This is a genomic window from Kribbella sp. NPDC056951, from assembly GCF_042674205.1.
Lineage (GTDB): Bacteria > Actinomycetota > Actinomycetes > Propionibacteriales > Kribbellaceae > Kribbella > Kribbella yunnanensis.
In genome coordinates, this window is the sequence record NZ_JBHUQZ010000009.1 from 1 (window position 1) to 57671 (window position 57671).

The following is a 57671-nucleotide window of genomic DNA, read 5'->3' on the forward strand; positions in this document are numbered from 1 at the left end:
ATACCCATTCGCCACCACCCAATCCTCAACCAACCCACCCACCCCGACCACCACCGCCACACCCATTCCGCAACAGGCTCCAGGCGCCGAAAATGTTCCGACCAACGCGCCAGACATCCCCGGGACCCCGAGATCGCGGGCCGGCAATCACTTTGAGCACCCATCAACCACGTGAGCCCCACCGAAACGGTCGAACCGTGCTCAACGTCGCCCCGACCAGCGCACTTTGAGCACCCCTCGACCACCGTCCGACCGCGCACGTGGTTGACCCGTGCACGACGTCGTACCGGCTCGTGGTCGTGCCCTTGACCAATCGGCCTCGGGGTTTGCAATTGACGTTGTACAAGAGGTCTTGAGTAATCGGGGGAGACGGTTGTGGTTAGGGGCGGACCCAGACGGTCCAGCGTTCTAGGCGGTGGTAGTTGAGGCGGGCGTAGACGGGTTGGCCGTTGTCGGAGGCTATGAGGGCGGCTGGGTGGTTCGGGTGGTGGATGGTGGCTGCCCAGGTGAGGGCGGCGCCGGCGCCTCGGCCTCGGGCGGTGGGCATGACGGCTACGTTTTCTACGACTGTGAGACCGGCGGCGTGGTGGGCGGTGGCGGTGGCCAGGGGTGTGTCGCCGTCGTAGCCGACCCAGACGGACGAGCCTTCTAGGAGGGTGGGGTCGTAGACGGAGCCGGGTTCGAAGGGTTGGAGTTCTGGTAGGGGGTAGCCCTCGATGAGAACGCGTTCGGCGTCGGCGAGGCCGGTGGCGTCGGTGACTTGGCGGATGTCCAGGTCGGTGGTGGGCGGTGTGGTGACGGTGTCGGGGAAGCGGACCATCAGGGGTGGGTGGCCGGCCAGGGCGAGGCCGTGCGGGCGGAGGTCGCCGGTGGGCCAGGCGCTGACGAAGAGGTAGGGGACGTCGGCGGGTAGTTCGCGCGCTACCTCCGCGACCACCGATGCCGGATCGACGGGCTGCTTGGGGATCACCCAGTTGGTCAGCGGTCCCCGGTCGCCGAGGATCCCGCCGGCCCAGGTGGCGCCGTCGTACCAGGGTTTGCCGATGCGCCGGGCCGCGTCGGTGGCCCAGGAGGCGTGGGCGAGCACGGCCTGCCGGACGATCGAGTCGGCCGGTTCGAGGTCGGCTTCCCAGCCGGTCGCGAGGGTTTCGCCTTCCGGCGGAAGTATCGAGGACGCCATTCTCCGACTGTCGCACCGGTGAGACTCCGGGGAAATGCCTTGGGTGCACACTGGCGGGATGGGGATCGAGGAGAACAAGGCAGTGGTACGGCGATTCATGGCGGCCGCGATGGCCGGGGATTCGTCGGGGTTCGACGAGATCTGCGCGCCGGATTTCGTCAATCACGCGGCACCGCAGCGGCCCGGGCTGCAGGGGATGAAGGACGTGGTCGCGTTCTCGACGCGGATGCAGCCGGATCAGCGGCTGGTTGAGCAGCACTGGGTTGCTGAGGGTGACCTTGTGGTTCTGTACGGCGTTCGTGCCGCGACCTGGAAGGGGACCGAGTTCCGCGGGATCGCGACTCCCGAGGGGGAGGTGTCGGTCGAGATGGCGCACATGTTCCGGATCCAGGACGGGATGATCTGCGAGCACTGGGCTGTGCGCGATGATCTCGGCATGATGCAGCAGTTGGGGGCGCTCTAGGTGGGATGGGTCACGTAAAGGTTGTTCGGCACAATGGCCTTACCGGATCATGGGGTGTGTGCCTGACATCTCCACCTGGACCCTGATCTTTCTTGTCCTTGCCGCCTTCTCGGCCGGTTGGATCGATGCGGTCGTTGGCGGTGGTGGGTTGTTGCAGTTGCCGGCGATGTTGCTTGGGCTGCCTAACGCTTCGCCCGCGCAGATCCTTTCCACCAACAAGATCTCGTCGTTGTTCGGTACGACGACCAGCGCGGTGACGTTCGGCGTCAAGGTACGGCCGGACAAGCGGACCGTGATCCCGTTGGCGATTCTCGCCGGGCTCGGATCGGCCGCCGGGGCGTTGGTGGCAACGCGCATCCCGATGTCGTGGTTCAAGCCGATCGTGCTGGTGCTGCTGATCGCGGTGGCGATCTACACCGCGATGAAGCCTTCGTTGGGGGCCCGGACTGCATTGCGATTCGACGGGCGTGAGCATTACCTGGCGGCCTGCGGTGTCGGTGTGGTGATCGGTTTCTACGACGGTGCGGTCGGGCCGGGGACGGGGTCGTTCCTGATTTTCGCGCTGGTCGGTCTGCTCGGCTACAACTTCCTGCAGGCCAGCGCCAAGGCCAAGATCGCCAACGTGGCCACGAATCTCGGCGCGATCGGGATCTTCGCGCTCGCCGGTGCGCCGCTGTGGAAGCTCGGTCTGATCATGGGTGCGGCCAACATGGTCGGCGGTCTGCTCGGTGCCCGAACCGCGGTCGCGCGCGGCAGCAAGTTCGTCCGGGTCGTCTTCCTGGTGGTGGTTTCCGGCCTGATCCTGCGGCTCGGGTACGACGTCTTCCTCGGCTGAGCCAATCCAGTTGCCGGTGGCCACTGCCTGCCGTCACACTGAACGCAGACATCGGCCAGGTCAGCAGCGATCACCGGCATTTGCCAGGGATCGTCCTGCGCGTCGTCCTGGTGCGGATGCACCCGCTTTGCAACGGACAAAGCTCTCACGGTTCGCCCCGGTACACGTGCAATCCCGGAGCGCGGCTCTGCAGGCCCGGCTGCTCGTCACGAGCCGGAACCTCCGCCGCCGTTCCGGGCGTGTGCCGGGGCGAACTCTTTTCGGACGAAGGAAGGTGCAATGAAGGTTGTGGTGGGCGCACACGAGCGTGTGCTGGTGTACCGGGACGGTGTCTTCGAGACCCTGCTCGAGCCCGGACGGCACCGCGTTCCGAAGGTCTGGCGGGTACGCCGGGAGTCCGTCGACCTGCGGCTGCGTCAACTCACTGTCAGTGGCCAGGAGATCTTCACCTCGGACGGCGTCACCGTGCGTGTCACGGCTGTCGTGCGCTGGAGGGTGAGCGACCCGCGCGCGTTCGTCGAGTACGCCGAAGCGCCGCTCGACCTGCTGCACCTTGCGCTTCAGTACGCGATCCGCGAGGCGATCGGCCGGCGTGAGCTCGAGGACCTGCTGCGGCCGGACGTCCGGACCGAGGTCAACGCCGAGCTGCCGGAGCCGGTCCGCACGGAGGTTGCCGGGCTCGGCATCACCATCGAGGACGCCACGATCCGCGACCTTGTCCTGATCGGCGAGATCCGGGCTGCGCTGGCCGAGGCTGCGGTCGAGCGTCAGCGGGGTCGGGTCGCGCTTGAGCGTGCGCGTGGTGAGGCGGCGGCGCTGCGGTCACTCGCCAACTCCGCCAAGCTGCTCGACGACCACCCGGCGCTGGCCGCGCTGCGGATGATCCAGGTGGCGGGCGACTCGGGTGCGACCGTCGTACTGACGCCGGACGGTTTCACGCCTCCCACGTCACGTTGAGCGCCGGCACCTTGCGGAACACGAGTCCGCGAGGTGCCGGTGAATCCGCTGCGAGGCTCAGACCAGGCAGGTCCAGTACGGCGGCAACTGCGGTCTGCGTCTCGAGCCGGGTGAGGTGCATACCGAGGCAGATGTGCGGACCGCTCGCGAAGGCGAGATGCCGGCGCGCGTTGGATCGCCGTACGTCGAAGGTGTCGGGGTCGGGGAAGACCTCGGGGTCGCGGCCTGCCCCGGCGAGCGAAACGACGACGAGGTCACCGCGGCGGATGTGCTGTCCGGCGAGTTCGATGTCGCGGGTCGCGTAGCGGTCGACGACTGCGGCGGCTGGTTCGAGGCGGAGGGATTCCTCGAGGGCGTTGGGGAGGAGTGCGGGGTCGGCGCGGACGAGTGCGAGCTGCTCGGGGTTCGTGAGCAGGTGCCAGAGGGCGTTGGTGATCATGCCCTCGGTGGTCTCGATGCCGCCGAACATGAGGACGGCGGCGTTCGCAACCACCTGGTCGATGGTCAGGTCGCGGGCGGCGGTCTGCAGCAGCCCGTCGGATTCGATGCCTGAGGCAACATGTTTGTGCAGCTCGGCAAACGCGGCCGCGCCCTCGGCGGTGACAGGCCGGCCGGCTGCAACTCCAGTCACCGAGTCGGAGATCGCCGTGTACCAGTCGAGCACGGTCGCGGCCGACGCCTGCGGAAGCCCGAGCGAGTACGCGACAACCGCCACGGAAAGCGGTCCAGCCAGTGTTGTTCGCAAGTCTGTGGGAGATTCCACAACGCTCATCAGGTTGGCGACCGTGCTCTCGACTGGTTCCCGGAAGCGGCGGCGGGTTTCGGCTAGGCCGAAGGGGGAGTCGAACGGAGTGCGGTGGGCGGCGTGGGCGGGGCCGTCCAGGGAGAGCATGGAGGGGCCGACGACTTGAGCCGTGGAGAAGCGGGGGTCGTCGACGGTGAAGGTCTCGGGATCGCGCATGACGTCCACGGCGAGAGCGCGGCCGGTGATCACCCAGCCGTTGAGTGCGTCCATCCAGCCGATCGGGCGGATGCTCGCGAGTGCCGGATGGGGGTCGCGTTCTAGCTCCTCGAGAGACACCATGGAAGCAGCATATTGACCAGACCAGTAATGGAGCTGGTATTGCTGAGACACATTGATTCACAGTGATTCAGGAGGGCAGTGGGTTACAAAACGTCCATCATCGCCATCTAGGGTGTGGCCCATGTCTGTGTCAGATTCCTTCCCCACCCCACCGCCCCGGTCCGGGAACCTGGTGCTGCTGCCTGCCGTCGATGTGGCGGACGGACAGGCGGTTCGGCTGGTGCAGGGTGAGGCTGGGAGCGAGACGTCGTACGGCGAGCCGCTGGCGGCTGCGTTGGCGTGGCAGGAGGCCGGGGCGGAGTGGATCCACCTGGTCGACCTGGACGCTGCGTTCGGCCGCGGGAGCAACCGTGAGCTGCTGGCCGAGGTGACCGGGAAGCTGGACGTGCAGGTCGAGTTGTCGGGCGGGATCCGCGACGACGACTCCCTGGCGGCGGCGCTGGCGACCGGGGCCCGGCGGGTCAACATCGGTACGGCCGCGCTGGAGGACCCGGAGTGGTGCGACCGGATCATCCAGCAGTACGGCGACCGGGTGGCGATCGGGCTGGACGTGCGCGGCCGGACGCTGGCGGCGCGCGGCTGGACGAAGGAAGGCGGTGACCTGTACGAGGTGCTCGAGCGGCTGGAGACGGCCGGTTGTGAGCGCTACGTGGTCACCGATGTGACGAAGGACGGCATGCTCCAGGGGCCCAACCTGGACCTGTACCGCGATCTGTGCGCGCGCACGGACAAGCCGATCATCGCCTCGGGCGGCGTCTCCAGCCTCGACGACCTGCGGGCGCTGAGCACGCTGGTCGCAGACGGTGTCGAGGGCGTCATCGTGGGCAAGGCCCTGTACGCCGGCGCGTTCACCCTGACCGAGGCACTCGAACTCACGCGTGGAGGCGACAAGTGAGTCTGGCCGACAAGCTGCAGGACAAGAAGGTCCTCGTCACCGGGATCACCGGTTTCGTCGGTGAGGCCCTGCTGCACCGGATGATCGGCGAGCTGCCCGGGACGACCGTGGTGGCGATCATCCGGCCGAAGGGCTCGCTGACCGGTGCGAACCGGATGGCGCAGCTGCTGAAGAAGGACATCTTCAAGCCGTTCTACGGCGAGGGCACCCCGTACGCCGACGCCGAGGCACTGACCGCGGCCCGGATCGAGGTGGTCGAGGGCGACCTGTCCGACGTACCGCCGCTGCCGAACGATCTCGACATCGTCGTGCACTGTGCCGGTGACGTCAGCTTCGACCCGCCGATCCACGAGGCGTTCACGACCAACGTGCTCGGTACCAAGAGCCTGCTGGAGCGGATCGACGAGAGCCGGCAGGGGACCGATCGCTCGATCCACTACGTGCACATCTCGACCGCCTACACGGCCGGTCGCCGCCGCGGCGCGATCCCGGAGGCGTCGGTCGACCACACCGCCGACTGGCGGGTCGAGGCCGAGGCCGGGATGGCGATGAAGTCCCGGATCGAGGAGCAGTCGCGGTCCGCGCCGATGCTGGCCAAGTTCCGCAAGGAGGCCGAGAAGCTGCACCGCCGCGCCGGTCACCTGACCGCGGCGGTCGACACCGAGCGCCGCCGTACCGAGTGGGTCGCGAAGCGGCTCGTCGAGACCGGCACCGAGCGCGCCCGCAGCCTCGGCTGGACCGACTGCTACACCTTCACCAAGGCGCTCGGCGAGCGGGTCGTCGAGGAGTTCGCGAGTATCTTCCCGACCTCGATCGTCCGGCCGGCCATCATCGAGTCCGCGGTGCAGAGTCCGCACCCGGGCTGGATCGAGGGCTTCAAGATGGCCGAGCCGCTGATCCTGGCCTACGGCCGCGGCGAGCTGCCGGAGTTCCCGGCCAGCCCGGACTCGGTGCTGGAGATCATCCCGGTCGACCACGTGGTCGGCGCGATCTGCGCGGTGATGGCGACCGAGCCCGAGCTGAACAAGCCGGAGTACTACCAAATCGGTTCCGGCGCCCGGAACCCGCTGACCTTCGAGCAGATGTACGCCGGCATCCGCGCGTACTTCTCCGACCACCCGTTCGACCTCGGCGAGCGCGGCGCGGTCCGGCTGCCGGTGTGGAAGTTCCCCGGCGGCGACTCGGTCGAGGCGATGCTCCGGTACGGCGAACGCGCGCACAAGCTCGCGGATGCCGTCATCACCCGTGTCCCGCGCGGTGAGCGCACCCGCAAGTACGCCCGCGAGCTGGACGTGCAGAAGCGCCGGATCGACTTCCTGCGCCGCTACATGGACCTGTACGCCGAGTACGCGCAGGCGGAGATGAACTTCGTCGACGACAACGTGCTCGCGCTGCACAACGCGCTCGAGGGTGACGACCGGGAGAAGTTCGCCTGCGACATCACCGTCGTCGACTGGCAGTACTACCTGCAGAAGGTGCACTGCCCGAGCGTCACCGAGTCGATGCGCCGCCTCGACGTCGTCCGCAAGAAGCGGAACAAGGGGCTCGCGGAGGCGGCCGGCGTACTGAAGAAGGTCGAGCCGGCCGACTCCGAGGTGATCGCCGCGTTCGACATGGACGGCACGCTGCTGTCCTCGAACGTGATCGAGACCTACCTGTGGATGCGGCTGCCCGAGCTGGACGGCCCGCAGCGGGTCGCCGAGATCGGTCAGATGCTGCGTCGGCTGCCGAAGCTGATCTCGGCCGAGCGCAAGGACCGCGGCGCCTTCCTGCGCACGATCTACCGCCGGTACGCCGGTGCGGAGCTCGAGGAGCTCAACCGGATCGTCGACGAGGTGCTGTCCGAGCACGTCCTCGAGCGGCTGAGTGGAGCCGCCGTACGGCGGATTCGCGAGCACCGGGCGGCTGGGCACAAGACGATCCTGATCACGGGTGCCGTGCGACCGCTGACCCGGCCGCTGGAGCCGCTGTTCGACGAGATCATCGCGGCCGAGCTGGCCGTCGACGACCGTGGTCGCTGCACCGGCTACCTGGCCGGGCCGCCGCTGGTCGGCGAGTCGCGGGCCGCGTGGATCAAGCACCGCGCGCGGCAGGGCAACATCGACTTGTCGAAGTCCTTCGCGTACGCCGACAGTCACTCGGATCTGCCGATGTTGTCGGTCGTGGGTAACCCGGTCGCGGTGTCGCCGGACGTGTCGCTGTTCCGGGCCGCTCGGGCCGGGCGCTGGCAGATCGTGGACTGGAAGACGCCGTCGACCTCGTCGCGGCTCGAACTGCCGGGGGTCAACGCCTGATGATGCTCGCACTGGAGATGTACCGCTCGCCCGCCAAGTACCTGGCGGCCAAGGCGGTCGGCGGCCGGATCCCCGGCATGTTGACCGGTCCGGCGGCGCCGCTGCGCCTCGTCACCATCAACGAGCCGAAGGCCGACCGCGACGGCTGGGCGCGGATCCGGCCGATCCTGTCCGGGATCTGTGGTTCCGATCTCGGCATGGTCACCGGCTCCACCAAGATGTACTTCTCGGCCGTCGTGTCGATGCCGTTCGTCCCCGGTCACGAGATCGTCGGCGAACTGCTGGACGACTGCGAGGACCTGCCGAAGGGCACCCGCGTAGTCATGGACAGCGTCCTGACCTGCGCCACGCGCGGTGTCGAACTGTGCGAGGGCTGCGCCTCCGGCAACACCAACCGGTGCGACCGGATCACCGTCGGCCACCTGAAGCCGGGTCTGCAGACCGGGTTCTGCCAGGACACCGGCGGTGGCTGGGGCAACCTGATGGTCGCTCACCGCAGCCAGCTGTACGCCGTACCGGATGGTCTGAGTGATGAGCGCGCTGTGCTCGTGGAGCCGCTGGCCGGTGCCGTGCACGCCGCCTTCCGCGCCAACGTCCAGCCTGGGCAGTCGGTGCTGGTCAGTGGTGCCGGTGCGGTCGGGCTGTTCGCCACGCTCGCGATTCGTGAGCTGACGCAGGCCGGCCGGATCACCGTGGTCGCCAAGCACCCCAAGCAGCGTGAGCTCGCCCGGGCGTTCGGTGCGAGCGATGTGGTTGCGCCCGACGAGGTGTTCCGCGGCGTCCGCCGTTCGACTGGTGCGTTCCGGCTCAAGCCGGACCTCGGCGCCAAGGAGTTCCTGCTCGGCGGTGTCGACGTCGCTGTCGACGCGGTCGGCAGCAAGGACTCGATCGACACCGTGCTGCGGGTCACCAAGGCCGGTGGCCGGGTGGTCCTGTCCGGCATGCCGTCGACCGGTGTCGACCTGTCGCCGGTGTGGTTCCGCGAGCTCGACCTGGCTGGCACCTACGCCTCCGCGACGTCGGAGCCGAACGGGCGCCCGGCGTTCGAGACCGCTTTGGACCTGGCCGGGCGCGCCCCGCTGGACGGTGTGGTCGGGGCGAAGTACCCGCTGTACCGCTGGCGTGAGGCACTCGACCACGCGCATTCGGCCGGCCGCCTCGGCACGGTCAAGGTTGCTTTCGATGTGAGGGCCTCGTGAGGGCCGTGACAGTTCCGCAGGACGTACGACGAGAGGGTTTCTGACATGTCTCGGCCAGGATTCGTGCTTGAGGTGGACGACCGGACTCCGCCGCTGATCGTGCACAACGGTGAGGGTTTCCTGCTGGAGCGCTTCCCGCTCGGCACCCGGGTGGTCTACCCGCCGGAGTCGCTGCCCGCGGTCCGCGACGTGGAGGAGGCGATCCAGAACGCGTTGCTGAACCCGATCGACTCCGAGCCGCTGCCGGAGCTGCTGCGGCCCGGGATGCGGCTGACGATCGCCTTCGACGACATCTCGCTGGCGCTGCCCCCGATGAAGAAGCCGGACATCCGGCAGCGCGTCATCGAGGCCGTGCTGGAGCTGGCCGCGCAGGCCGGTGTCGACGACGTCGAGCTGATCTCCGCGAACGCGCTGCACCGCCGGCTGACGCCGAACGAGCTGCGCGACATCGTCGGCGAGCGGGTCTTCCGGTCGTTCTTCCCCGAGGGCAAGCTCTACAACTTCGACGCCGAGGACACCGAGAACCTGACCCACCTGGGCCAGACCCGGCACGGCGAGGACGTCGAGATCTCCAAGCGGGCGGCCGAGTCCGACCTGCTGGTCTACGTGAACGTGAACCTGGTGGCGATGGACGGTGGCCACAAGTCCACCTCGATCGGGCTGGCGTCGTACAAGTCGCTGAAGCACCACCACAACAGCCACACGATGATCCACTCGCGGTCCTTCATGGACCACAAGGCCTCGAAGATGCACCACTCGGCCTGGCGGATGGGCGAGGTGCTGACCGAGCACGTCAAGGTCTTCCAGATCGAGACGACGCTGAACAACAACGTGTTCGGCGGCGGCCTGGAGTTCCTGCAGAAGCGTGAGTGGGAGTGGTCGCTGAAGGACCAGGCCTCGATGCTCGCGACCAAGCGCGGGCTGGCGGCGGCGCCGAACAAGGTCCGGCACAAGATCTACACCGACGTCCGGTCGCCGTACCAGCTGACCGGGATCAACGCCGGCGCGATCGAGCCGGTGCACGAGAAGACGCTCGAGATGGTGCACCGCCAGCACATGGTCGAGGTGCAGGGCCAGGCCGACGTCGGCGTCATCGGCGTGCCGTACCTGAGCCCGTACAACGTGAACTCGGTGATGAACCCGATCCTCGCCGCGGTGATGGGGATGGGCTACCACTTCAACGCCTACCGGGGGAACCCGATCGTCCGCAAGGACGGCGCGCTGATCCTCTACCACCCGGTGCCGTACGAGTTCAGCCAGCTGCACCACCCGTCGTACGTCGACTTCTTCGAGGAGGTGCTGTCGGAGTCCACGGACCCGGCCACCATCGAGGCGAAGTTCGAGAAGCAGTACGCCGAGGACCCGTGGTACATCCACCTGTACCGGACGTCGTACGCCTACCACGGCGTGCACCCGTTCTACATGTGGTACTGGATCAGCCACGCGCTGGACCACTGCGGCGACATCGTCTGGGTCGGTGCGAACCGCAAGACCGTCGAGCGGATGGGCTTCCGGTCCGCCTCGACGCTGCAGGACGCGCTCGAGATGGTCAGCCACTCGGTCGGCCGGTCGCCGTCGATCACCTATCTGCACAACCCGCCGCACCTGCTCGCGGACGTGCGCTGATGGGGAACAGCCTGGTGAAGTTCAGCCGCGAAACCGTGCGTGACGTCAAGGTCGTCGCGCGCGGCTGGCGCTGGGGCCGGCGCCCGCAGGTACCGCGGTCGGCCGAGGCGTACGTCGTACCGAAGGAGACCACGGTCTTCCCGACCCGCTGGGCCCGGACGCCGGCTGCGATCGCGATCCGCGACGTCCTCCAGAAGGGTCCGCTGAACGCCGTACTCAACGTCAACGTCAAGCCGGAGATCAGCGGGCTCGACTCGCTGCGCAAACTCGACGGCCCGGCGCTGATCGTGGCGAACCACTCGTCGCACCTGGACACGCCGCTCCTGCTGCTGTCCCTGCCGGACTCGATGCGCCGCCGTACGGCGATGGCCGCGGCCGCCGACTACTTCTTCGACACCTGGTGGCGAGCAGCCGGTTCGGCGATCGTGTTCAACACGTTCCCGATCGAGCGCCGCGGCGGCAAACTCAGCGCAACCCCCGGCGACCTGCTCGCCGACGGCTGGAACGTCGTCGTCTTCCCCGAAGGCACCCGCTCACCCGACGGCTGGCTGCAACGCTTCCGCATGGGCGCGGCCTACCTGGCCGTCGAGCACAACGTCCCGGTCATCCCGGTAGGCATCAAGGGCTCCTTCGCCGCCATGCCCCGAGGCCGCGGCTGGCCGGTCCCCGGCCGCCCCACCGTCGCAGTCCGGTACGGCGACCCCATCCGCCCCGCCGAAGGCGAAAGCCCCCGCGACTTCGCCCCCCGAATCGCCGCCGCCGTAGCCGCCCTCCTCGACGAGGAATCGACCAACTGGTACGAGTCCCGCCGCCGAATCGCCGCCGGCACCGCCCCCACCCAAACCGGCCCCAACACCTCAGCCCACTGGCGCCGAGTCTGGGAATCCACCCGCCCGGTGAAAGCAGCAGACAGCCGCCGCAAAGCCTGGAAGTAGTCAGCTGAAGGACGTGGACCGCGGAACAATCTCCGCGGTCCACCCCACCGCTAATTCACCCCAATGCGGGTATAGATGATGTAGTCGAATTTCCAACTAATCGTTGCGGTGCCGGTTTGTCCTCCGATATTGACTCGGAAAACCCACTGGCCGGTGAATCGGTAGTCGACTTCGGACTCCTGCTTACTGCACGACCAGTGGAAGAAGTAGTCGACTGCGACGCCTGGCTTGTCGTAGTTGCAGTTCGGCGGGGTCCGCGTGGCGTTGGCAACCGATACGGGACTGATCGCCACCTTGACCAAAGCGTGACTCACCTTGAACCCGAATGCCGTCGGGAGCCCGGAGACGAAGTTGGTCTGGGCATCGAACGTCGAGTTGGTGTCGGACTTGTGATAGCTGGGCGCCTTCGAGGTGAAGACCTTGCTGCCGAAGTCATCCTGCGGAGAGCGTCCATCATGGCCTGTCGCGTGGCATCCACCAGTCGTTGTGATCGGTGCCGAAGTGAGGATTTTTTCGGATATCTGTCATTCGCATCCTCACGTCGGAGTCGCGTTCCGTAATGAACGCTACTCTCCGTGCTGATATGATGACAATGAGTTTGAGTTGCAGGTTGATGCAGCGGCCAACCTGGCGGTAAGGGTTGACTCGGGTTGGTCGCCTCGCGAGGGGTGATCGAGAAGGCCAGGAAGTAGACCCCGGTCCTCCGCCGTCGCATCGACAGGAGAGGAAGGGGCCGACGGTTGCTGTCGGCCCCTTCTTCGTGTCTTAGTTGCCGCGGCGGTCGGACTGTAGGTCGGTGGGGGTGAGGGTTTTGGCGGTGGGCGGGACGACTGTCCAGTCGGGGTGGTTGGGCATGGGTGGGGTTTTGGTGCCGTAGAGCCAGTCTTCTAGGAAGGGGCGGACGGTCGGGTCACCGGAGACGGTGGTGGCTAGGGCTATGTATTGGTCGGTGGAGATGGTGTTGTTGCGGTGGGTGGTGATGGCCGCTTGTTCGATTTGGTGGAACTTGTCTTGGCCTACCTTTTCGGCGAGGGCGTAGAGGGCCAGGACGCCGCCGGTGTAGCGCTGGTTGTCGAAGAGGTTCTGGGCGTTCGGCTTCGCTACCGGGCCTGAGGACTTCCGCCAGAGGTCGCCTTGGCTGTAGGTGTACTTCATTCGGTCGACCATGGTGGTGTAGCCGCGGGAGTCCGGCCAGCCGCGTTCGTAGCGGTAGAGCAGGCCGTAGTAGTCGGCGTGGCCCTCGTTGAACCAGAGGTCGCTCCAGGAGGCCGGGGTGAGGCTGTTGCCAAACCAGCTGTGGACCAGCTCGTGCATCATGTGGGAGCCGATCTTGTCCTCGGTCTGCGTGAGGTAGTTCGGCTTGTAGAGCGTGAGGGTCTGCGTTTCGAGGCCGGTGAAGTCGAAGGCGTCGGACGCGTCGTTGTTGGCCGGCAGGATGCCGTAGGCCTCGAGCGGGAATGCGCCCAGTCGCTGGGTGACCCAGTTGAGCTGGCCGGCGGTCAGCTTCAGCGCCGCGTCGACCTTGGGCAACCGCGCGGTCGGTACGACGTCACGCAGTACCGGCTCGGTGACCGGGGCGTCGGGGTTGCGGCGGATGATCGTGTAGTCGCCGACGCTGGCCTGGACGAGTTCGGTGGCCATCGGGTTCACGGTCCGGTACGTCGACGTGGTACTTCCGTCGGCGTTCACCTGATCGCCAATATGGTTGCCGCTGGCAACACCGATGGTGCCTTGCGGTGCGGTGATCCGGATGACGTAGTCGGCCTTGTCGGAGGGGTGGTCGTTGCCCGGGAAGATCGTGTGCGCACCGGCGGGCTGCGGCGCGGTGGCGAAGCCGTCCGGGGTGGCGACCCAGCCGCCGGCCGGTGGTTTGATCTTGCGCGGGTCGGCCGTGTAGCTGACGTCGACGACGAACTTGGTGGCGTTGCGGATCGGCCACTCCAGCGACACGACGAGCTCCTCGCCGTCCTGCCGGTAGAGCTCGGTGCTTCCGTCGACCCGCAGCTCGGTGATGTCCAGACCGAACGAATCGAGGTTGAACGCCGACAGGTTCTGGGTGGCGGTGGCGAAGATCTTCACGTGTCCCGCGACCAGCTTGGTGGCGGTGTCGTACTTGAGGTCGAGCTCGTAGCGGTCGGCCTGGTAGCCGCCGTTGCCGAGGTTCGGATAGACGGCGTCCCCGACGCCGGGGGCGCCGGGTGAGGCCGGGAAACCGCCGCCGTCGGCCTGCGCGCCGAGCGACGAGCCGAGGATCAGGGCAGTGGACAGGACAGCGGCTGCAGCGAGACGGCCGTGGCGTCGAACCAGCAAGAGAACTCCTCCAGGGTGAACGGTCTGGACCGATTCTGGCGGCCGAAGGGTTCGCGGGCCGAGCTGTTCGGGCAGAGTCGAACACCTGCCCGATATCCTTTCCGCGTGACTCTTGCCGTGCGAGTGATTCCCTGCCTGGACGTCGATGCCGGGCGGGTGGTCAAGGGTGTCAACTTCACCGGACTGCGCGACGCGGGCGATCCGGTCGAGATGGCCCAGGTGTACGACGCGGAGGGGGCCGACGAGCTCACCTTCCTCGACATCACCGCTTCCTCGGGCTCACGGGAGACGACGTACGACGTGGTCGGGCGGACCGCCGAGCAGGTCTTCATCCCGCTGACCGTCGGTGGCGGAGTGCGCGAGGCGGCCGACGTGGACCGGCTGCTGCGGGCCGGCGCCGACAAGGTCGGGATCAACACCGGCGCGATCGCGCGGCCCGAGGTGATCAAGGAGATCGCGCACCGGTTCGGCAACCAGGTGCTGGTGCTCTCCCTCGATGTACGGCGGTCGCCCGATCAGCCGAGCGGTTTCGAGGTGACGACGCACGGCGGCCGGCGGTCGGCCGGACTGGACGCGATCGAGTGGGCCCGGCGCGGTTGTGAGCTCGGTGCGGGCGAGATCCTGCTGAACTCGATGGATGCCGACGGCACCAAGAAGGGGTTCGACCTGGAGCTCATCCGGGCGGTTCGCGACGTGGTCGACGTACCGCTGATCGCCAGCGGGGGAGCGGGTGCGCCCGAGCATTTCCCGCCCGCGGTCGAGGCCGGGGCGGACGCCGTACTGGCCGCGAGTGTCTTCCACTTCGGCGACTTCCGGATCGCCGACGTGAAGAAGGCGCTGCGCGATGCCGGGATCGTGGTCCGATGACGTCACCTGAAGTCGAGCAGACCAGCGAGCCGCTGGTGGCCGACATCGAGCAGCAGCTGTCTGCCCTGTTCCGGCGGGCGCGCTCGGCCTCGATGATGATGGCCCGCCGGGTGCACCCCGATATGGACGCGGCCGGGTATGCGCTGATCTCGCAGATCGAGTTCATGGGCGGCGCCGGGGTCGGCGTACGCGCTTCGGATGTGGCGCAGGCGCTCGGGCTCGACAAGTCGACCGTCAGTCGGGGGATCACCCAGCTGGAGACGCTCGGTCTCCTCGAGCGCGTCGGCGACCCGGATGACGGCCGCGCCCGCCTGCTCAAACTCACCGAGCTCGGTGCCGAGCGGTTCGGTGCCCTCCGGGCCCAGCGGCAGCTCGAGTTCCGCGCGATCTTCAACCGCTGGAACACCGAGGATCTCTCGGACCTCGGGCGCCTGCTCGGCCGCCTCAACGGCGACCTGAGCTGACCTCACGCTGGGTAGCCGAAGCCCAGCATTCCGCGCATATGGTTGCAGAAACCAACTAATCGTGTATATAGTTGAGTTATGCAACTAGCTCAGCATCCCCTCGTCCCGGGGGAAGAGCGGGACGCGTCGGCCCAGGAGCTGCTCGAAGGGGTCAGCTCGCTGATCCGGGCCGTGCGCTGTATCGAACACAAGCACCTGATGCCGGAGAACGGCCTGCGCCGGTCCGACGCCAGTGTGCTGAAGGTCCTGATGCGTGACGGTGAGCAGCGTGGCGGGGAGATCGCCGCGAAGCTCGGCGTCGACGCGTCGGTCGTGAGCCGCCAGCTGACCACCCTCGAGGCCGACGGACTGGTGAGCCGTCGGCCCGACCCGGTCGATGCGCGGGTCGGACTGATCCGGGTGTCGGACGACGGCAAGGCCCGGCTGGAGGCCCTGTACTCCGCCTACACCAAGCAACTGCGCTCCGCCTTGGCGGACTTCGACGATGACGCGCTCAGCGACGCGGCCAATGTGCTGCAGCGGCTCGCGCGCGCGGTCACTGAGGCCGCCGATTCCGTGAGGCGTTCGAACACAACGGGAGACTGATGACTGTCCTTGAGACTCGGCGCGAACTGCCCACTGCGCCGGAACTCACGCACCGCGAGATCCTCGAAATCCTGATCGGCCTGCTGGCCGCGCTGTTCACGGCGATGCTCAGCTCGACCATCGTCAGCAACGCGCTGCCGACGATCATCGCCGACCTCCAGGGTTCCCAGACGCAGTACACGTGGGTGCTGACCGCGAGCCTGCTGGCCACCACCGTGTCCACCCCGATCTGGGGCAAGCTCGCCGATCTGATGAGCAAGAAGCTGCTGGTGCAGCTGGCGATCTCGCTCTTCGTGGTCGGGTCCGCGCTGGCCGGTACGGCGCACAATGTGCCGTTCCTGATCGGTGCCCGGGTACTGCAGGGTCTCGCGATGGGCGGCCTGATGGCGCTCGCCCAGGCGATCATCGGAGCCGCGATCCCACCCCGGAACCGCGGTCGGTACTCCGGCTACATGGGCGCTGTGATGGCGGTGGCGACGGTGTCCGGCCCGCTCATCGGCGGCGTCATCGTCGACACCTCGTGGCTCGGCTGGCGCTGGTGTTTCTACGTCTGCGTCCCGCTCGCCGTGGTCAGCCTGTTCATCCTGCAGAAGTACCTGCACCTCCCGCTGATCAAGCGCAAGGTCAAGGTCGACTACCTCGGCGCGATCCTGATCAGCATCGCGGCCAGCCTCCCGCTGCTGTGGGTCACCTTCGCCGGCCACGACTTCCCCTGGATGTCCTGGCAGTCCGCGCTCTTCGTCGGTGGCACGGTCGTCTTCGGAGCCCTCGCCGTACTGGTCGAGAGTCGCGTCTCCGAGCCACTCGTCCCGCTGAAGGTCGTCCGCGAGCGGACCACCGCGCTGGCGATCGTGGCCAGCCTCGCGGTCGGCGTCGCGATGTTCGGCAGCGCCCTGTTCCTCGGTCAGTACTTCCAGATCGCCCGCGGCTACAGCCCGACCGAGGCTGGTCTGCTCACCATCCCGATGATGCTCGGTTCGTTCATCGGCTCGGTCGGGTCCGGCCAGATGATCACCCGCTTCGGCAAGTGGAAGCGGTACCTGATCGGCGGCGGCATCCTGCTGGTGATCGGCTTGGTCATCCTCGGCACGATCGACCACCAGACGCCGTACTGGTACGTCGGCCTCGGGATGCTGTCGATGGGCATCGGCATGGGCATGATGATGCAGAACCTCGTGCTCGCCGTGCAGAACACTGTGGACGTTTCGCAGATCGGCGCGTCCAGTGCGACCGTCTCGTTCTTCCGCAGCCTCGGCGGTGCGGTCGGCGTCGCGGCCCTCGGCGCCGTACTGGCGGCTCGCGTCAAGGACTTGATCCTGGCCGGCCTGCCCGCGAGCGCTCGTGGGCAAGCGTCCGGAAGCGGGCAGAGCCTGCTCGACGTCAATCACCTCCCGCCGCAGTTGGCTGAGCTCGTGCGGCACGCGTACGGCGACGCCACCGGCCGCATCTTCCTGATCGCCGCCGCCTGTGCGGCTGTCAGCCTGATCGCCGTCCTGTTCATCAAAGAGGTTCCGCTGCGGACCACAGTCGCGAAGGCCGACGACTAGCGATCCGAGAAACCTGCGGATTTGATGGAACCTGGTGGTGGCGTGGTGCGTGTTACCACCAGGAGCGCAGGGAGGAGTGTCGGTGGATCGGGATCAGGTGCCGGATGTGGCCGTGCTGTATCGGCGAAGTTGGCCGCGGCTGATCGGCGTACTGGTGTCCATCGGTGGCTCGCGCGCTGATGCCGAAGAGGTGGCGCAGGACGCTTACGTGAAGCTGCTGAGCCGCTGGGAGTCGATCAGCAAGTACGAGGATCCGGAGGCCTGGGTTCGGTCGGTGGCGGTGCGGACCTTGATCAGCCGGCTGCGGCGCCAGCAGGTGGCGGCCAAGGCGCTGACGAGGCTGACCGGCCGCCGTACCGAGGTGGTCGCACCGCCGGATGGTGAGTCGCTGGATGTGGCGGCCGCGCTGGGCGCGTTACCCCCTGCGCAGCGGGCGGTCGTCGTACTGCATCACGTGATGGATCTGCCGCTGGACCAGATTTCCGAGGAGTTGCAGGTGCCGGTGGGCACGGTGAAGTCCCGGCTGGCCCGGGCACGGCAGGCGCTGCAGCCGCTGCTGGAGGTCAAGGAGGTGCCTGAGAATGCATGAGTTGCTGAATCGCTACGTCGATGAGCAGACGCCCGAGGAGGCGCCGCCGTTCGAGTACGTCGAGCGTGCCGCCCGCGGGCGGAAGAACCGCAACCGGGTGACGGTGGCGATGGTGACCGCGCTCTTCGTGGCCGGTGGGGCCACGTTCGCGGTGGTCGACCGGCCGCGGGCCGATCAGGAGCCGGCCGGGCCGGAGACGGTGATCACCGTTCCGCCGACCGAAGGGCTGCTGGACGACGGTCCGCCGCCGTCGGAGTTCCGGTACGGCCGGACGAGCATGCTGCTGGCCGGTGAGGCCCGGATCATCTCGGTCAGGTCCGATCCGGAGCGGCCGACGTTCCTGACGGTCGAAGTACCGCCGGACCTGACCTCGTCGTACATCTGCCTACCCAACATGGTGGTGCGGATCCTGGAGCAGGACGACAAGTCCATCCGCCTCGCCGCGTACCGCTACCGGCTGGCGGCGGACCAGCCCGAGCACCAGAAGTGCACTCCGCTGCGGCTCACGAGCCGAGGCAACCAGGAGGTCGACATCGACCTGCGCCAGCCGCTGGGCATCCGGACCGTGTACGCCGGTGCTGCCGGGAAGCGCGTCCTCCAGTACTGACGGCTAGCCGGGGCGGACCGCGACTGCCCCGGCCGGCCGTCCCCTCAGACGTCCACTGTGAGCCGCATCGAGTCGATGACGAGTGACTCCGTCATACCGACCGAGAGGTACAGCCCCAGGGCCGGTGTCGGGTTGTTGGTGTCGACGTGCAGCAGCGTGCCGGAGCGCCCGGCCGCGGCGTCCAGGGCGAACTGGTCGCGGAGCAGGTACTTGGCCAGGCCCTTGCCGCGGGCCTCGTCGAGCACGGCCAGTCGGCCGATGTAGCCGCAGTTCTCGTCCTCGGCGAAGTTGTTGGTGTATTCGCGCATCGCGACGGCCTTACCGTCGATCTCGAGCAGCGTCATCTCCGACCAGTCGAAGGTCGACTGAGCCTCGTGCGATGCCTGCCACTCCTCGAACGGGCGCACCACGAATCCGTACTGCCCGGCGAACGCCTCGGCCGCCACGCGGTGGGCTTCCCGCTGCGACTCCTCGTCCGGAGTGCCACGACGCACGAAGACTCCGGCAGGTGGCTCAGGCGCCGGCACGGGCGGCTGGTGGGTGATGAGCATCCGGTAGAACGTCGTACCGTGGACGAAGCCGTAGGCATCGAGGCGCTCGCGGCGGGTCGTGTCGAGGCGGTAGACGCCGGTGTCGAGCTGGAACGACCTGTGACCGTGCGCAGCGGCCATTTCGCGGCCGCGCTGGGTGATCTGGGCCAGCAGGTAGGCCTCGACGACCGGGTCGCTGGTCACGGCATCGATATCGAGCACGTGCGACGTGCCCTTGCCGAAGACCGAGCCGTAGCCGACCAGGCGGTCGCCGTCGAAGACCAGCCAGCCGTCGGTCTCCGGCTCGAACCCGGGTTCGGTGAGCTCGTCGACGGCGTCGTCGAGGGTGTAGTCGGGGAAACCGACCACAGCCTGGGTGTAGTCGCGGACCAGCTCGAAGACGGCCTTGGCGTCGTCCTTGGTCGGCGGTCGCACGGTGAAGGTGTCTGGCAGTACGGCGCTCATGTCCACAGCGTGGAGAACGAGCGCCGTACTGTCGACTGGTTTAACAGGCGGCCTTGACCCACTCCGACTCACAGACCGGCTGGGTGCTGCGGCGGTTCTCCGGCGCGACGGCCGCGGCCGGGGGAGCCTGGTCGGACCAGGAGGCGAGCAGCACGCCCACGGCGTCTTCCACCGGGCGCGGCGTGGTCAGGTAGTTGTTGCTGATCATCGAGAAGACCAGCTTGCGGCCGTCCTTGGTGGTCACGTAGCCGGACAGTGCGGTCGCACCGGTCAGTGAGCCGGTCTTGCCATGCAGGTTGTTGGCGGCCGGAGTGTTGCGCATTCGGGCACTCAATGTGCCCCCGGTGAACCGGTCCGGGTTGCCCGCGATGGGCAATGCGGCGTACCACTGCGCGAACCACGGCTCCTGCTGTACGGCGAGCAGCAGCGTGGTGATCGCGTTCGAGGTCAGGTTGACCTTGCGGGCCAGCCCCGAGCCGTCGTTGATTCGGATGGTGCTGGTGTCGACGCCCTTGGACTTGGCGTAGTCGGTGACGACGGCCAGACCGGCCGGCCAGGTGCCCTGTCCCTTGACGGCCGCACCCATGGCCTTGACCAGGTGCTCGGCGTGCATGTTGTTCGAGAGCTTCATGAACGGCGTCATCAGCTCGCCGACGGTCATCGACTCGTCCTTGGCCAGCACAGTGGCACCAGCCGGCGTCGTGGCGCCCTTGGTGCGGCCGAAGACCTTGATGCCCTCGGCGGCGAGTGCCCGGCGGAACACGTCGGCGGCGTACAGCTGCGGCTCCCAGACAGTCACCCACTTGGTGGACTTGGCGGCGCCGAGCGGGAACGAGCCGCTGACGCGGACCGTGTTGGTGCCGTGCTCACGCTCGACGACCAGAGTGCTGGCCGAGCCGGTCGCACCGGTGGTGGCGGTGCTGACGATCTTCAGTACGCCGTTGGCCGGGACCAGGTTCAGCTTCACCGGGTCACCGGCTGCGGCTCCAGGCGTGGTCTCGACGATCGCCGTACCGGAGTCGTAGTCGGTGTTCGGCGCCAGCGTCAGTGCGGAGATCTGGGCGGAGTAGTACGACGACTCGTCGTCGCCGGCCCAGCCGTCACCGAGCCGGACATGGTCGAAGTAGGAGTCGTCGGCGACCAGGTTGCCGATGACGCGCTCGACGCCGGCTGTCTTGAGCTGCTTGGCCAGAGCGACATAGTCCGACTGCAGAGTGGTCGGGTCGCCGTACCCCTTGAGGTACAGGTCGCCGTGGAGCTTGCCGTCCTTGACCGGGGAGGTCGCCAGCACGTCGGTGTGGAACTTGTATGCCGGGCCGAGCACGCCCAGCGCAGCGGCGGACGTGAACAGCTTGGTGTTCGACGCAGGCGTCAGGCGGTTGCCGCCGTTGCGGTTGTAGAGGGTGTCACCGGTGGTGGCGTCGCGGACCACCAGATCGACCTGTGAGCCGGTGAAGGCGCTGTTGGTCAGCAGCTTGTCCAGCTGGGTCTGCAGCGGCGTCTCGTCAGCCGAGGCGCTCGACCCCACCGACTGCGAAACCACTGCACTCGCTGCTACGGCGAGTACGGCGGCAGCTGCGATCAGCTTGCGCCTTGAAACCCACGATGAATAGCTCACTCGATACTCCTTTGGCAGGCAGACTTCGGCTGTGGCGGCCCAGCGGTGATTCTCTATCACCGCGGGGTCTCGCGCCGCAGGTGAATCGATGTAAAACTGCAGATCCCCGCCCCACTCCAAGGAGTGCTGATGCTTCGACGACTACTCGCGGCCACTGTCACCGTCGCCGCGGTCGGTTTCTCTGCTGTCCAGGCCGCCCCGACGCAGGCCGTCGTACCGCAGGCCGCCGGTGCGGTGTTCCCGTCCGAGATCGTGAAGCAGGACTTTCCCGATCCGGATGTGTTCCAGCAGGACGGCACCTGGTACGCCTACTCGACGAACACCGAGTGGCACGTCCCGGTGGCGACCGCTGCCAGCGCCGAGGGACCGTGGACCACTCGCGGTGAGGCGATGCCCGGTGGCCCGTCGGCCGCGTGGGCCAAGCCCGGCCGCACCTGGGCGCCGGACGTACACCCGAACTCCGACGGCACCTACACGCTCACCTACACCGCCTGGCACGAGCAGTCCGACAAGCAGTGCATCGGAGTGGCGACCGCCACCGCGCCGCTTGGCCCGTTCACCCCGGTCGGTACCGAACCACTGATCTGCCCGCTCGACCTCGGCGGTGCCATCGACGCCAACACCTTCGTGGATCGCGACGGAACGCGCTACCTGGTCTGGAAGAACGACGGCAACGCGATCGGCAAGCCGTCGACGCTGTGGCTGACCAAGACGACCGACAACGGCACGAAGCTGGTCGGAGCCGACAAGGCGTTGCTGAGCTCGAACGGCATCGCCGAGGCGCCGGACATCGTCCAGCGCGACAGCCGGTACCTGCTGTTCTTCTCCACCAACGGCTACAACGACTGCAACTACCAGACCACCTATGCGACAGCGACCAGCCTGACCGGCCCGTGGACCATCCAGCAGCGGCCGCTGCTGACCACGCAGAGCTTTGACGGCAACGTCTGCGGCCCGGGTGGCGCCGACGTTGTCGGTGACAAGGTGTTCATGCACGGCTGGGTGAACGGCTCACGACACCTGTACGTCGGGGATGTCGGCTGGGCGAACGATTGGCCGGTGGTCCGGGGCAGCCGGGTCCGGACCGAAGCCGAGAGCGGTCAGCTGAACCACTGCGTGCTGCGGGAGAATTCCGCGGGCGCATCGGGTGGCAAGGCGGTCGGCTACATCGACTTCGCCGACTCCTGGGTCGAGAACCGGGTCTTCGCGCCGGTCGCCGGCGGCTACACACTGCACGTCGGGTACGCGAACGGCTCGCAGGGCACTGCCAGCCACACGCTGTCGATCAACGGGACCAGCCAGGGCTCGGTCAGCTATCCGTTCACCGGCTGGAACCAGTGGCGGCAGTCCTCGGTCCCGGTGACGCTGCGAGCCGGCTGGAACACGGTCCGGCTCGGCAAGGGCACGCTCTACACCGAGGTGGACTACCTCGAACTGCAGTAGCCGTCCAGTTGCCGGGTCAGGGACCTACCGGGGGCGACCCCGGCCCTGACCCGGGAACAGCCCGTCGATGCGTGGCGCGGTGACACCACACCGGACCTCTGCTCGTACGCTCGGTACAGCACCACAGCTGACGGGCGGACGGGGAGTACGGGCAAGAGATGGCGAAACCACCGGAACAGGTCTCCCGCGATCGGCGTGGGCGCAAGCCGATCTGGCTGGACTGGCGGCGTACCGGTCGCGGTCTGCAGGCGATGCTGGTCGGCGGGATGCTGTCCCTGATCTCCCTGATCATCACGTTCTGGACGCTGCCCCAGATCAGCAGCGACGGCCGGATGCCGATCCTGCGGCTGGTGGTGCTGCTGGCGGTCTTCAGCGTGCTGATGCGCTGGGTGCTGGCCGGAGTCGCGGTTCTGATCGGCTCGATCGGCGTACTGGTCGGGGGACTGCTGTCCCAGTTCGGAGTGGTCTACCTCGGCATCACCGTCGACCCAGGAGTCAACCTGCACGGTGGCCCCGAGGCGGTGCTGGTGGTGTCGATCGTGATGTCGTCGGTCAGCGCCTTCGTCGGCTGGATCGCGTACGCCGGGAGTGACGACGCGTATGTCGCCGAGGTGATGCGCGTGGTCCACCGCCGGGCCCGCAAGCTCACCGCGGCACCCAAGACCGGGATGCTGATCATCCAGGTCGACGGTCTGTCCGCACCGCTGCTCAACTGGATGGTGATGTCCGGCAACCTGCCGCATCTGGGTGGCTGGATCCGCGATGGCAAGCACTCGATGGTGGAGTGGCACACCGGCGTACCGGCGACGACCCCGGCCAGCCAGGCCGGCATCCTGCACGGCGGCTCGGGCCAGATCCCCGCGTTCCGGTGGTACGAGAAGGAGACCGGCCGGGTGATGGTGACGAACCGCGGCCGGGATGCGGCTGAGATCGAGGCCCGGATGTCGACTGGTCGCGGACTGCTCGCGGACGGCGGCGTCAGCATCAGCAACAACTGGTCCGGGGACGCCGAACGCTGCGAGCTGGTCTTCAGCCGGGCCGCGCTGCCGAACAGCCGAAGCCGCGGGTACGTCCGGTTCTTCTCCAGTCCCCAGGGTGCTGCCCGTGGACTGGTGCTGTGTATGGCCGAGATGGTGAAGGAGCTGTTCCAGGCTCGCCGGCAGAAGCGACGCAACCTGGTGCCGCGGGTGAACCGCGGTGGCAGCTACATCTTCCTGCGGGCGATCACCAACGTGCTGCTGCGCGATCTGAACGTTTCGCTGATCACCGACGAGCTGGTGAAGGGCACACCGGTCGTCTACTGCGATTTCGTCGACTACGACGAGGTGGCCCACCACGCTGGCCCGACCCGGCCGGAGTCCCTGCAGACGCTGGAGGGACTCGACCGAGTGCTCGGTGCGCTGCAGCGGATCATCGACATCCTGCCGCACTCGTACGAGATCGTGGTGCTGTCCGACCACGGCCAGAGCCAGGGTGCGACATTCCTGCAGCGCTACGGCCGGACGCTGACCGAGGTGGTTGACGAACTGGTCGACACGACCAGTGAGCCGGTCGCTGCCGTTGGGAAGTCCGAGGGCTGGGGTCCGGTGAACGCGTTCCTGACCGAGCTGTCACTGCGCCGCAGTGTGGCTGGTTCGGTGACCCGGAAGGCACTGCACGCGAAGGCTGCGCGTGGCGAGGTGGAGCTCGGTCCGAAGGACTGCGAACCGGCGGTCGGTGCGGACGAGCAGATGCTGGTCACGGCCTCCGGCAACCTGGCGCTGATCTACCTGGCGACCACGCCGGGCCGGGTGCCGCTGGAGGAGATCGAGCTGCTCCACCCGAAGTTGATTCCGGGGCTGGCAACGCACCCGGGCGTCGGGTTCGTCGTGGTCGACTCGTTGGCCGAGGGACCGGTCGCGATCGGCCGGGCGGGCGTGCGAGTGCTCAAGACCGGGCGGATCGAGGGTGAGGACCCACTGGCGCAGTACGGGCCGTTCGCACCCGCGTCGATCCTGCGACAGGCAGAGCTGCCGCACAACGGTGACGTCGTCGTGGTCAGCCGAGTCGACGAGTACACGCACGAGGTGGCTGCGTTCGAGGAGCTGGTGGGTTGCCATGGCGGGATCGGCGGCTGGCAGACCGAGGCAGTGCTGGTGCACCCGACCCGCTGGGAGCTGAAGGAGCCTCCCGTAGGCTCCGATGCGGTCCACGCGCTGCTGATCAGCTGGCTCGAGAAGCTCGGGCAGCGCAAGGACGTCCAGGAGCCGGTCGAGACGAAGGTAGAGGCCTGAAGCGTGCGGATCACCTGGTGGGGGCATGCGACCACCACCATCGAGGCGGACGGCACCCGGCTACTGACCGACCCGGTACTGACCTCACGCATCGCTCACCTCCGTCGCCGCCGTGGACCCGCACCGACGCCGGAGGCCGGTCACTGCGACGCAGTGCTCGTTTCACATATGCACGCTGACCACCTGCACCTCACCTCGCTGCCACTGGTCGCTCGGGACGCAGCACTCGTCGTACCGCGGGGTGCGGCTCGGCTGATCCACCATGACTACGGTGCGGCCTTCTCGGATCGCTGTATCGAGGTGGCGCCCGGCCATCAGATCAGGATCGGTTCACTCGACATCACCGTGATCACCGCGCACCATGACGGCCGACGACTGCCGTGGTCGTCGTACAAGGGGCCTGCGGTTGGCTACCGCGTCGACAGCGCCCCGAGCGTCTGGTTCGCCGGGGACACCGACCTGTACGACGATCTGGCCGCCGAGGCGGGTCCTGTCGATGTAGCGCTGGTCCCGGTCGGCGGATGGGGACCGAATCTCGGCCCTGGGCACTTGAACCCCGCGCGGGCCGCTGAGGCTGTTCAGCGAGTTGGCGCGAGTGTGGCGGTTCCGGTGCATTTCGGGACGTTCTGGCCGATCGGGTTCGACCGGGTGCGGCCTGAGATGTTCCTGGCGCCGGGGGACCAGTTCCGGGCCGCCATGGCTCAGCTGGATCCTGCTGTGCAGGTGAATCTGTTGGAACCAGGAGAGTCGACCGAGGTGGCCGGATGACAGGTGACGCGAACTTCGACCTCTGGTACCTGTTTGCCCTCGCCGGTGCCGTGCTGATCGGCGCCGTGCTGCCGGTGCTGCCGACTGGCGCTGCGGTCTCGGCGGGCGCCGTACTGGCGTCACACAGCACTCCGATCGGTCTGCTCGGAGTGCTCATCGCCGGTGCCGCAGGTGCCTATGTCGGCGACCTGATCGTGTACGCCGGGTGCCGGTTCGGTGGTGAGAAGCTCGCGAAGCGAGTCGGGTGGTTGCGCGACAACGAGCGCCTGGACGCACTCCGGGACCGCCTGTCCGAGCACGAGATCGGCGTACTGCTGACCTCGCGGCTCATCCCTGGTGGACGCGTGCCGGTGCTGCTGGCAGCCGGACTGGCCGGCTACCGCTGGGAGCGGTTCGCACTGGTCGACCTGGCCGCGTCGTCGCTGTGGGCCGCGGTCTACATGGCCATCGGGCTACTCGGCTACGCGCTGTTCCCCGAGCCGTGGCAAGGCGTCGTGGCCGCGATCGTGCTGGTGGTGCTGGTCACCGTGGTCAGCAGCCTGATCCAGAAGGCGCGCCGCAAGCGCGGCACCGCCTCAGAAGCCGAATGACGTGGTCTTCAGCTCGTCGATGAGCGCTGCGTCACCCTCGAGCTGAACGTCGGCGACCTGCTGCCGCCCGAAGCAGAACAGCACCAGCTCGACGGGCTCACCGATGACGGTCACCGACCGGCCGTTGCTGGGCGGCTTCGCGACCGTCGAGCGGCCGTCGGGGAGCTGCAGCACGAGGCCGGTGGACGCCTTGCGGGCCATCGCGCGACCGCCCACCTTGAGGCCCTTCCACAGCCCCGCCTGCTGCTCGGCCGGCAGCGTGCGCACGGTGAACGACGGCTGCGCGCGGCGGACGTCCTCGTGGTGCACCAGGTACTCGGTGGTGTTCAGCTGGTGCCCGATCAGCGGCAGCCCGTAGATCGAGGCGCGCGGCGGCCCGTTGCGGACCTTGTCGACCACTCCGGTGAACCCGTACTTCGCCTTCGCCCGCTCCATCCGCTTCTCGGTGGTGTCGGCGAACGCGGAGATCATGATCCCCGGCCCGGCCATCGGGTCGGTCTCCCGGACGTACAGGTGCACAGCCAGGTCGTACGTCGTCCAGCCGTCACACAGCGTCGGCTGGTCCGGTCCTAGCGCGTCGAAGAGGTCACACAGTGCAAGTCGCTCTACCCGGCTGTAGTCGGTCACATATCTGATCGTAGTTGTCGGTGGGGAATGGCAGAATGTCAATCGTTGTCATGATTGTGACTGCAGTTCGCACCTGACTGTCCTGGAGTGTCTCTTGCCCGTGCCGAAAGTCCCAGACAAGGGGAGCGCAACCCGGCGTGGGTTCGCGGTCCTGCGGGTGGCCATCTGGGAGGAGCCGTGGGTCTTCGCGCTCTCGGTGGCGTTCAGCATGCTGTACGGCGCGATGACGGTGGCCGACGGCTGGGCGCTGGGCTGGGCCACCGACCACGTGATCCGGCCGGCCCTCGAGCGCGGTGACACCACCTTCGGTGCACTGGCCGCGCTCGTCTCGCTCTTCCTCGGAATCGCCATCCTGCGTGCCATCGGCGTGGTCGGCCGACGCGTCGGTGCCGGCGTGATGCAGTTCCGGCTGCAGGCGACGTACCGGCGCCGGGTCACCCGGCAGTACCAGAAGCTGCCGCTGGAGTGGCACCACAAGCACCCGACCGGTCAGCTGCTGTCCAACGCGAACGCGGATGTCGAGTCGATCTGGTTCGTGATCGCACCGCTGCCGATGGCGATCGGTGTGCTCGCGATGCTGGCCTTCGCGACCGTGGCGATGTTCATGGCCGATGTCTGGCTCGCACTGGTCGGCTGTCTGGTCTTCCCGCTGGTCTTCGTCGCCAACGTGATCTTCCAGCGAGTCCTGCAACCACTGGCGACGCGGGCGCAGCAGCTGCGAGCAGATGTCTCCGAGGTCGCGCACGAGTCATTCGACGGCGCACTGGTGGTCAAGACGCTCGGCCGCGAGGCTGCGGAGACCGAGCGCTTCCGGACTCCGACGTACGCGCTGCGGGACGCGAACATCGCGGTGAACAAGGCCCGCGGCATGTTCGACCCCGTGATCGACGCACTGCCCCGCATCGGCGTGCTGATCGTGCTGCTGGTCGGCGTCGGCCGGGTGCGCTCGGGCGCGGCGGATGCGGGCGACGTCGTACAGGTGGCGTTCCTGTTCACGCTGATCGGTTTCCCGATCCGGGCGCTGGGCTGGGTGCTGGGTGAGCTGCCGCGGTCCGTGGTCGGTTGGGACCGGGTGCGGCGCGTGCTGACCGCCGAGGGTGGCATGGAGTACGGCGAGGACCGGCTGACGTCGAAGACCGCGGCCCGGCTGGATGTGACCGGACTGCGGTTCGGGTACCTGCCGGATCGCGACGTACTGAGCGGGATGGAGTTCACCGTCGAGCCCGGCCGGACTGTCGCGGTGGTGGGACCGACCGGCGCGGGGAAGTCGACGATGACCACGCTGCTGACCAGACTGGTCGATCCCGAAGAGGGCTCGGTCAAGGTCGACGGCACGGACCTGCGTGGGTTGGCCCAGGGTGAGCTGGCGGACTCCGTGGCGCTGGTGGCGCAGACGGCGTTCCTGTTCGACGACAGCATCCGCGGCAACATCACGCTGGGCGGTGAATACACCGACGAGGACATCTGGGACGCCTTGCGGATCGCGCAGGGCGACGGATTCGTGAAGGCGCTGCCGAACGGGCTGGACACCAAGGTCGGTGAGCGCGGGACGACCCTGTCCGGTGGGCAGCGACAGCGCATCGCACTGGCCAGAGCGCTGGTACGGCGGCCGCGCCTGCTGATCCTGGATGACGCGACCAGTGCGGTGGACCCGCAGGTCGAGGCGCGGATTCTGGCCGGACTGCGGTCCGTGGTGCAGGAGGACGCCAGCGCTGCGACGACTGTCCTGGTGATCGCGTACCGGAAGGCGACCATCTCACTCGCCGACGAGGTGCTGTTCCTCGACGAGGGCCGTATCGCGGCGCAGGGCACGCACACCGAGCTGCAGGAGACATCGGCGGCGTACAGGGACCTGGTGGACGCCTACGAGAAGGACGCCGAGCGCCGGCAGGAAGAAGCCGAGCTGGACGAAGAGCTTGATGATCTGGACGGAGTGAAGGCATGAGCGCGGCTGAAGCGACTCGGATGGATCATGGCGATGACGCTGGTGGTCTGGAGACGCTGCGGCAGGGTCTGCGCATCTCACCCGAGCTGGTCCAGGGCTGGTGGGTCACTGCGCTGCTGGCGCTGACCATGACCGCCGGGCGGATCGTCATCCCGATCGCTGTCCAGCAGACCATCGACAAGGGCCTGTCCGGTCCAGGTGGGCCGGACAGGTCGTTCGTGGCGTGGATGGTCGCCGTCTGTGCTGTCGGGATCGTGGTGACCGCCGGAGCGTCGTACCTGACGACTGTGCGGCTCGCAGTCAACTCAGAGCGCGGACTGTCGACCATGCGGATCAAGGCGTTCCGGCACGTGCACGATCTGCCGGTGCTGACGCAGAGCACTGAGCGACGCGGCGCACTGGTCAGCCGGGTCACGTCGGACGTGGACACCGTGTCGCAGTTCCTGCAGTTCGGTGGGTTCATCTTCCTGGTCAGCCTCGGGCAGATGCTGCTGGCGACCGTGGTGATGTTCGTCTACTCGTGGCAGCTCGCTCTGGTGGTGCTGGTCTGCTTCATCCCGCTCTTCGCCAGCCTGCGCGCACTGCAGAAGCGGATGTCCGCCGCGTACGGCGTGGTCCGGGCCAAGGTCGGCGAGATGCTGTCCGCGGTTGCCGAGCCGGTCGTCGGTGCCCAGGTGGTGCGCGCGTACGCGATCGAGCAACGGACGCAGGCCCGGATCGACGCGACAGTCGACGACTACCGCCGTACGGCGACCAGTGCGCAGACGCTGACCGGGATCACCTTCTCGATCGGCGGTCTGGCGGCCGGTCTGGCGAACGCTGGAGTCCTGACGGCGGGTGTGTTGCTCGGAGTGGACGGTCAGGCGACGCTGGGCGAGATTCTCGCGTTCATGTTCCTGGTCGCGTTGTTCTCCGACCCGGTGCAGATCGCCACCCAGGTGCTGACCGATGCGCAGAGCGCCTTCGCCGGCTGGCGGCGAGTGCTCGGTGTCATCAACACTCCGGCCGATGTGGTCGACCCGGGCGAGGACGGGGTGAAGCAAGCGCGCGGACCGATCACGGTCGAGTTCGCGGACGTGGACTTCGCCTACCCCGAAGGCGAGCTGGTACTGCGTGATGTCGACGTCCGGCTGGAGCCGCATCGGCGGGTCGCGGTCGTGGGGGAGACCGGATCCGGCAAGACGACGTTCGCGAAGCTGCTCACGCGGTTGATGGACCCGACGTCGGGTGCCGTGCGGCTCGATGGGGTGGATGCGCGCGAGATCTCGTTCGAGTCGCTGCGGGAGCGGGTCGTGATGGTGCCGCAGGACGGCTACCTGTTCGACGCGTCCCTGGCCGAGAACGTGCGGTTCGGCCGGCCCGAGGTGACGGATGCGGAGTTGCTGGCCGCTTTCGAGTCACTCGGCCTCACCGACTGGCTGGAGTCGCTGCCCGACGGGCTGGAGTCCGCGGTCGGCCAGCGTGGTGAGTCCCTGTCCGCCGGTGAGCGTCAGCTGGTCGCACTGGTCCGGGCGAACATCGCCGACCCCGACCTGCTCGTCCTGGACGAGGCGACCTCCGCGGTCGACCCCGGTACCGAGGTCCGGGTCAATGCGGCGCTGGAGCGGCTGATGAGCGGCCGTACGTCGGTCACCATCGCGCACCGCCTGTCCACGGCTGAAGCGGCTGACGAGGTGCTGGTGTTCGACAACGGTGAGGTTGTCGAGCGCGGACCGCACGCAGAGCTCGTCACTGCAGGCGGTGTCTACTCACGTCTGCACGAGAGCTGGATAGCTCAGCGGAGTGCCCTCTAGACACCCCAGGGCGCGGCCGGTTCCTGGGAGGTCGAACCAGCCGCGCCCGGATCAGGTACCCCGCGACACCACAGTCAGGTTGGTGTCCCGTCGTACCTGGGCTCAGGGAGTCGGAGCAGCCCCGTTCTCCCGGCCGGCACCAGGCTGCGGTACCAGCAGGAACTCGACGCCGCCCTTGTCGTCGACGGCTGCGTCGAGGATCTTGTCATCCAGCGCGTTCGCGGCGTTCTGCTCGAGGAACACCCGTGCCCCGGCCTCTTCGACCACCTGGTCACCCGGGCGTGGCGCTTCCGTCGTCGTCACCGCCAGCGCCGGATCCGCCGGATTCTCCTGCGAGATCCGCACTCCGGCCCCCTCCGGCGCACCCTCGACCCCGGTGATGCTCTTGATCACCAAAGTCGCGTTCTCAGTCAGGGTAAGCACAACAGCTCCAACCTCTAGACATCACTGAACCCACCCCGTGCCCGACTGCCAGTACCCCAAACCCCCACTTTGGGCACCCACCACCCATTTCCCCCGACCCACGTGCCCAAAGATGGGTCGCCTTCTCTTTGTGCACGAGAGCCATCTTTGTGCACCCACCAGTCATTTTCTGGGGCTCTGCGTGGTTGGTGGGTTCTCAAAGATGAGTGGGGTGCACAAAGAGCAGCGGGCGTGTGGCTAGGCCGCGAGGTGGGTGTAGGTGGGGGCGACGCGCCAGATGGGGGGTGGGCCGGGGCGGGCGCGGCCGCGGTCGAACGCGGCGTGCAGGCGGGGGATGAAGTCCGATCGCGGGGCGACGGAGTCTTCCCAGCCGAAGTGGACGAGCTCGATCCCTCGATCACCGAGCACCTGGTCACGTCGATGGGCAAGACGGAGTAGCCGTCGGCGCTCCGCGGGGGTCGCAGCGTCGTACTTCGCGAGGCCGTCGACCTCGGCGGCGGTGCGGAACTCCGGCCACCACAGATCGACCCGCTCCAGCATCCATCGGAATCCGTCGAAGAACTGCACCTGAAGCTCCGGGGCCGGTAGTCCGCCGGCCGCACATCTCATTCGGGCGATCGACTCCAGGGGCGACTCCGCGCGCGCATCACCGAACATGATCGTCGCCCGCGCACGTCGTACACCGGGCCACTGCCCCTGGCGCTCGAGAACCGCGGTCAGCTCGGCCACCGTCGTACCGGCCCGCAGCGCGTCGTCGACGGTGACGATCGCCTCGCGGGCCGGTAACTCCCGGGCGAGATCCACCACGGTTCTGGCGGTTCTGGTGACCGGCAGCCAGCCGTGCTGCGAAAGGTCATCGGGGACGAGACCGGCCCGCCGTACGACGATGTCCGGGCGCCGCTGATTCCGCTTCGAGTCCGGCGGCCGGGTCAGCCAGGCGGCGTCGTACGGAGGTGCTGTGGTGCGTGCTCTGTCGACCCAGGTACTGAGACCCGCGAGTCGGGCAGCACTGAAGTGGCTCACGACCGAACCCGGATGCGCTGCCTGAGCACACGCGCTGATCGCGCGCTCCGCGGCGATGGTGCCGTCGAGGTAGTGCCCGTGGTGATGGTGGAGCTTTCCCTGCCGCACAAGCCTTCGCAGGTCGGAGTCACTCAGCCCCGTCCCCAACAGCACTTCCCGCCGCACCGGCCGCTGAACAATCTCAAGTCCCTCCATGCCCGCCACCTTCCACCACCTCCGACCCCACCGCCACCCAGATCCCCACACCTGTGGATAACTCCGCCTCACCCCAGCCCGCCCCCGCCCCCGCCCCGCCACCCAATCCGCTCAAAGGTGGGTCGCCTTCTCTTTGTGCACGTACCGCGTCTTTGTGCACCCACCAACCGTTTGGGAGGCGTTTCAATGGTCGGTGGGTTCTCAAGGATGCGGTTCGCGCACAAAGACACGGCGACCCACCTTTGGGGAGTGGGGGCGGAGGTGGGGGCGGTGTGGGGGTTTGGGGTGGATGGTGTGGGATCGGGGGATGGCAATTGAGATGGCTACACCGACTGTCGACGGGCTGCGTGACGTGGTGACCGCGCTGCGCGACTGGCAGGGCGAGGACACCCCGCGACAGCTGCATCCGGGGGACATCGGGTGGTACTGGCGGTTCGGGGCGGAGCAGACCGCGGCGGCGATTCGGACCTGGTCGCGGGACGGCGGGCTCGTCGCACTGGGGCTGCTGGACGAGGCTGATCTGGTGCGGATCGCGTTCGACCCGGCTCTGCTGCAGGACGCGGAGCTGGCCGAGCAGGTGGCTGCGGATGTCGCTGACCCGGCGCGCGGCGTACTGATCGAGGGGCAGGTGTTTGTTGAGTCACCGCCTGGTTCTGCGGTGAAGGACCTGCTGTCCGCGGCCGGGTGGCAGTTGGAGGACCCGTGGGTGCCGGTACGGCGAGACCTGAGTGAGCCGGTGCCGTTGCCGGAGCTGCGGGTGGATGTGATCGGTGCGGAGGAGGCGCATGAGCGCGTCACTGTGCAGCGGGAGTCGTTCGACGGGTCCACGTTCACCAATGAGCGCTGGTTCGCGATGGCGGACGGGATCCCGTACGCCGACGCGCGCTGCCTGGTCGGACGCAACCAGCTGGGGGAGTCGGTGGCAGCCGTCACGGTGTGGTCCGCCGGTGAAGGCAAGCCGGGGTACCTGGAGCCAATGGGGGTGCACCGGCTGCACCGCGGCCGGGGCTACGGCGAAGCGATCACTGTCGCCGCCGCGTACCACCTGCAGCAGATGGGCGCGTCGAGCGCCTACACGTGCACCCCTGCGTTCAACGTGGGTGCAGTGGCCACCTACGAGGCCGCCGGGTTCATCCGGCAGCCCGACCTGCGCGACCTGCGCCGGGACGCCTAGACCGCGACGTCGTCGGCAGCGCGCAGTACGCGAAGAATGTTGCCTCCGGCAAGCTTTGCGAGGTCCTGGTCGCTCCACTTCCGCTCGGCCAGGGCCTCGAACAACTTCGGGTACGACGAAACGTCCGGCAGGTCGACGGGCGTCTCGGGAACCCCGTCGTAGTCGCCGCCCAGCCCGACATGATCGATCCCGGCCACCTCGCGCACGTGCTCCACATGCTTGACCACATCGGCCAGCGAGGCCAACGGCTTCGGCTTGCCGTAGGCCTCGACGACCTGATCGTGCTGCGCGAGGTCGTTCTTGTCCAGCCCGAGCGAATCCGCAGTCTCGAGCGCACCGGCCACCCAGTCGACGTACTCCTGTGAAATGAAGTACGGCACGAAGGTGACCATGCAGACACCGTCGTTACCGGTCAGCGTCTCCAGTACGTCGTCCGGTGCGTTCCGCGGTACGTCGCAGACCGCCCGCGCCGACGAGTGGCTGAAGATCACCGGCGCACTCGTCACCCGGAGCGCATGCCGCATCGTGTCGGCCGACACGTGGGACAGGTCGACCAGCATGCCGATCCGGTTCATCTCCCGAACCACCTGCTCACCGAACTCGTTCAATCCACCCAGCACCGGCTTGTCAGTCGCGGAGTCCGCCCACGGAACGTTGTTGTTATGGGTGAGCGTCATGTACCGCACACCCAGCGTGCGCATGGTCCTCAGCACGCCGAGCGACTCTCCGATCGAGTACCCGCCCTCCATCCCCATCAGCGAAGCCACCCGCCCCGCCTTGATCGCCGCCTCCACCTCATCCGCAGTCACCGCCAACTCCAGCGCCTCCGGAAACCGCCGTACCAACTGGTGCACAAAATCCAGCTGCTCGAACGTCCGCCGTACCGCGTGCTCGTCCTGCGGCACCCACAACGACCAGAACTGCGCCCCCACATTCCCAGCCCGCAGCCGTGGCAGATCGGTATGCAACTGCGGCACCGACCCACCCAAGTCATGCGCATCCAGGTCGTACTGACACAACTCGTAGAACGCAATCGGCAGGTCGTTGTGGCCGTCGATCACCGGATGCGCAGTCGTCATGCGTCCCATCCTGTCAGGGTCTGGTCAAGAGTGTCCGTGGCATCGGTGACAATAGGTGAGTGAGTATCGACGAGCTGACCTTCGATGCGGCTGGGCTGATCCCGGCGGTGGTGCAGCAGCACGACACGCGTGAGGTCCTGATGGTGGGCTGGATGGACGCCGAGGCTGTGCGCCGGACGGCGGCGACCGGGCGGAGTACGTTCTGGTCGCGGAGCCGTCAGGAGTACTGGGTGAAGGGCGAGACCAGCGGTCATCGTCAGCACGTCAAGGAGATCCTCGTGGACTGTGACGCCGACACCCTGCTGGTGCTCGTCGACCAGGAAGGGCCGGCCTGTCACACCGGCACTCGGAGCTGCTTCGAGCACGGGACGATCGAGGTGACGGCATGAACACCCCGGATCTCGACACATTCCGCGACTACGCGAAGGATCGCCGGGTGATCCCGGTGACTCGTCGGCTGCTCGCTGACGCCGAGACGCCGATCGGGGTGTACGGCAAGCTTGCCGCCGAGCGTGAAGGCACCTTCCTGCTGGAGTCCGCGGAGAACGGTGGCGTCTGGTCGCGGTACTCGTTCATCGGGGTGCGGTCGGCTGCGACGCTGACTGAGCGGGACGGGCAGGCGGTGTGGACGGGTAACCCGCCGGTCGGCCTGCCGCCGACCGGTGATCCGCTCAAGGCGTTGCGCGAGACGCTCGAGATCCTGCACACGCCGCGGCTGCCGGATCTGCCGCCGCTGACCGGTGGCATGGTCGGCTTCCTCGGGTACGACGCTGTGCGCCGGCTGGAGAAGTTGCCGGATACAACGACTGACGACCTCGGGCTGCCCGAGCTGACGTTCCTGTTCGCGACCGACCTGGCGGCGCTCGACCACGAGACCGGTGAGATCTGGCTGATCGCGAATGCGATCAACTGGGACGACACCGACGAGCGGGTCGACGACGCGTACGCCGATGCGGTTCGCCGGCTGGACGCGATGGAGGCCGACCTCGCGCGGCCCACCCCGTCGTACGTCGTCCGTGCGGACCGTGGCGCCGAGCCGGACCCGCACCGGCAGCGCTCGAGCGTGGAGTACCGGGAGGCCGTCGAGACGGCCAAGGAGGAGATCCGGGCCGGCGAGGCGTTCCAGATCGTCGTCTCCCAGCGCTTCGAGCTGCAGACGACCGCGTCCGCACTCGACATCTACCGGGTGCTCCGTCGGTCCAACCCGAGCCCCTACATGTACCTGGTCCGCCTGGACGGTTTCGACATCGTCGGCTCCAGCCCTGAGGCGCTGGTGAAGGTCACCGACAACAAGGTGATCGTGCACCCGATCGCCGGCACCCGTCGTCGCGGTGCGACGCCGGAGGAGGACCACGCTCTCGAAGAGGAGTTGCGCGCCGACGCCAAGGAGCGCGCCGAGCACCTGATGCTGGTCGACCTCGGCCGCAACGACGTCGGCAAGGTCTGCGTGCCCGGCACGGTCGAGGTGATCGACTTCATGGACGTGCGCCGCTACAGCCACGTCATGCACCTGGAGTCGACCGTCACCGGCCAGCTCGCCGCCGGTAAGACCGCGTTCGACGCGCTCACCGCGACCTTCCCGGCCGGCACCTTGTCTGGCGCCCCGAAGCCGCGCGCGATGGAGATCATCGACAAGCTCGAGATGACCCGCCGCGGCGTGTACGGCGGTGTGGTCGGCTACCTCGACTTCGCCGGTGACGCGGACACCGCGATCGCTATCCGGACCGCCGTACTGCGTGGCTCGACGGCGTATGTGCAGGCCGGTGCCGGCATCGTGGCCGACTCCGACCCGGCATCCGAGGATGCGGAGTGCCGCACCAAGGCCGCAGCGGTTCTGAACGCGATCGCCGTCGCAGGAACGTTCACCGAGGTCTAGACGATGCGCCCACAGCGACTCGCGGATCTGCTCACCCTCGGCGCATTGGCTCTACTGGCTCTGTCTGCCTATCTGACGTGGGTGACGGCCGATCCGGGCTCTGGGCGGCCGGTGGTCGACTTCAACGGTTACAGCGTCACCAGAGCGCCTGTGACGCTGGCTCTGGCCGGGCTGGTCGCCGTCGTGGTCACCAAGCTCGCCGGTACGGCGCTCCGCCGCATCCTCGGCGTACTGATCGCAGTGCTGGGCGCAGCGGCGATCGGCGTCGGGCTGCAGGTGCGGCCGGGGACGACCGAGCTCAGCCGGCTGCGGCCCGAGCTCAGTCAGGTGGTCACCGACAACGTAGTGCTGAGCACCGGACCGGCTCCGTGGCTCGCGCTGGCCGGGGGAGTGGCACTGCTGCTCGCCGGTCTGGTCGCAGTCCTCACCGCACACCGCTGGAAACGCCCTACCGATCGGTATGAGCGGGCACCGGCCACCAGCAAGCAGCCGGACCAAGGGGCCGATCAATGGAAGGCGATCGACGCGGGACAGGACCCGACTCTCTGATCGCGGCGGGCAACCGCCACAATAGGACAGGACGACGACGAGGAGTGGCGGCAACCATGGACAATACGACTGCCGATCAAGCGGTGACCCGGGTGAGCGACGAGGCTCCCCACGACGCGCACGGCAACAGCACGGCAGCCTGGACCGCGGTGGCGATCATCCTGGTCGGGTTCACCGTCGGTGGCATCGCGATGGTGCTCGGACCGAACTGGCTGCTGTTCTGGATCTCGGTCGGGATCGTCGTGCTGGGCGCACTGGCCGGCAAGGTGCTGCAACTGCTGGGCTTCGGCGTCCCCGCCGACGACCACTGAAGGGCGGACAGACCATGACTGTGCTTGACGACATTCTCGCCGGGGTTCGCGAGGACCTCGCGGAGCGCCAGGCTCAAGTCAGCCTGGACGACCTCAAGCTGGAGGCGCAGCGCAAGCCCGACGCCAAGGACCCGATGCCGGTGTTCCGCGGCGACGGGATCGCGGTGATCGCCGAGGTGAAGCGGTCCAGCCCCTCCAAGGGCGAGCTGGCCGAGATCACCGACCCGGCCGCACTGTCCGGTGAGTACGAGGCCGGTGGCGCCTCGGCGATCTCGGTGCTGACCGAGCAGCGCCGGTTCAACGGCAGCCTGGACGACCTGCGCGCGGTGCGCGGCCGGGTCGACGTACCGGTGCTGTGCAAGGACTTCATCGTCTCCTCGTACCAGCTGTGGGAGGCGCGGGCGGCCGGTGCCGACATGGCGCTGCTGATCGTCGCCGCGCTCGAGCAGGAGGCGCTGGTCTCGCTGATCGAGCGGGCGCACTCGATCGGGCTCTGCCCGCTGGTCGAGGTGCACGACGAGGAGGAGACCCGGCGTGCGGTGGACGCCGGCGCTCAGCTGATCGGCGTGAACAACCGGAACCTGAAGACCCTCGAGGTCGACCGGTCCACGTTCGCCCGGATCGCGCCGACCATCCCGTCCAACCTGGTCCGGGTGGCGGAGTCCGGTGTCCGGGGTCCGCATGATGTAATCGAGTTCGCGCGCGCCGGGGCCGATGTCGTCCTCGTCGGTGAAACTCTGGTGACCGGCCGCGATCCTCGCGCCTCGGTCGCCGACCTCGTCGCCGCCGGATCGCACCCAGCCATCCAGCAGCGGCACTAGCCCTTCCCTGCCGGTCCAAACGGCGTGGGACAGCAACTCTCCCGCGCCTTGGGCCGGGATTGGAAGGTTTTGTCGGATGAGTACTGTGCTGCCCGACCAGCTCGGGCACTTCGGCCGTTTCGGCGGCCGGTTCATGCCGGAGGCGCTGATCGCGCCGCTCGACGAACTCACGCAGGCCTGGAAGAGCGCCATGGCCGACCCGGAGTTCACCGGTGAGTTCGACCGGATGCTGCGCGAGTGGGCCGGCGTCCCGAGTTTGCTGTACGACGCGACCCGGCTGTCCGACGTGGCCGGGGCGCGCATCCTGCTGAAGCGCGAGGACCTCAACCACACCGGTGCGCACAAGGTCCGCAACGCGCTCGGGCAGGCGTTGCTGACCAAGCGGATGGGCAAGCCGCGCGTGATCGCGGAGACCGGCGCCGGCCAGCACGGCGTCGCCACCGCGACCGCCTGCGCCTACCTGGACCTCGAGTGCGTGGTCTACATGGGCGAGGTCGACACCCAGCGCCAGGCGCTGAACGTGGCCCGGATGAAGCTGCTCGGCGCCGAGGTGATCCCGGTGACGAGCGGCAGCCGGACGCTGAAGGACGCGATCAACGAGGCACTGCGCGACTGGGTCGCCAGCGTCGACAAGACCCACTACCTGCTCGGTACGGCGGCCGGCGCGCACCCGTTCCCGGCGATGGTGCGCGACTTCGTCCGCGGTATCGGTGACGAGGCCCGCGCCCAGTCGCTCGAACTGCTCGGCAAGCTCCCCGACGCCGCGGTCGCCTCGGTCGGCGGCGGCTCGAACGCGATTGGTCTGTTCGCTGCGTTCATCCCCGATGCCGACGTGAAGCTGTACGGCATCGAGCCCGGCGGTGACGGGTTCGAGACCGGTCGGCACGCGGCCACGATCTCGGCCGGACAGGTCGGCGTACTGCATGGTGCGCGGTCGTTCCTGTTGCAGGACGAGGACGGTCAGACGATCGAGTCGCACTCGATCTCGGCCGGGCTGGACTATCCCGGTGTCGGTCCGGAGCACTCGTGGCTCGCGGAGACGAAGCGGGCGTCGTACCGGCCGGCCAGTGATGCGGACGCGATGGAGGCGTTCAAGCTGCTGTCGCGGACCGAGGGCATCATCCCGGCGATCGAGTCGGCGCACGCGGTTGCCGGTGCGCTGGAGATCGCCAAGGAGCTGGGCCCGGACGCCACCATCCTGGTGAACCTGTCCGGTCGTGGCGACAAGGACATGGATACTGCGAGCTCGTGGTTCGGGCTGATCGATGGGGAGACCGGCCATGAGTGAAATGGTTGCCCTGGGCAAGGCCGGCGCCGCGATCCGGAAGGCGAACGACGAGGGCCGCGCGGGCCTGGTCGGGTACCTTCCGGCGGGCTACCCGTCGTACGACGGTGGCGTGGATGCGATCAAGGCGCTGGTCGACGGTGGTGTCGACGTACTCGAGATCGGCCTGCCGTACAGCGACCCGGTGATGGACGGTCCCGCGATCCAGCGGGCCGCCGAAGCCGCGCTGGCCGGTGGATTCCGGGTCAAGGACCTGCTCCGCACGGTCGAGGCAGTCGCCGCGTACTCCGACGTACCGGTGCTCGTGATGACGTACTGGAACCCCATCGAGCGGTACGGCGTCGATCGCTGGGCCACGGACTTCGCCGGTGTCGGGGGAGCGGGGCTGATCACCCCCGACCTGATCCCGGAGGAGGCCGCGGAGTGGATCGCGGCCGCCGACAAGAACGAGCTGGACAAGGTGTTCCTGGTCTCGCCGTCGTCGACCGACGAGCGGATCCGGCTGACCACGGCCGCGTGCCGCGGGTTCGTCTACGCGACCGCGGTGATGGGAGTGACCGGCGTACGGGAAACCGCTTCGGATCTGGCCGCGCCGTTGGTGGCCCGGACCAAGGCGGCGACCGGGTTGCCGGTCGGGGTCGGGATCGGCGTCTCGAACGCGGAGCAGGCGGCGGCGATCGGTGCGTTCACCGATGCGGTCATCGTCGGGTCGGCGTTCGTGAAGCGGCTCCTCGACGGTGAAGGTCCGGCCGGTGTGCGATCCCTCACGGAGAGCCTGGCCGAGGGTGTTCGCCGGGAACCGTCAGCGGCGGCCGGACGTTGAGCCTGCCGTGAGTCGAACCAGGAACGCGGCGCTTCTGCTAGCCGCGGTGGGGCTGCTTGCCCTCGCGGGCTGCGGCGGTCAGCAGGAGAAGCCGGACAACCCGGGTGGTGCGATCATTCGCACCACCCAGGACCCGAACGGGATGCGCGGGGCGACGCTCGACCAGCCGTACAAGTTGCCCGCGGCCACGCTGACCGACACCGGCGGGAACCCGTTCAACCTGGTCACCTCGACCAAGAAGCCGGTCACGCTGATCTTCTTCGGGTACACGAACTGCCCGGACGTGTGCCCGACGGTGATGGCCGATGTCGCCTCCGCGCTGACCAAGCTCGACGAGTCGGTCCGCAAGCAGGTGCAGGTGCTGTTCATCACCACCGACCCGTCCCGGGACACCGGGCCGGTGATCCGCAAGTACCTGGATCGCTTCGACCCGGCGTTCGTCGGCCTGACCGGCACGTTGCCGTCGATCAAGGACATCGCGCAGGCGGTCGGCGTACCGGTCGAGGGGATGAAGAAGCTGCCGTCGGGTGGCTACGAGGTCGGCCACGGCGCGCAGGTGCTCGGTTTCGGCAAGGACGACAAGGCCACCGTGCTCTGGATGTCGAACGCCGCGATCGGCGACATGGCGCACGACTTCGGGAAGCTGGTCGAGGCCAACCAGTGAAGCTCTGGGTCTCACTGGTGGCACGGTTGGTGCTGGGCGGCGTGATGCTGGTGGCGGGTGCGCTGAAGGTCTCCGATCCGGAGACCGCCGCGCAGGCCGTCCGGGCCTACGAGATCCTGCCGCTCGGCCTGGCCGATCCGGTCGGCTGGGGGCTGCCGTTCCTGGAGATCGCGATCGGGTTGCTGTTGATCCTCGGTTTCGGTGTCCGGCACACCGCGGCCGCCGCGGGTGCTTTCATGGTCGTGTTCATCGCCGCGGTTGCCTCTGCCTGGGCCCGCGGCCTCGCCATCGACTGCGGCTGCTTCGGCGGCGGCGGACGGGTCGATCCCGGCGAGACGAAGTACCTCGAGGAGATCCTCCGCGACGTCGGTCTGCTGCTGCTGGCGATCTGGCTGTGCTTCCGGCCGTCGAGCAGGTTCGCCCTCGAATCCGATCCGAACACCACGACAGGAGACACCGCACCGTGAGCAACACCAATCCGCTGCTGGAGCAGAAGAAGCGGGTCCCGCCCGGCGTCGTCGTGGTGATCGTCCTGGTGCTGGCCCTGCTGGCCCTGCTGGCCGGTGTCGGGTTCCAGTACCTGCGGGGTCACTCCAAGGTCGAGGCCGGCGACCAGCCGCGCTCCGAGCCGGCCGTCATCACCGGGCCGGGCCAGGACGGCAAGGGTGTCACGGTCGGCAAGGCCGGTGCGAAGGCGCAGATCGATCTGTACCTGGACTTCCGCTGCCCGCATTGCGCGGAGTTCGAGGAGATGACCGGGGCAACGGTCGACAAGCTCGTCGCGGACGGTACGGCGACACTCACGTACTGGCCGTTGGCTTTCGTGAACCCGGACGCGTCCCCCCGGCTGGCGAACGCGTTCGCGGCCGCTGCGGCGAACGGCAAGGCTTTGACGTACGCCGACGAGATGTACGGCGACTTCAGCAAGTCCTGGACGAATGACCAGCTGATCGAGCTGGGCAAGCAGCTCGGCATCGGCGACGCGAAGTTCCAGCAGGCGGTCCAGAACAACACCTACGCCGGCTGGGTCGAGTCGGTCGGCAAGGCGGCGGACGCGCGTGGTGTCACCGGTACGCCGACGGTCTTCGTCAACGGCAAGAAGCTGGAGACGAAGGATCTGACGCCGGAGGGCCTGCAGAAGGCGGTCGACGACGCAGCGAAGGCAGCGAGTTGAACTCCACCCCGCGCACGAATCGTGACCCTGGGTTCCTGGCCGCTGGGCTGGGCCGTCGAGTAGCGTTCCGGATGCCATGTCTAGTCTGATCCCCGCCGTGATCGTGCCGGCGTTCATTCCCAGTCCCAGCCAGGGTGTCTGGCATGTCCTCGGCCTGCCGATCCGTGCCTACGCGCTGTGCATCCTGGCCGGGATCTTCGCCGGCTACTGGCTGACCCGCCGGCGCTGGGTCGCTCGCGGCGGCTCGCCGACGGTGCTGTCCGACATCATGTTCTGGGCGATCCCGTTCGGCCTGGTCGGCGCGCGCATCTACCACGTCGCCACCGACGCCGAGCTGTACTTCGGCGAAGGCCGGCACCCGATCGACGCCCTGAAGATCTGGCACGGCGGACTCGGCATCTGGGGCGCGGTCGGCTTCGGCGTCCTCGGCGCCTACCTGGCCTGCCGCCGCGCGAAGGTCCCGTTCCTGCCGGTCCTGGACGCGGTCGCCCCCGGCGTCGCCCTGGCCCAGATCTTCGGCCGCTTCGGCAACTACTTCAACCAGGAGCTCTTCGGCAAGCCGACCACCCGCCCCTGGGGCCTGGAGATCGACCCGGCGCACCGCCCCGACGGCTTCGCCGAGTTCGCCACCTTCCACCCCACGTTCCTGTACGAAGCCGTCTGGAACCTCGGCGTGATGGCCCTGATCATCTTCCTCGGCCGCCGCGTCACCCTCGGCCACGGCCGCGCATTCTTCCTCTACGTCGCCGCCTACTGCGCCGGCCGCGCCTGGATCGAGAACATGCGCATCGACACCGTCAACCACTTCCTGGGCCTCCGCCTGAACGTCTGGACGTCGATCATCCTCTTCGTCCTGGCCGTGGCCGCCCTGGTCATCAGCTTCCGCAAGCACCCCGGCCAAGAAGACATCTCCACCGGCCCCGCCGCCGGCCAACCGGCCGCAGGTGCGCCCGAGGAACCGGTGAGCGAGGAAGCCGTACCGGAGCCGACCACGGAAACCACGAAGCCCGCCGTACCAAATGATGGGGCTCGTGACTGAGGGAGCGCAGGTTTCGGCGGAGCATCACGGTGACCACAAGCACCGGGATGTGAATGGCGGCTGGCTCAGGCCGGCCGTGTTCGGCGCGATGGACGGGCTCGTCTCGAACTTCGCGCTGATCGCCGGGATGGACGGCGGCACCCAGTCCGGCTCCAAGTTCATCGTGCTGGCCGGTCTCGCCGGGCTGGCAGCGGGTGCGTTCTCGATGGCGGCGGGGGAGTACACCTCGGTCGCCTCGCAGCGTGAGCTCGCCCGCGCGGAGATCGAGGTCGAGCGCCTGGAGATCGCCCGGCATCCGATCGACGAAGAGATCGAGCTCGCGGAGACCTACCGCGCCAAAGGTCTCGACCCGGACCTCGCCGAGAAGGTCGCCAAGCAGTTCCACACCGACCCCGACCAGGCCCTCGACGAGCACGTCCGCGAGGAACTCGGCATCGACCGCAACGACCTCCCGAACCCGCTCGTCGCGGCCGGCTCGTCGTTCGTGTGTTTCGCGCTCGGAGCCTTCATCCCGCTCCTCCCGTACCTGCTCGGCGCGACCAACGTCGTACCGGCCCTGATCATGAGCCTCACCGCACTCTTCGCCGCCGGTGCCGTCGTCTCGCGCGTCACCAGCCGCTCGTGGTGGTACTCGGGCCTCCGCCAACTGATCCTCGGCGGCGCGGCCGCGGCGCTCACGTACTTCGTCGGTTCCCTCGTCGGCCCAGGAATCGGCTAACGTCAGCGGGTGTTCCCCGCGAAGATCGACGAGCCACCGGCCACCTACCTGCAGACGATCGGCGAGATCTTCGCCGTCTTCGACGCCCAGGACTCCGGCAACATCTCGTACGGCGTCACTGTCGACGGCCAGCGGTACTTCGTGAAGACCGCCGGCGACCCGGCCGACCTCGAACCGTTCCTTGCCCCGCCGCAGCGTCAGGAACTCCTCCGCCGCGCGGCCGTGCTGGCGGAATCCGTCGAGCACGAACTCCTTCCGGCGTACCACGGTCTGATCGAGTCGCCGTGGGGTCCGGTGCTCGTCTACGAATGGCGTGGCGGCGAACACCTCGGCACCCAGCTCGAGCGCTTCCATGCCCTGTCCGCCGACGAGATCTCCGAGGCGCTGGACCAGCTCTACGACCTGCACGACGTCCTGAGCTCCGCCGGTTGGGTCGAAGGCGACTTCTACGACGGTTCGTTGCTCTACGACTTCGACACCCAGCAGCTGACCGTGATGGACCTCGACGACTACCGGCCAGGTGCCTACAGCAACGACATGGGCCGCATGTTCGGCTCCACCCGCTTCATGGCTCCCGAACAACTCACCCTCGGCGCCGAGATCGACGATCACACGACCGCGTTCGTGATGGCTCGCACCGCACTCGTCCTGCTCTCCGACGGCACCCTCGACCGCGCGGCTTTCCGCGGCTCGAATGCCCAGTACGCCGTACTCGAGAAGGCAGTCACCACCCGCTTCGACAGCTACCAAGCGTTCTACAGCGCCTGGTTGGAAGCCTCCTCGATGACATAACCAAGCTTCGCCTGCAACGCCAGTACGCCGGTCTCCGTCTCGTCGGTCGTCTCCACCCCGACTGCTTGGAGAATCGCGAGCGCATGCTGCCAACCGTGCCGAGCCTCGTGATACCGACCCAGTACGGCGTACGCGTCGGCGCGACCGTCGTGAGCGCGCGCCTGGTCGACCGGCTGGTAGAGGGCGGTAGCCAACTCCAGTGCGCGCTCATGAGCCACCACCGCGGCCTCTGCGTCACCCAGCGCCAGCCGAAGCCGGCCGAGACCCTGGTGAGCCTCCAACTGCCAGTTCCGCGAACCCAAGTCAGTGGCAAGCGCCATGGCCTGCTCCCGATAGGTCATGGCTCGCGTGAGGTCGCCGAGCTGCCGATGCACCTCAGCCAGCCCGTCCACCGACCGGAGCTCGTTGTGGCGGTTGCCATGAGCCCGCGCGTGCTCCAGCGCCTCCTCATAGAACTCGAGCGCCACCCGCGGCTTCCCCATCTGCAGGTGGTCGTGGGCGATCCCCGCGAGCAGTTTGCCGACCATGCGATGCCCGACGGACTGCGCGATCGCGAGAGCCTGTTGCGTGTAGTCGAGAGCAGCGGTGGTGTCTCCGCGCTTGGTATGGATCCACCCGATGGCGTTCAGCACGTCCAGCTGACAGTCACGATCAGCAGAGGCCCAGGCGAGCCGGAGTGCGATCTCCAGCTCGGTCAGTGCCGCGTCGTTGCGGTCCCGCAGTGCGAGCACGATGCCCAGGCCCCGCCTGGCCTGTACCTCGCCTTGGCTGTAGTCCCCGGCGCCGGCCAACGCTTCCTCGAAGGCGGCGGTCGCAGCGGTGTAGGACCCCTGGAGCCGCAGACACTCACCAAGCCTGAGCAGCAAGTCGGTTCTGGTCTCGGAGTCGTTGGTGACAGCGAGCGCACGCCGGTGCAGGTCTTCGAGTGCTGTGGACCGACCGAGTGTGCGCAGATACAGGTACAGGCTGCCGGACAGGTGCACAGTGCACTCGGCCTCGGTCGGCAACTGCAAGAGCGTGGGGAGCTCCGCCTTCAGCCAGGACTGTGCGGCCTCCGCCGTGTCGATGATTGGGGCCAGCCCGTGCGACACCTCTGCGACCTGCGGATAGATCTGCGCTGCGGCCTCGGACGCGCCCTGGCAGTAGTACGCCACCAATCGAGCCAACGCCGTACGTCGGTCTTTGTCTTCGCTGCCGACTCGGATGGCGTGCTCCCGGACGAGGTCGTGGAACTGGTAGCGACCGGGGGAGGGCTCGTTGAGCAGGTGAACCTCCAGCAACCGCTCCAAGCACCTGCCCGCATCCGGGGAATCCAGCAGCGCGGCAGCTGAAGCCGTACCGAAGTCGCCGCCCGGGTGCAGCCCCAGCAGGCGATACGCCCGCCGAAGCGGCGCATCCAGTTCGCGATAGGACAACCCGATCGCAGCAGCCACACTGCGCGGACCCGACGCCAGCTCCGACAGCCGATGCTCCTGCAACCGTTCGAGCAGGTCCTCCGGGCGCCAGGAAGCATGGGTCCGCAACCGCGCCGCCGAGATGCGGATCGCCAACGGCAACCGCCCGCACTGCTCGACAACCTCAGCCAGTACGCCGGGTGCCGTCGTCGCGACCCGGTCCCTTCCGACCACCCGCGTGAACAGCTCGACCGCATCGGACTGCGACAGCGTGTCGAGGGAGACGGTCACGTCCAGGTCGAGCCCCGACAACCGGTGCCGACTCGTCACGAGTACGCCGCAGCCCGCCGTACCGGGGAGCAACGGACGCACCTGATCCTCGCCAGACGCGTTGTCGAGCACAATCAACACCCGGCGGCCCGCGAGCACGCTTCGCAACAGACCGGCGCGGTCATCCACGTTCTCCGGCGTCCGCTCAAGCGGTACCCCAAACGCCTGCAGCAACCGCCCCAGAACCTCACCAGCCGGCACAGCGGCCACTCCGTCGGTGTGCCCGTGCAAGTCGATGAACACCTGCCCATCGGGATACCGAGCCGCGAGCCGATGCGCCACGTGCACAGCCAGCGCAGTCTTCCCGACCCCCGCCATCCCGTCGATCGCTGCAAGCGCGCCTGCCCCAGTGAGCGCCGCCAACTCATCCTCCCGACCGACAAACCCCGGCACCTCCACCGGCAACGACCGCGGCGTCCCAGGCTCGATCTCTCCTGACCCATGCAGCTTGGCGTCGCTCCCGAGCAACTCCGCATGCAGCGCTTGCAACTCAGCACCGACCCCGACACCCAGCTCATCCGCGATCCGAGCCCGCACCACGTCGTACAGCCCAAGCGCCTCCGCCGACCGCCCACTCCGAGCCAGCCCACGCAGCAACCGGATCCACAACGACTCCCGAAGCGGATGCTGAGCCGCCAACTCCCGCAACTCAGCCAGTAACCCACTACTCGGCTCCACCGCATCCGCCCGCCGCTCAACCGCAGCCAGCCGCAACTCCTCCAACCGCGGCACCACAGTCGACGTCAGCCACTCCGACCGCGCATCCACAAACGGCTGCCCAGTCCACACCCGCAACGCCCCAGCGTCATCCCCATCCCGCAGCAACCGCTCAAACCGCAGTACGTCGACCTGCTCCGCCGGAACCGCCAACACATACCCACCAGCCGCCGTCCGCACCACGTCAGCCCCCACCGCACTCCGCAACCGCGCAATCAACGTATGCACGCTCTGCGGCACCCGCTCCGGCAGCTCAGCCCCCCAAACCCGCTCAGCCAACGCCTCAACCGAAACCTGCTCACCCGCCGACAACGCCAACACCGCCACCACCGTCCGAAGCCGCCACCCCCGCAACTCAGCCGGCACCCCATCCACCACCACCCGCACAGCCCCAAACAGCCGAACATCAATCACCATCAGCCCTCCACAGCCTCAGCAACGACATCCGCCAGCCGCACAAGCCGCTCGACGTGATCACCAGGCTCCGGCTGCCCCAACGACCAAGCCGCTCGCGCAACCGCCGTCACCGCAGCCGTCAGGACCGTGCCCCGCCGAACCACCTCAGCATCACCCACCCGATACGCAGCCACCAGTTTCTCCAGCGGATGGTCCGTGGACAGCAGCAGATACCCGAGGTCGAATCCCACCGGCCCGATCCCGAACTGCTCCCAGTCCGTCGCGATCACCACGTCGCCGTCGCGCCCCAACAGGTTCAGCGGATGGAAGTCGCCGTGCACCAGCGTCTGCGGCAGCCGATCGAGCTCGGCCAGCACCGCGTGCCGCCGACTCCACAGTCGCGCGCCAGAACGCCGTACCGGCTCCGGAACGACCGCTGCACTCTCCAGTGCGACCCAACCACCGCGCCCCTCGTCGTTGGCCAACCGATCCCGCAGCACCTGCCGCGCGAACCAGTCCGCAGGCTCCAGTGCGTTCGCACCGAACCGCCCAAGCGCCGAGGCCGCGTCAATCACCTCGACCGCACCGCCGTCGATCGCTTCGGTCCACAGCGTGATGCCGTCCGGATCGTGCTCGACCCGGAAGCAGCGTGGCGCGCGTAGCCCGGTGGTTGTTTCGAGAAGGCGGCTGACGGCGACCTCGGCCTGTCGCCGCCAGTAGGTGTAGTGCGCCGGGTTCTCGGCACCGGGCAGGAGTCGCTTCACGACGAGTCCGTCGGGGGTGCGCCAGACTCCGCCGTTGGAGATGCCGGAGCCCGGGGTCAGTGGGCTCCAGGTGCTGTCCGGCTGCCAAGGCACACGTGCAGATGTACCACTGGGCGGGCTCATCGGGGATGATGGGTCACGGAGTGAGCGCTTGCTTACTGGGCGTGACTGTGGAAAGTGAAAGGCGTGTGACGGTGGAATGTCTGTCCACCTGTCGGGCGTCATGAGGTAGTCTCGGGACACCCGGCTTGGGCCAATGTTGTCCCGCGGCCAGTTGTTGACCGTAGGACGACGGGAGCCCCTGAATGTATGGTCGCGCCCTCCCAAGCAACCACCACCGCCCAGCTGAGGGTCTTTACGACGGACGGCACGAGCACGATGCGTGTGGCGTTGCGTTTGTTGCGACTCTGACCGGTGAACCCAGCCACGACATCGTGGCGAAGGCTTTGACCGCCCTGCGCAACCTCGAGCACCGTGGTGCCTCCGGTGCGGAACCGGATTCCGGCGACGGCGCCGGCATTCTGATCCAGGTGCCGGATGCGTTCTACCGGAAGGTGTGCGACTTCGAGTTGCCGGTCGCGCGTGCTTACGCGACCGGGATCGCGTTCCTGCCGGCCGATGCCGACGATGCCGCGAAGGCGATCGCGCGGATCGAGGAGCTGGCGGCCGAGGAGCAGCTGACGGTGCTGGGCTGGCGCGACGTGCCGACCACGCCGGAGCTGCTCGGCAGTACGGCGCGTTCGGTGATGCCGACGTTCAAGCAGCTGTTCGTGGCTGCGAGTGCGGGGCGGGTGCTGGGTCTGGCGCTGGAGCGGATGGCGTTCCGGCTGCGGAAGCGGGCCGAGAAGGAGACCGAGACCTACTTCCCGTCGCTGTCCGGCCGGACCATCACCTACAAGGGGATGCTGACCACCGACCAGCTGGACAAGTTCTTCCCCGAGCTGACCGACCCCGACTTCGCTTCGGCGATCGGCGTCGTGCACAGCCGGTTCTCCACCAACACGTTCCCGTCCTGGCCGTTGGCCCACCCGTATCGGTACATCGCTCACAACGGTGAGATCAACACCGTCCAGGGCAACCGGAACTGGATGCGCGCCCGCGAGGCACTGCTCTCCAGCGAAGTGATCCCTGGCGACCTCGAACAGCTCTACCCGATCTGTACGCCGGGTGCTTCGGACTCGGCGTCGTTCGACGAGGTGCTCGAGTTGCTGCACCTCGGTGGTCGTTCGCTACCGCACGCGATGCTGATGATGATCCCGGAGGCGTGGGAGAACGCCGCCACGATGGATCCGAAGCAGCGTGCGTTCTACGAGTTCCACTCGACCGTGATGGAGCCCTGGGACGGACCGGCCTCGGTCGTGTTCTCGGACGGCACCAAGGTCGGCGCGGTGCTCGACCGCAACGGTCTGCGCCCCTCGCGCTACTGGGTGACCGAGGACGGCCTCGTCGTACTGGCTTCCGAGGCCGGTGTCCTGGACATCGACCCGGCGACGGTGACCGAGAAGGGCCGGCTCGAGCCGGGCCGGATCTTCCTCGTCGACGTCGAGGCGCATCGGATCGTCACCGACGCCGAGGTGAAGAACGCGCTGGCCGCCGAGAACCCGTACGACGAATGGCTGCACGGCGGGCTGATCCGGTTCGAGGACCTGCACGAGCGTGAGCACGTCGTGCACAGCCACGCGTCGGTGACGCGGCGCCAGCAGGTCTTCGGGTACACCGAGGAAGAGCTGCGCGTCATCCTCACCCCGATGGCGAAGGCCGGCACCGAGCCGATCGGCTCGATGGGTACGGACACGCCGATGGCGATGCTCAGCGACCGGTCCCGGCCGCTGTTCGACTACTTCGCGCAGCTGTTCGCCCAGGTCACCAACCCGCCGCTGGACGCGATCCGCGAGGAGCTCGTCACCTCGCTGTCGTCGAGCCTCGGCCCGGAGTCCAACCTGTTGAACCCGGGCCCGGCGTCCTGCCGTCAGGTGGTGATCCCGTTCCCGGTGATCACCAACGACGAGCTCGCGAAGCTCCGCCACATCAACCTCGACGGTGACATGCCGGGCCTGGCCACCACGGTCCTGCGCGGTGTGTACGACGTCGAGGGTGGCGGCGAAGCGCTCAAGGCACGGCTCGACGAGATCTGCGCCGAGGCCGACGCCGCAATCCGGGACGGTGCGCGCATCGTCGTACTGTCCGACCGGCACTCGAACGCCGACAGCGCGCCGATCCCGTCGCTGTTGCTGACCGCTGCCGTGCACCACCACCTGGTCCGCGAGAAGACCCGCACCCAGGTCGGTCTGGTCGTCGAGGCCGGTGACGTCCGCGAGGTCCACCACGTCGCGCTCCTGATGGGGTACGGCGCGGCTGCCATCAACCCGTACCTCGCACTGGAGTCGGTCGAGGACCTGTGTCGTCGCGGCACCTACCTGCCGGGGATCGAGCCTGAGCAGGCCGTCCGCAACGTCGTGAAGTCGCTCGGCAAGGGCGTGCTCAAGGTGATGTCGAAGATGGGTGTGTCGACGGTCGCGTCGTACACGGGTGCCCAGATCTTCGAGGCCAACGGCCTGTCGCCGGAGCTGGTCGAGCAGTACTTCACCGGTACGTCGTCGAAGCTCGGCGGCATCGGCCTGGACACGATCGCCGAGGAGGTCCGGCAGCGGCACCTGAAGGCGTACCCGGCCGACGGCATCCTGACCGCGCACCGCAAGCTCGAGGTCGGCGGCGAGTACCAGTGGCGGCGTGAAGGTGAGCCGCACCTGTTCGACCCCGAGACCGTGTTCCGGTTGCAGCACAGCACCCGCAGCGGGCGGTACGACATCTTCAAGCAGTACACCGCGGGTGTCGATGAGCAGTCCGAGCGGCTGATGACGCTGCGCGGCCTGTTCGCGTTCAAGGACCGCGAGCCGATCGCGATCGACGAGGTTGAGCCGGTCAGCGAGGTCGTCAAGCGGTTCTCCACCGGTGCGATGAGCTACGGCTCGATCAGCGCCGAGGCGCACACCACGCTCGCGATCGCGATGAACCAGCTCGGCGCCAAGTCGAACACCGGTGAAGGTGGCGAGGACTCCGAGCGTCTGCACGATCCTGCCCGGCGCAGCTCGATCAAGCAGGTCGCGTCCGGACGGTTCGGCGTCACGTCGGAGTATCTGACGAACTCCGACGACATCCAGATCAAGATGGCGCAGGGTGCCAAGCCCGGTGAGGGTGGTCAGCTCCCCGGTAACAAGGTGTACCCGTGGGTCGCGAGCACCCGGCACTCGACGCCCGGCGTCGGCCTGATCTCGCCGCCCCCGCACCACGACATCTACTCGATCGAGGATCTCGCGCAGCTGATCCATGACCTGAAGAACGCCAACCCGCAGGCCCGCATCCACGTGAAGCTGGTCTCCGAGGTCGGCGTCGGCACGATCGCGGCCGGCGTCTCCAAGGCGCACGCGGACGTCGTACTGATCTCCGGGCACGACGGCGGTACCGGTGCGGCACCGCTGACCTCGCTCAAGCACGCGGGTGGTCCGTGGGAACTCGGTCTGGCCGAGACGCAGCAGACGCTGTTGCTCAACGGGCTGCGCGACCGGATCGTCGTACAGACCGATGGTCAGCTGAAGACCGGCCGGGACGTGATCATCGCGGCCCTGCTGGGCGCGGAGGAGTATGGGTTCGCCAGCGCTCCGCTGGTGGTGTCGGGCTGCATCATGATGCGCGTCTGCCACCTCGACACCTGCCCGGTCGGCGTCGCCACCCAGAACCCGGTACTGCGGGAGCGGTTCTCCGGGAAGCCGGAGTTCGTGGTCAACTTCTTCGAGTTCATCGCCGAAGAGGTCCGCGAATACCTGGCGGAGCTCGGTTTCCGGACCCTGGACGAGGCGATCGGTCACGCCGAGGTGCTCGACATCAAGCGCGCGGTCGACCACTGGAAGGCCGACGGTCTCGACCTGACGCCGATCCTGCACGTGCCGTCGCTGCCCGAGGGCGCGTCGCGGCACCAGGTGATCAAGCAGGACCACGGCCTCGACAAGGCCCTGGACAACGAGCTGATCCGGATCTGCCAGCCCGCGCTGGAGAACGGCGAACCGGTCCGGGCCCAGCTCGCGATCCGCAACGTCAACCGGACCGTCGGCACGATGCTCGGTCACGAGATCACCAAGCGGTACCGCGCGGCCGGGCTGGCCGACGGCACCATCGACCTCACCTTCACCGGATCGGCCGGCAACTCGTTCGCCGCCTTCGTCCCGCGCGGTGTCACGCTGCGCCTCGAAGGCGACGCCAACGACTACGTCGGCAAGGGCCTGTCCGGTGGCCGCGTGGTCATCCGCCCGGACCGGCACGCCCGGTTCGACGCGGCCGACCAGATCATCGCCGGCAACGTCATCGCGTACGGCGCGACGTCCGGTGAACTGTTCATCAGTGGTGGCGCCGGGCAACGGTTCTGTGTCCGGAACTCCGGAGCCACCGCGGTCGTCGAAGCGGTCGGCGACCACGCCTGCGAATACATGACCGGCGGGCGCGTCGTCGTACTGGGCGCGACCGGACGGAACTTCGCAGCGGGCATGTCGGGCGGCGTGGCCCACGTGCTCGACCTGGACCGGTCGCTGGTGAACCCGGAGCTGGTCGACCTGCTCCCGCTCACCGCGGACGAGTCCGAACTGTTGCAGGACTTGGTACGGCGGCATCACGAGGAGACCGGATCGGAACGGGCGGCCAAGCTGCTCGCCGACTGGACCGCTGCCGCCGCCAGGTTCACCACGGTGATGCCCCGCGACTACGCCCGCGTCCTGGCAGCCAAGGCGGCTGCCGAACGCGACGGGCTGGACGAGGACGCCACCACGCGAGCGATGATGGAGGCCATCTGATGGCTGACCCCAAGGGTTTTCTCACCACTGGTCGTGAGGTCGCCGCGCGGCGTCCGGTCACCGAGCGGTTGCAGGACTGGAAAGAGGTCTACCCCGGTGGACCCGGCAAGGCGCTGCTGCCGATCATCACCAAGCAGGCCGGCCGTTGTATGGACTGCGGGATCCCGTTCTGTCACAGCGGCTGCCCGCTGGGCAACCTGATCCCGGAGTGGAACGACCTGGTCTGGCGCGACGACTGGTCGTCGGCGATCGAGCGGTTGCACGCCACCAACAACTTCCCGGAGTTCACCGGTCGGCTCTGCCCTGCGCCCTGCGAGACCTCGTGTGTGCTCGGCATCAACCAGGACCCGGTCACGATCAAGAACGTCGAGGTCGCGATCATCGACAAGGCCTGGGAGACCGGGCACGTCCAGCCGCAGCCGCCGGAATGGCTGACCGGCAAGACGATCGCGGTCGTCGGTTCCGGCCCGGCCGGGCTGTCCGTTGCTCAGCAGCTGACGCGGGCCGGTCACACGGTCGCGGTCTACGAGCGCGCCGAGGCGCCGGGCGGGTTGCTGCGGTTCGGCATCCCCGAGTTCAAGATGGAGAAGGAACAGGTCGACCGCCGGATCCAGCAGATGAAGGAAGAGGGGACCGTCTTCCGCTCCGGCGTCAACGTCGGCGTGGACGTCACCGGGACCCAGCTCAAGCAGCGGTACGACGCCGTCGTGATCGCGACTGGTGCCACCGCGGCTCGTGATCTGCCGGTGCCCGGCCGGGAGTTCGGCGGCATCCACCAGGCGATGGAGTACCTGCCGCAGGCCAACCGGGTCGCCCTCGGCAAGACCGTCGAGGACCAGATCGTTGCCACCGGCAAGGACGTCGTCATCATCGGTGGCGGTGACACCGGGGCCGACTGCCTCGGTACGGCGCACCGACAGGGCGCTCGCTCGGTCACCCAGCTCGAGATCATGCCCCGGCCCGGTGACGAACGGCCCGCCGGACAACCGTGGCCGACGTACCCGATGATCTACCGGGTCGCCTCCGCGCACGAAGAGGGCGGCGACCGCGTGTACGCCGTCTCCACGGTGAACTTCGAAGCCGATGCCGACGGCAACGTCGCCGGGCTGAACCTGGTCGAGGTGAAGTTCGAGGGCGGCAAGTTCAACCAGGTCGAAGGCTCGGAGCGAACCATCCCGGCGCAGCTCGTGCTGCTGGCGATGGGCTTCCTCGGCCCGGAGCGCGAAGGCTTCCTCGAGCAGCTCGGCGTCGAACTCGACGAGCGCGGCAACGTCAAGCGGGACAAGAACTACCACACCTCCGTCGAAGGCGTCTTCGCCTGCGGCGACGCCGGCCGCGGCCAGTCCCTGATCGTCTGGGCCATCGCCGAAGGCCGCTCCTGCGCCAACGGCGTCGACACCCACCTCACCGGCTCGTCCACCCTTCCCACCCCGATCCCACCCACCGCTCGCCCCCTCGCGGTCTGACGGCGTTCATCCGATCGGGTACCCAGCTTGGGTACCCGATCTGGAACAGCCCGATAGGTTGGTGGTGTGGGTAGGCGGTTGGTGACGCGGAAGCGGGTCCAGGCGGTGGCGCCGTGGGCCGGGCTGGTCGTGCTGTGGGCGGCGACCACGATGCTGGTCGGGGCGCTGGGGTTCTCGAACGACTCCGAGCGGGTCACGATCGGGGCGCACGCGGCAACGATCTCGCCGACGTTCGACGGTCATGCGACGCTCGATCTCGGGGCGGTGCTACCGCGGTTGCGGATCGCGACCGACACACCGGGCGGGGTCGGTGTGAACGTCGACGTACAGGAGACTGACGCCGACAACCTCACCGAGCTGCTCAACCGTGACGCCCTGATCGCCTCGCAACCCGACGGTGAGATCGCCCGGATCCAGCAGGTCATCCAGGAGATGGCTGTCGACAATCTGGTCGCCGGGGCTGGTTCCGGGTTGCTGGTGGTCGTGGTGGTGGCGACGTTGTGGACCTCACTCGGTCGTCGGCGGCGCCGCGAGTTGTGGGACTACGTGCACACGCACGAACGGCGGTTCGAGCACCGGGCCCTCGTCGTACTGGTCGCGATGCTGATCACGATCGCGTCGATCTTCGGACCCGGACGGATGCGTACGGCGGAGGTCCCGCCGACCGAGTGGCGGCCGCTGTCCGAGCTGCTGCCGCAGTTGTCGCTCGATCCGCGGTTGAAGAAGGTCGAGGTCGCGTCCGGGTTCTCCACCACCGGCGGGGTGGGCGTAATCAAGACGGCGGTCGAGACATACGAGCGTTCCACCGAGTTCTACGGGCGGTTGCGGGATCAGGTCCCGCGGGTCGGCGGGCGGATCCACCAGGCGACGGAGAACGAGACCGTCGCGCTGCTGGTCTCGGACCGGCACGACAACATCGGGATGGACCCGGTCGCGGCCGAGGTCGCGAAGGTGGCCGGCGCGAAGGTGCTGATCGACGCCGGGGACGACTCGTCGTCCGGGCAGTCGTGGGAGGTGTTCAGCATCCACTCGCTGCGGGAACACTTCAAGGACCTCAAAGTGGTCGCCGTCGCCGGGAACCACGACGCCGGCGGACACATCGAGGACGCGATGCGGAAGAACGGCTTCACCGTCCTCGACAGCAAGCCGGTCGAGGTCGAGGGGATCCGGTTCCTGGGCGACAGCGACCCGACCAAGACCGGGCTCGGCAGCGCGGACAGCCCCGGCGACGAAACGATCGCCGAGCAGTCCAAGCGGCTCGCCGACGTCGCCTGCGAGCAGCCCGACGACAAGCGGATCTCGACAATGGTCGTCCACGACCCCTCGTCGTACGCCGAAACGGCCGCCCGGGGCTGCGCGACACTCCTGTTGTCCGGACATCTGCACCGGCAGGTCGGCCCAGAGACGAAGGTCGTCGACGATCGGCCGGTCACGACGTACACGAACGGGACGACCGGGGGAGCGGCGTACGCGTTCGCGCTCGGCTACACGCTGCGGCGGCCGGGGGAGATGACGCTGGTCACCTATACCGACGGCAAGCCGATCGGCCTGCAGACGGTCACGGCCGGGCTGGCCGGCGAAATCACCGTCGGGCCCTACACCCCCTTGCCTTCCTGACGTTTCAGCCTTCGCGGCGCCTTGTCATGAGGAGTTAACCCGCCAGTAACGGGGGTGGACCAGCGGCGCAGTGGTCTTGTAGGAGTAGGGTTTTGTGACGTGCGTCGCGCAAAGATCGTTTGTACGCTCGGCCCGGCTACGGCCGCCCCCGAGCGCATCCTGGAACTCGTCCAAGCCGGTATGGACGTGGCTCGTCTCAACCTGAGCCACGGTGCCCATGCCGAGCACGAGCGGATCTATCAGCGGATCCGTACCGCCGCCGCGGAGACCGGCAAGAACGTCGGCATCCTGGTCGACCTGCAGGGTCCGAAGATCCGGCTGGCCGAGTTCGCCGAAGGCAAGGTCACGCTGACCTACGGCGAGCGCTTCACCATCACCACCCGGGAGGTGCCGGGTGACGTGACCATCTGCGGAACGACGTACGACGGTCTGCCCGGTGACGTGAAACCCGGCGACCAGCTGCTCATCGACGACGGCCGGATCGGGCTCGTCGCCGAGGAGGTGACCGCGACCGACGTGATCTGCCGCGTCACCGTGGGCGGCCCGGTGTCGAACCACAAGGGCATCAACCTGCCCGGCGTCGCGGTCAGCGTGCCGGCGCTGTCCGAGAAGGACGTCGAGGACCTGCGCTGGGCCCTGCACCTGCCCGCCGACATGATCGCGCTGTCCTTCGTCCGGGACGCCGCCGACATCGCCCTCGTGCACAAGATCATGGACGAGGAGGGCCTCCGGGTCCCCGTCATCGCCAAGATCGAGAAGCCGCAGGCGGTCGCGAACCTCGACGAGATCATCGAGGCCTTCGACGGCTTCATGGTCGCCCGCGGTGACCTCGGCGTCGAGCTCCCGCTCGAAGAGGTCCCGCTGGTCCAGAAGCTGATCATCGACCAGGCCCGCCTGAACGCCAAGCCGGTGATCGTCGCCACCCAGATGCTCGAATCGATGATCTCCGCCCCCCGCCCGACCCGCGCCGAGGCCTCCGACGTCGCCAACGCCGTCCTCGACGGCGCCGACGCCGTCATGCTCTCCGGCGAGACCAGCGTCGGCCGCTTCCCGATCGAGACCGTCAACACGATGGCCCGCATCGTCGAGTCCACCGAGGAACACGGCCTCTCCCGCGTCAAGGAAATCGAGTGGGAACCCCGCACCAAGGGCGGCGTCATCGCCCGCGCCGCGGCCGACGTAGCCGAGCGCCTCGACGCCAAACTCCTGGTCGCCTTCACCCAGTCCGGTGACACAGCCCTGCGCCTGGCCCGCTACCGCACCGAAATCCCGGTCCTGGCCTTCACCCCCGTCCCCTCGGTCAGCTCCTGGCTGTCGGTCGTCTGGGGCATCGAAACCCACATCGTCCCCACCGTCGACCACACCGACGAGATGGTCCGCCAGGTAGACCAGCGCCTCCTGGAACTGGGCAAACTCAAAAAGGGCGACCTGGTAGTCATCGTCGCTGGCTCCCCGCCGTCGATCCCCGGCTCCACCAACGCCCTCCGAGTCCACCGAATGGGCGACGCCATCGAAGGCATCGCCCCGGCCTACCGGACGCCCAACCCGTAGAACGATCGAGCAAAAGCCAAGAAAAGAAGAAGTGCAGAAGAGCTAACTACAAGAATTTAGATAGCTGTGGCTGAGGTAGGCGGTCAGGTGGCCGCCTACCTCAGCTGTTTGAGGGCCACCTGCGCGATGGCCGGGCTGCTGAAGCCACCGGCTTCCTCGA

At 67.9% G+C, this 57671-nt stretch carries 50 protein-coding genes; 38 read left to right on the forward strand and 12 right to left on the reverse strand.

Annotated elements, in window-relative coordinates; genetic code table 11:
- Positions 1–379: 379 nt before the first annotated feature.
- Positions 380–1180 (reverse strand): GNAT family N-acetyltransferase, encoded by an 801-nt coding sequence (locus ACFTSF_RS29375; RefSeq protein WP_380157355.1) that lies wholly within the window; start codon positions 1178–1180, stop codon positions 380–382.
- Positions 1181–1238: 58 nt separating this feature from the next.
- Between ACFTSF_RS29375 and ACFTSF_RS29380 the strand changes: the two genes are divergently transcribed.
- The 3 genes from ACFTSF_RS29380 to ACFTSF_RS29390 all read left to right on the forward strand — a co-directional run bounded on the left by ACFTSF_RS29380 (position 1239) and on the right by ACFTSF_RS29390 (position 3435).
- Positions 1239–1643, forward strand: a complete 405-nt coding sequence (locus ACFTSF_RS29380) for an ester cyclase (protein ID WP_380157357.1) — start codon at positions 1239–1241, stop codon at positions 1641–1643.
- 58 nt (positions 1644–1701) lie between these two features.
- Positions 1702–2478: a TSUP family transporter gene (locus ACFTSF_RS29385; protein ID WP_380157358.1), complete on the forward strand. Its 777-nt coding sequence runs from the start codon at positions 1702–1704 to the stop codon at positions 2476–2478.
- A gap of 279 nt (positions 2479–2757) precedes the next feature.
- Positions 2758–3435: a slipin family protein gene (locus ACFTSF_RS29390; protein WP_380157360.1), complete on the forward strand. Its 678-nt coding sequence runs from the start codon at positions 2758–2760 to the stop codon at positions 3433–3435.
- Here ACFTSF_RS29390 and ACFTSF_RS29395 read toward each other — a convergent pair.
- A complete protein-coding gene (locus ACFTSF_RS29395) occupies positions 3413–4519 on the reverse strand; it encodes a cytochrome P450 (protein WP_380157362.1) in 1107 nt (368 codons plus the stop codon). The genes ACFTSF_RS29390 and ACFTSF_RS29395 overlap by 23 nt on opposite strands.
- A 121-nt stretch (positions 4520–4640) precedes the next feature.
- On the opposite strand from ACFTSF_RS29395, the gene priA reads away from it, so the two are divergent.
- The 5 genes from priA to ACFTSF_RS29420 are packed head-to-tail and all read left to right on the forward strand — an operon-like array spanning position 4641 to position 11468.
- Entirely contained in the window at positions 4641–5414 is a 774-nt protein-coding gene (gene priA, locus ACFTSF_RS29400) for a bifunctional 1-(5-phosphoribosyl)-5-((5-phosphoribosylamino)methylideneamino)imidazole-4-carboxamide isomerase/phosphoribosylanthranilate isomerase PriA (RefSeq protein ID WP_380157364.1), read from the forward strand.
- On the forward strand, positions 5411–7708 hold the full coding sequence (locus ACFTSF_RS29405) for an HAD-IB family hydrolase (RefSeq protein ID WP_380157365.1): 2298 nt from the start codon (positions 5411–5413) through the stop codon (positions 7706–7708). The genes priA and ACFTSF_RS29405 overlap by 4 nt, the downstream gene beginning before the upstream one ends.
- Positions 7708–8907: a zinc-binding dehydrogenase gene (locus tag ACFTSF_RS29410; protein ID WP_380157367.1), complete on the forward strand. Its 1200-nt coding sequence runs from the start codon at positions 7708–7710 to the stop codon at positions 8905–8907. The genes ACFTSF_RS29405 and ACFTSF_RS29410 overlap by 1 nt, the downstream gene beginning before the upstream one ends.
- A 45-nt stretch (positions 8908–8952) precedes the next feature.
- Positions 8953–10533 (forward strand): lactate racemase domain-containing protein, encoded by a 1581-nt coding sequence (locus ACFTSF_RS29415; protein ID WP_344164396.1) that lies wholly within the window; start codon positions 8953–8955, stop codon positions 10531–10533.
- The gene (locus ACFTSF_RS29420; RefSeq protein WP_344164399.1) at positions 10533–11468 is read left to right on the forward strand and encodes a lysophospholipid acyltransferase family protein; all 936 of its coding nucleotides are present in this window, start codon (positions 10533–10535) and stop codon (positions 11466–11468) included. Before ACFTSF_RS29415 ends, ACFTSF_RS29420 begins: the two co-directional genes overlap by 1 nt.
- Positions 11469–11518: 50 nt before the next feature.
- Here the strand turns inward: ACFTSF_RS29420 and ACFTSF_RS29425 are convergent, their stop codons facing one another.
- Together ACFTSF_RS29425 and ACFTSF_RS29430 are read right to left on the reverse strand one after the other, a co-directional pair.
- Positions 11519–11770: a hypothetical protein gene (locus ACFTSF_RS29425; RefSeq protein ID WP_380157369.1), complete on the reverse strand. Its 252-nt coding sequence runs from the start codon at positions 11768–11770 to the stop codon at positions 11519–11521.
- A gap of 463 nt (positions 11771–12233) precedes the next feature.
- A complete protein-coding gene (locus ACFTSF_RS29430) occupies positions 12234–13778 on the reverse strand; it encodes a M1 family metallopeptidase (RefSeq protein WP_380157371.1) in 1545 nt (514 codons plus the stop codon).
- A gap of 105 nt (positions 13779–13883) precedes the next feature.
- Between ACFTSF_RS29430 and hisF the strand changes: the two genes are divergently transcribed.
- From hisF to ACFTSF_RS29460, 6 genes are all read left to right on the forward strand, one after another.
- Complete coding sequence (gene hisF / locus ACFTSF_RS29435; protein WP_380157373.1) at positions 13884–14645, forward strand: imidazole glycerol phosphate synthase subunit HisF; 762 nt, start codon at positions 13884–13886, stop codon at positions 14643–14645.
- Complete coding sequence (locus ACFTSF_RS29440; RefSeq protein WP_344164414.1) at positions 14642–15109, forward strand: MarR family transcriptional regulator; 468 nt, start codon at positions 14642–14644, stop codon at positions 15107–15109. The genes hisF and ACFTSF_RS29440 overlap by 4 nt, the downstream gene beginning before the upstream one ends.
- Before the next feature lie 78 nt (positions 15110–15187).
- Positions 15188–15694, forward strand: coding sequence for a MarR family winged helix-turn-helix transcriptional regulator (locus ACFTSF_RS29445; RefSeq protein ID WP_380157375.1), 507 nt, complete (start codon positions 15188–15190; stop codon positions 15692–15694).
- A complete protein-coding gene (locus ACFTSF_RS29450; RefSeq protein ID WP_380157377.1) occupies positions 15694–17241 on the forward strand; it encodes an MFS transporter in 1548 nt (515 codons plus the stop codon). Before ACFTSF_RS29445 ends, ACFTSF_RS29450 begins: the two co-directional genes overlap by 1 nt.
- 82 nt (positions 17242–17323) lie before the next feature.
- Complete coding sequence (locus ACFTSF_RS29455) at positions 17324–17830, forward strand: RNA polymerase sigma factor (RefSeq protein ID WP_380157379.1); 507 nt, start codon at positions 17324–17326, stop codon at positions 17828–17830.
- A complete protein-coding gene (locus ACFTSF_RS29460) occupies positions 17823–18437 on the forward strand; it encodes a hypothetical protein (protein WP_344164426.1) in 615 nt (204 codons plus the stop codon). The genes ACFTSF_RS29455 and ACFTSF_RS29460 overlap by 8 nt, the downstream gene beginning before the upstream one ends.
- Before the next feature lie 44 nt (positions 18438–18481).
- On the opposite strand, the gene ACFTSF_RS29465 is transcribed toward ACFTSF_RS29460, so the two are convergent.
- Together ACFTSF_RS29465 and dacB are read right to left on the reverse strand one after the other, a co-directional pair.
- Complete coding sequence (locus tag ACFTSF_RS29465; protein WP_380157381.1) at positions 18482–19432, reverse strand: GNAT family N-acetyltransferase; 951 nt, start codon at positions 19430–19432, stop codon at positions 18482–18484.
- Between the two features lie 40 nt (positions 19433–19472).
- A complete protein-coding gene (gene dacB / locus ACFTSF_RS29470; protein ID WP_380157383.1) occupies positions 19473–21050 on the reverse strand; it encodes a D-alanyl-D-alanine carboxypeptidase/D-alanyl-D-alanine-endopeptidase in 1578 nt (525 codons plus the stop codon).
- Positions 21051–21179: 129 nt separating this feature from the next.
- Here dacB and ACFTSF_RS29475 point away from each other — a divergent pair, with 129 nt between their 5' ends.
- The 4 genes from ACFTSF_RS29475 (at position 21180) to ACFTSF_RS29490 (ending at position 26124) form a co-directional block, all read left to right on the forward strand.
- On the forward strand, positions 21180–22493 hold the full coding sequence (locus tag ACFTSF_RS29475; RefSeq protein WP_380157385.1) for a family 43 glycosylhydrolase: 1314 nt from the start codon (positions 21180–21182) through the stop codon (positions 22491–22493).
- A gap of 158 nt (positions 22494–22651) precedes the next feature.
- Positions 22652–24766: an alkaline phosphatase family protein gene (locus ACFTSF_RS29480; protein WP_380157387.1), complete on the forward strand. Its 2115-nt coding sequence runs from the start codon at positions 22652–22654 to the stop codon at positions 24764–24766.
- Between the two features lie 3 nt (positions 24767–24769).
- Positions 24770–25534, forward strand: coding sequence for an MBL fold metallo-hydrolase (locus ACFTSF_RS29485; protein ID WP_380157389.1), 765 nt, complete (start codon positions 24770–24772; stop codon positions 25532–25534).
- Positions 25531–26124, forward strand: a complete 594-nt coding sequence (locus ACFTSF_RS29490) for a DedA family protein (protein ID WP_380157390.1) — start codon at positions 25531–25533, stop codon at positions 26122–26124. The genes ACFTSF_RS29485 and ACFTSF_RS29490 overlap by 4 nt, the downstream gene beginning before the upstream one ends.
- On the opposite strand, the gene ACFTSF_RS29495 is transcribed toward ACFTSF_RS29490, so the two are convergent.
- Positions 26110–26751, reverse strand: a complete 642-nt coding sequence (locus ACFTSF_RS29495; protein ID WP_380157392.1) for a TIGR03085 family metal-binding protein — start codon at positions 26749–26751, stop codon at positions 26110–26112. The two genes, ACFTSF_RS29490 and ACFTSF_RS29495, sit on opposite strands and share 15 nt — an antisense overlap.
- Positions 26752–26851: 100 nt before the next feature.
- Here ACFTSF_RS29495 and ACFTSF_RS29500 point away from each other — a divergent pair, with 100 nt between their 5' ends.
- Together ACFTSF_RS29500 and ACFTSF_RS29505 are read left to right on the forward strand one after the other, a co-directional pair.
- The gene (locus ACFTSF_RS29500) at positions 26852–28696 is read left to right on the forward strand and encodes an ABC transporter ATP-binding protein (RefSeq protein ID WP_380157394.1); all 1845 of its coding nucleotides are present in this window, start codon (positions 26852–26854) and stop codon (positions 28694–28696) included.
- Positions 28693–30489: an ABC transporter ATP-binding protein gene (locus ACFTSF_RS29505; RefSeq protein WP_380157396.1), complete on the forward strand. Its 1797-nt coding sequence runs from the start codon at positions 28693–28695 to the stop codon at positions 30487–30489. The genes ACFTSF_RS29500 and ACFTSF_RS29505 overlap by 4 nt, the downstream gene beginning before the upstream one ends.
- A 102-nt stretch (positions 30490–30591) precedes the next feature.
- Here ACFTSF_RS29505 and ACFTSF_RS29510 read toward each other — a convergent pair whose 3' ends face one another.
- Both ACFTSF_RS29510 and ACFTSF_RS29515 read right to left on the reverse strand, forming a co-directional pair.
- Positions 30592–30912, reverse strand: a complete 321-nt coding sequence (locus tag ACFTSF_RS29510) for a Fe-S cluster assembly protein HesB (RefSeq protein WP_344164455.1) — start codon at positions 30910–30912, stop codon at positions 30592–30594.
- 237 nt (positions 30913–31149) lie between these two features.
- Positions 31150–32130 (reverse strand): hypothetical protein, encoded by a 981-nt coding sequence (locus ACFTSF_RS29515; protein ID WP_380157398.1) that lies wholly within the window; start codon positions 32128–32130, stop codon positions 31150–31152.
- A 307-nt stretch (positions 32131–32437) separates the two neighbouring features.
- Here ACFTSF_RS29515 and ACFTSF_RS29520 point away from each other — a divergent pair, with 307 nt between their 5' ends.
- Entirely contained in the window at positions 32438–33304 is an 867-nt protein-coding gene (locus ACFTSF_RS29520; protein ID WP_380157400.1) for a GNAT family N-acetyltransferase, read from the forward strand.
- On the opposite strand, the gene ACFTSF_RS29525 is transcribed toward ACFTSF_RS29520, so the two are convergent.
- Entirely contained in the window at positions 33301–34383 is a 1083-nt protein-coding gene (locus ACFTSF_RS29525; RefSeq protein WP_380157402.1) for a dipeptidase, read from the reverse strand. The genes ACFTSF_RS29520 and ACFTSF_RS29525 overlap by 4 nt on opposite strands.
- Positions 34384–34442: 59 nt before the next feature.
- Here ACFTSF_RS29525 and hisI point away from each other — a divergent pair, with 59 nt between their 5' ends.
- From hisI to ACFTSF_RS29590, 13 genes are all read left to right on the forward strand, one after another.
- Complete coding sequence (gene hisI / locus ACFTSF_RS29530) at positions 34443–34772, forward strand: phosphoribosyl-AMP cyclohydrolase (protein ID WP_344165765.1); 330 nt, start codon at positions 34443–34445, stop codon at positions 34770–34772.
- Positions 34769–36259, forward strand: coding sequence for an anthranilate synthase component I (locus ACFTSF_RS29535; protein WP_380157404.1), 1491 nt, complete (start codon positions 34769–34771; stop codon positions 36257–36259). The genes hisI and ACFTSF_RS29535 overlap by 4 nt, the downstream gene beginning before the upstream one ends.
- Positions 36260–36262: 3 nt before the next feature.
- On the forward strand, positions 36263–36808 hold the full coding sequence (locus tag ACFTSF_RS29540; protein WP_380157406.1) for a Trp biosynthesis-associated membrane protein: 546 nt from the start codon (positions 36263–36265) through the stop codon (positions 36806–36808).
- A gap of 56 nt (positions 36809–36864) precedes the next feature.
- Complete coding sequence (locus ACFTSF_RS29545) at positions 36865–37119, forward strand: HGxxPAAW family protein (RefSeq protein ID WP_344165756.1); 255 nt, start codon at positions 36865–36867, stop codon at positions 37117–37119.
- Between the two features lie 14 nt (positions 37120–37133).
- Complete coding sequence (gene trpC, locus ACFTSF_RS29550) at positions 37134–37940, forward strand: indole-3-glycerol phosphate synthase TrpC (protein WP_344165752.1); 807 nt, start codon at positions 37134–37136, stop codon at positions 37938–37940.
- A 76-nt stretch (positions 37941–38016) separates the two neighbouring features.
- A complete protein-coding gene (trpB, locus tag ACFTSF_RS29555) occupies positions 38017–39228 on the forward strand; it encodes a tryptophan synthase subunit beta (RefSeq protein WP_380157409.1) in 1212 nt (403 codons plus the stop codon).
- A complete protein-coding gene (gene trpA / locus ACFTSF_RS29560; protein WP_380157411.1) occupies positions 39221–40048 on the forward strand; it encodes a tryptophan synthase subunit alpha in 828 nt (275 codons plus the stop codon). Before trpB ends, trpA begins: the two co-directional genes overlap by 8 nt.
- Before the next feature lie 7 nt (positions 40049–40055).
- Complete coding sequence (locus ACFTSF_RS29565) at positions 40056–40712, forward strand: SCO family protein (RefSeq protein WP_380157413.1); 657 nt, start codon at positions 40056–40058, stop codon at positions 40710–40712.
- A 17-nt stretch (positions 40713–40729) separates the two neighbouring features.
- Positions 40730–41179, forward strand: a complete 450-nt coding sequence (locus ACFTSF_RS29570) for a MauE/DoxX family redox-associated membrane protein (protein WP_344165740.1) — start codon at positions 40730–40732, stop codon at positions 41177–41179.
- Complete coding sequence (locus ACFTSF_RS29575; RefSeq protein ID WP_380157415.1) at positions 41176–41886, forward strand: DsbA family protein; 711 nt, start codon at positions 41176–41178, stop codon at positions 41884–41886. Before ACFTSF_RS29570 ends, ACFTSF_RS29575 begins: the two co-directional genes overlap by 4 nt.
- Before the next feature lie 76 nt (positions 41887–41962).
- Complete coding sequence (gene lgt / locus ACFTSF_RS29580) at positions 41963–42925, forward strand: prolipoprotein diacylglyceryl transferase (protein ID WP_380157417.1); 963 nt, start codon at positions 41963–41965, stop codon at positions 42923–42925.
- Positions 42918–43643 (forward strand): VIT1/CCC1 transporter family protein, encoded by a 726-nt coding sequence (locus ACFTSF_RS29585; RefSeq protein ID WP_380157419.1) that lies wholly within the window; start codon positions 42918–42920, stop codon positions 43641–43643. Before lgt ends, ACFTSF_RS29585 begins: the two co-directional genes overlap by 8 nt.
- A gap of 9 nt (positions 43644–43652) precedes the next feature.
- Complete coding sequence (locus ACFTSF_RS29590) at positions 43653–44435, forward strand: hypothetical protein (RefSeq protein ID WP_380157421.1); 783 nt, start codon at positions 43653–43655, stop codon at positions 44433–44435.
- Here the strand turns inward: ACFTSF_RS29590 and ACFTSF_RS29595 are convergent.
- Complete coding sequence (locus tag ACFTSF_RS29595; RefSeq protein WP_380157422.1) at positions 44399–47293, reverse strand: tetratricopeptide repeat protein; 2895 nt, start codon at positions 47291–47293, stop codon at positions 44399–44401. The two genes, ACFTSF_RS29590 and ACFTSF_RS29595, sit on opposite strands and share 37 nt — an antisense overlap.
- A complete protein-coding gene (locus ACFTSF_RS29600) occupies positions 47293–48129 on the reverse strand; it encodes an aminoglycoside phosphotransferase family protein (RefSeq protein ID WP_380157424.1) in 837 nt (278 codons plus the stop codon). Before ACFTSF_RS29600 ends, ACFTSF_RS29595 begins: the two co-directional genes overlap by 1 nt.
- Positions 48130–48341: 212 nt before the next feature.
- On the opposite strand from ACFTSF_RS29600, the gene gltB reads away from it, so the two are divergent.
- The 4 genes from gltB to pyk all read left to right on the forward strand — a co-directional run bounded on the left by gltB (position 48342) and on the right by pyk (position 57511).
- Complete coding sequence (gene gltB / locus ACFTSF_RS29605) at positions 48342–52877, forward strand: glutamate synthase large subunit (RefSeq protein ID WP_380157426.1); 4536 nt, start codon at positions 48342–48344, stop codon at positions 52875–52877.
- The gene (locus ACFTSF_RS29610) at positions 52877–54343 is read left to right on the forward strand and encodes a glutamate synthase subunit beta (RefSeq protein WP_380157428.1); all 1467 of its coding nucleotides are present in this window, start codon (positions 52877–52879) and stop codon (positions 54341–54343) included. Before gltB ends, ACFTSF_RS29610 begins: the two co-directional genes overlap by 1 nt.
- A 66-nt stretch (positions 54344–54409) precedes the next feature.
- Positions 54410–55960, forward strand: a complete 1551-nt coding sequence (locus tag ACFTSF_RS29615; protein ID WP_380157430.1) for a metallophosphoesterase — start codon at positions 54410–54412, stop codon at positions 55958–55960.
- Between the two features lie 99 nt (positions 55961–56059).
- Complete coding sequence (gene pyk / locus ACFTSF_RS29620) at positions 56060–57511, forward strand: pyruvate kinase (protein ID WP_344158770.1); 1452 nt, start codon at positions 56060–56062, stop codon at positions 57509–57511.
- Positions 57512–57671: the final 160 nt, after the last annotated feature.

Coding starts and splice junctions, on each gene's coding strand:
- ACFTSF_RS29375 (WP_380157355.1), bottom strand. CDS start 1,180: ATGGCGTCCTCGATACTTCCGCCGGAAGGCGAAACCCTCGCGACCGGC.
- ACFTSF_RS29380 (WP_380157357.1), top strand. CDS start 1,239: ATGGGGATCGAGGAGAACAAGGCAGTGGTACGGCGATTCATGGCGGCC.
- ACFTSF_RS29390 (WP_380157360.1), top strand. CDS start 2,758: ATGAAGGTTGTGGTGGGCGCACACGAGCGTGTGCTGGTGTACCGGGAC.
- ACFTSF_RS29395 (WP_380157362.1), bottom strand. CDS start 4,519: ATGGTGTCTCTCGAGGAGCTAGAACGCGACCCCCATCCGGCACTCGCG.
- priA (WP_380157364.1), top strand. CDS start 4,641: ATGTCTGTGTCAGATTCCTTCCCCACCCCACCGCCCCGGTCCGGGAAC.
- ACFTSF_RS29410 (WP_380157367.1), top strand. CDS start 7,708: ATGATGCTCGCACTGGAGATGTACCGCTCGCCCGCCAAGTACCTGGCG.
- ACFTSF_RS29415 (WP_344164396.1), top strand. CDS start 8,953: ATGTCTCGGCCAGGATTCGTGCTTGAGGTGGACGACCGGACTCCGCCG.
- ACFTSF_RS29420 (WP_344164399.1), top strand. CDS start 10,533: ATGGGGAACAGCCTGGTGAAGTTCAGCCGCGAAACCGTGCGTGACGTC.
- ACFTSF_RS29440 (WP_344164414.1), top strand. CDS start 14,642: ATGACGTCACCTGAAGTCGAGCAGACCAGCGAGCCGCTGGTGGCCGAC.
- ACFTSF_RS29445 (WP_380157375.1), top strand. CDS start 15,188: ATGCAACTAGCTCAGCATCCCCTCGTCCCGGGGGAAGAGCGGGACGCG.
- ACFTSF_RS29450 (WP_380157377.1), top strand. CDS start 15,694: ATGACTGTCCTTGAGACTCGGCGCGAACTGCCCACTGCGCCGGAACTC.
- ACFTSF_RS29460 (WP_344164426.1), top strand. CDS start 17,823: ATGCATGAGTTGCTGAATCGCTACGTCGATGAGCAGACGCCCGAGGAG.
- ACFTSF_RS29465 (WP_380157381.1), bottom strand. CDS start 19,432: ATGAGCGCCGTACTGCCAGACACCTTCACCGTGCGACCGCCGACCAAG.
- ACFTSF_RS29475 (WP_380157385.1), top strand. CDS start 21,180: ATGCTTCGACGACTACTCGCGGCCACTGTCACCGTCGCCGCGGTCGGT.
- ACFTSF_RS29480 (WP_380157387.1), top strand. CDS start 22,652: ATGGCGAAACCACCGGAACAGGTCTCCCGCGATCGGCGTGGGCGCAAG.
- ACFTSF_RS29490 (WP_380157390.1), top strand. CDS start 25,531: ATGACAGGTGACGCGAACTTCGACCTCTGGTACCTGTTTGCCCTCGCC.
- ACFTSF_RS29505 (WP_380157396.1), top strand. CDS start 28,693: ATGAGCGCGGCTGAAGCGACTCGGATGGATCATGGCGATGACGCTGGT.
- ACFTSF_RS29515 (WP_380157398.1), bottom strand. CDS start 32,130: ATGGAGGGACTTGAGATTGTTCAGCGGCCGGTGCGGCGGGAAGTGCTG.
- ACFTSF_RS29520 (WP_380157400.1), top strand. CDS start 32,438: ATGGCAATTGAGATGGCTACACCGACTGTCGACGGGCTGCGTGACGTG.
- ACFTSF_RS29525 (WP_380157402.1), bottom strand. CDS start 34,383: ATGACGACTGCGCATCCGGTGATCGACGGCCACAACGACCTGCCGATT.
- ACFTSF_RS29535 (WP_380157404.1), top strand. CDS start 34,769: ATGAACACCCCGGATCTCGACACATTCCGCGACTACGCGAAGGATCGC.
- ACFTSF_RS29540 (WP_380157406.1), top strand. CDS start 36,263: ATGCGCCCACAGCGACTCGCGGATCTGCTCACCCTCGGCGCATTGGCT.
- ACFTSF_RS29545 (WP_344165756.1), top strand. CDS start 36,865: ATGGACAATACGACTGCCGATCAAGCGGTGACCCGGGTGAGCGACGAG.
- trpC (WP_344165752.1), top strand. CDS start 37,134: ATGACTGTGCTTGACGACATTCTCGCCGGGGTTCGCGAGGACCTCGCG.
- trpB (WP_380157409.1), top strand. CDS start 38,017: ATGAGTACTGTGCTGCCCGACCAGCTCGGGCACTTCGGCCGTTTCGGC.
- trpA (WP_380157411.1), top strand. CDS start 39,221: ATGAGTGAAATGGTTGCCCTGGGCAAGGCCGGCGCCGCGATCCGGAAG.
- lgt (WP_380157417.1), top strand. CDS start 41,963: ATGTCTAGTCTGATCCCCGCCGTGATCGTGCCGGCGTTCATTCCCAGT.
- ACFTSF_RS29595 (WP_380157422.1), bottom strand. CDS start 47,293: ATGGTGATTGATGTTCGGCTGTTTGGGGCTGTGCGGGTGGTGGTGGAT.
- gltB (WP_380157426.1), top strand. CDS start 48,342: ATGTATGGTCGCGCCCTCCCAAGCAACCACCACCGCCCAGCTGAGGGT.
- ACFTSF_RS29610 (WP_380157428.1), top strand. CDS start 52,877: ATGGCTGACCCCAAGGGTTTTCTCACCACTGGTCGTGAGGTCGCCGCG.